We start from the raw sequence: 57,671 nt of genomic DNA on the forward strand, positions 1-57,671 counted from the left end.
GCGCCACCGCAGCAAACCCCAACAGCCGTTACCCGCTACTCACGGCGATCATCCTCGCGCTGATCGTGGCAGCGATGAACATCGGCCTGTGGTGGTACGGCAACCTGCCGCACGGGCCGGAGGACTGGCACGGCAAGATCGGCGGTTTCTCGCTGTCGGTGTTCCAGCGCTACCAGAGCCCGTTCAAGCAGGATTTCCCCGGCGACGACGAGATCGCCAGCGACCTGAAGCTGCTGCACAAGTACAGCGATAACGTGCGCACGTACACCATGCAGCAGAACCCGCAGCTGTACCGGCTGGCGCAGAAGGAAGGCCTGAAGGTGATGGCCGGCGCCGAGATCGACAAGCGGCTGGACAACAACGAGCGCGAGATCGAGCTGCTGATCGCCAAGGCGCGCGCCTACCCGGACACGATTACCCGCGTCATCGTCGGCAACGAGGTGCTGTTCCGCAACGACCTCACGCCGGCGCAGATGATGACCTACCTGGACCGCGTGCGCGCTGCCGTGCACCAGCCGGTGTCGATCGCCGAACCGGACTACATCTGGCTGAAGTATCCCGAGCTGGCCGAGCACGTGGACTTCGTCACCATCCATCTGTTCCCGTTCTGGAACGGCATCGTGCGCAAGGATGCAGTGCCTGCCGCACTCGGTGCCTACGATCAGATCCGTCAGCACTTCCCGAACAAGCCTGTGGTGGTCGGCGAAATCGGCTGGCCGTCGAACGGTGATCGCCACGAATACGCTGACCCGTCGGTGTCGAACGAGGCGATCTTCATCCGCGACTGGATGAACCTCGCCAAGCAGCATCACATCGACTACTTCCTGCTGGAGGCGTTCGACCAGCCGTGGAAGGAAAACCTGGGCGAAGGGCGCACCGGCGCGTATTGGGGCATGTTCAACGCCGACCGCCAGATGAAGTTCCCGCTGACCGGCCCGGTCACCGAAGACATGGGCTGGCCGTGGAAGGCGCTGGCGGCGAGCCTGCTGGCACTGCTGCCGATGATCCTGTTTGCGCGCAGCTTCAGTCGCTTCAAGCTGATGGGCAAGCTGTTCTTCTGCATGCTGATCCAGTTGGCCTGCGGCCTGCTGACGTGGTCGGCCACGCTGCCATTCAACTTCTATCTGAGCTGGGTCGACTGGACCATGCTCACGCTGCTGTTCCCGGCGCAGATCGCGATTCTGGCGATCCTGCTGATCAACGGCTTCGAGTTCACCGAGGTGCTTTGGCGGCCGAAGTGGATGCGTCACGCGGGCATGCTCACGCCTGATCCGCCGGAAAAGCAGCCGTTCGTATCGATCCACCTGGCTTGCTACAACGAGCCGCCGGAGATGGTGTTCATCACGCTCGATTCGCTGGCCGCGCTGGATTACGCCAACTTCGAAGTGCTGGTGATCGACAACAACACCAAGGACCCGGCGGTGTGGCAGCCGGTGCAGGAATATTGCGAGAAGCTGGGCAAACGCTTCCGCTTCTTCCATCTGGCACCGTGGCCCGGCTACAAGGCTGGCGCGCTGAATTTCGGCCTGAAGGAAACCGATCCACAGGCCGACGTGGTGGCGGTGATCGACGCCGACTACGAAGTGCGTGCCGACTGGCTATCCTCGCTGACCGGCTATTTCCACGACCCGAAGGTGGCCGTGGTGCAATGCCCGCAGGCGCATCGCGAGTTCGAGAACAACACGTTCCGGCGGATGACCGCGTGGGAATACGACGGCTTCTTCCGCATCGGCATGCATCATCGCAACGAGCGCAACGCGATCATCCAGCACGGCACCATGACCATGGTCCGGCGCACCGCGCTGGAAGGTACCGGCGGTTGGTCGGAGTGGACGATCTGCGAGGACGCCGAGCTCGGTCTGCGTCTGATGCACGCCGGCTACGAGCTGGTCTATGTCGACGAACTGATGGGCAAGGGCCTGACCCCGGCCGACTTCAAGGCGTACAAGAGCCAGCGCTACCGCTGGGCGTTTGGCGCAATGCAGATTCTCAAGGGTCGCTGGAGCTGGATGACGCAGAAAGGCCCGTTGTCGGCCGGTCAGCGTTTCCACTTCCTCACCGGCTGGTTCAGCTGGTTCGCCGATGCGCTGCACCTGATCTTCACCCTGATGGCGCTGTTCTGGACCGCGGGCATGATTGCGTATCCACAGTACTTCAGCCTGCCGATGCAGCTGTTCCTGATTCCGGTAATCGGCTTCTTCTTCGCCAAGGCGATCTTCGGCATCGTGCTGTACCGCGCCCGCGTTCCGTGCAGCTGGTATGACACCTTGATGGCCTCGCTGGCCAGCATGGGCCTCAGCCACGCCATCGCCCGCGGCATCCTGCACGGACTCACCCGCGAGAAGACTTCGTTCGTGGTGACCGCGAAGAGTCGCCGGCTGGGCGGCAGCAACTTCGCCGCGTTCGCCCCGGTGCGCGAAGAAGGGCTGATGGCGATGGCGCTGGCGCTGTGCATCATCGGCATGGCGCATGGCTACGGCACGCGCTATATCGAAGGCACCTTGTGGATGTTCATTCTTGCCGCGCAGTCGATTCCGTACGTATCGGCGGTGATCGGCGCATGGATTGCCCACAAGGCGGGCGACAAGGCCGGTTGATGCGGCCTGTCGATGCGGCCTCGGCCGCATCGACAAATCAAACATGACGCTCCGGCTCTGATGCCGATGCAAGCAGCCCGCATTCATGCGGAGCCAACCTCCAATTCGGTAAGCTTCCCTCACCCCGCGAGTACGCCACTGAGGACGGAACCCCACGCATGCGCCGAATCCCCCGACGCCTGAGTCTGCTGCTACCGCTAGTGCTATTGGCGGCTCCCGCCTATGCCGGCGTGCGGCTGACGGTCGACGGGGTCGACGATCCGCTCAAGGCCGCGGCAATTTCCGCGGTAGAACTGTCGCAATACGCAAGGCGCGATGTCAGCGATGCTCAGGTCCGGCGTCTGTACGAACGCGCGCCCGACCAGGTCAGGACGGCGCTGCAGCCCTACGGTTATTACGACGCTACCGTCACGGGCGATCTGCAGCAGGTCGGCAAGGACTGGCAGGTGACCTTGCATGTGAAACCTGGCGAACCGGTCAAGGTCACCACCGTCGACGTGCAACTGGACCAGACGGCGGCGAAAATCGCCCCGCTACGGCGCGCCAAACGGGCCATCGAGCAACTCAAGGGGCAACGCCTCGACCACGGTGTTTACGAACAAGTGCGCGACGCACTCAGCGCCCAGCTCACCGCCAATGGTTTCCTCGATGCACGGCTGGTTACCCATCGAGTGGAAGTGACGCGCGCCAACCACAGCGCGGTGGTGAAGCTGGCATGGGACGCTGGCCCGCGTTTCCGCTACGGCAAGGTGCATTTCGACGGCTCGCAATTCGACGACGGTTTCCTCGATCGCTACGTGCCGTTCAAATCCGGCGATTACTTCGCGCAGGATCAGTTGCTGGCGCTGCAGCAAGCGTTGAATGGCGCCGACTATTTCGCGGTGGTCAACGTGTTGCCGAATATCGACGAAGCGAAGGACGGCGTGATCGACGTCACCGTGCAACTGGCACCGGCCAAGCGCTCGATCTACACCGGCGGCCCGTTCATCGGCACCGACACCGGTTTCGGCGTGCGCGGTGGGCTGGAGCGTCGCTGGGTCAACCACCGCGGCCACAAGTGGAAGAACGAGCTGGTGGTGGCACAGAAGTTGAAGACGCTATCCACGCTGTATTCGATCCCCATGCCCGGTGACAACCAGCGCAGCTACAACGCCGGTGCCAACTTTCGCGATGCCAATACCGCCACCTCGCAATCGCGCACGCTGGAAGTGGTGGGCAACGAAACCCGGCAATGGCACGGCTGGACACGCACGGTGGGTGTGCACGCCCTGTCCGGCACCTTCACCGTCGGCAAGCGTGGTAGCGAGCCGGACAACACCCCCGGCATCGAGCGCGGACGCAGCACCCTGGTCTTCGGCGAAGCGTCACTGCTGCGCAAACAGGCTGACAATCCCGACTTCGTGCATCGCGGCTGGCTGCTGAGCATGGCTGTGCGCAGCACTGCGGGCGGCTTGCTGTCCGATGCCAGCTTTAGTCAGTTCACCGCCGATGCGAAGTGGATTCGTGCGTTCGGCGCAGAGTCACGCAACCGCTTGATTCTACGCGGCAGCTTCGGCATTACCCACACCGACAAATTCTCGGCGCTGCCGCCGCAACTGCGCTTCTTCGCCGGCGGCGACCGCTCGGTACGCGGTTACGGCTACCAGTCGATCGGCCCGCGCAACAGCGATGACCGGGTGATCGGCGGCACCAACCTGCTGGTCGCCAGCACCGAAGTGGAGCACTACTTCACGCGCAACTGGGGCATGGCCGCTTTCGTCGATACCGGCAATGCGTTCAGCGCCACCGACTACCGCCCGAAGATCGGCGCCGGCCTCGGTGTGCGCTGGCGCTCGCCGGTGGGCATGATCCGTGTAGACCTGGGCACGCCGATCCACGACAACCGCGCGCACGGCATCCAGCTGCATCTGGTCATCGGCCCGGATCTTTGAAGATGACGCAGTCTGCATACGACAGGAGACGATTGAAAGCATGAAGTGGCTCAAGCGCATTGCCATGGCCGTTGCTGCGCTGTTGCTGCTCGTGGCGGCGGCACTGTGGTGGCTGCTCGGCACCAGCGCAGGCCTGCGCTTCGCGTTGGCGCGGGCGCAGTCCGCCACTGCGGGCGCACTGCATGTACAGCAAGCCAGCGGTCGACTGATCGGCCCGCTCGATCTCGCCGGCGTGCGCTATGACGATGGCCAAGGCACGGTCGTGACCCTGGCGACGGCACGGCTGGACCTGCGCCTGTGGCCACTGCTGGTGAAACGTGTTCATGTGCTGGCGCTGGATGCCGATGGCGTCGAGGTCAGCCTGCCGGCGCCGGCCGCCGACAAGCGCAGCAACAACAGCTTCACGCTGCAACCGCCGCTCGAGATCATTTTCGATCGCGCGCACGTCGGCAGCGTGAAGGTGAGCCAGGCTGGCAAGCTGGTGTTCGCTTCGAACCGACTCGATCTGGCCGGTCGCTGGAGCAACGACGGCATCGAAGTGCATCAACTGGTGCTGCAGGCTCCTGATGGCCACGTCAACCTCAATGGCTTGCTGGTATTGGGCACGCCGTACCACGGCAACGGCAAGGCAAGCTTTGCCTGGAAAGTGGGTGAGACCGAATACGCCGGCAGCCTCGATGCGCACAGCGACGGCAAGCAGGCGCAGCTCGACATCCAACTCAGCGCACCCATGCCAATCCGCTTGCAGCTCGCGCTTGCCCAGGGCGGTGACTACGCCTGGACCGGCAAGCTCGATGCGCCACGCTTTGATCCGACGCCGGTGTTGGGCGCAGGCTCGCTGAAAGCCGTCGCGATCGCACTGCAAGGTCAGGGCGACCGCTACAGCGGCGCGCTCGATGGGCGGGTGGATCTCAACGACTATCAGCTTCTGCTGCAGCCATTGCGCGCCCAGCTCAGCCACGACTATCGCACCCTCACCTTGCAGCAACTCAAGCTCGGCTCACCGCAAATCAAGGGCAGCGTGGAGGCCAGCGGCACGGTACAGCTGGGCGCAACGCCGCTCAGTGCCGCGCTGGACATCCGCTGGAACGACTTGCTGCTACCGGCCGATCTCGCCGGCCAGCCACTGGCCAGCCACGGCGAGCTCCACGCCAGCGGCAGTATCGAAAACTACCAAGCCACGGGTGACGTACGTATCGGTCCGCCCGGCAAGCTGGCGGCGCTGACGCTGGATCTGGATGGCACGCCAAAACTCATCAACCTGCACGCGCTTGCCCTGAAACAGGCGCACGGTGGACTGCAGGCAAACGGCACGCTGACCCTGCAGCCGACACTGGCATGGCAGGCTGAGGCAACCGCCGACAAGCTCGATCCCGGCCAGTTGTTTGCCGGCTGGAACGGCGCGCTGGATTTCGACATCGCCAGCCACGGCAGCCTGCCGCAAGATGGCCCCGACGCCACGCTGGAAATCCGCCAGCTCGGGGGCAAGTTGCGCGACCGCGCGGTGAACGGCCACGGCAAGCTGCACCTGTCACCTGACGAAGTGGTGGACGGCCAGCTGGATCTTGGCTCGGCGCGCAGCACAATCCACATCGTCGGCAAACCGGGCAAGCGCAACGATATCGACCTGACGCTTGCAATCGCCTCGTTGAGTGACTGGCTGCCCAATGCCGGCGGACGTCTGGATGGCCATTTCAAGATCGCTGGTACGCAGCCAAAACTGAGCATCAACGGTCAACTGCACGGCCAGACCTTGTCGTGGCAACAGGAAAAGGCCGACACCTTGCAGCTGATCGTCGGCATGCCGGATATCAGCCACCCGGCCGGCAAGATCGAGCTGCAGACCAGCAACGTCTACCTGCAGGGCTTGTTGTTCCAGCAACTGCACCTGTTGGCCGAAGGCAGCCAGCAGGACCATCGGCTGCAGCTGGACGCGCGTGGCACCCAGTTGTCGGGCCGGCTCGACTTGCGCGGTTCGCTGAAGGGCCAGGCATGGAAAGGCACGCTGTCCACACTGAACCTGGAGCCGCAAGGCATTCCGCCATGGCGACTGCTGCAACCCAGCCAGCTCGCTTACAACGACGGCGCGATGAGCCTGTCCGAACTCTGCCTCAGCGCGGGTGATCCGCAACTGTGCCTGACCGCGAAGCAGGACAAGCCCGGCAACCTCGACGCCAGTTACCGGTTGCAGGCCTTGCCACTGGCGCTGCTGCTGAATGCCAGCGGCAATGCGGATCTTCCCCTGCGTGCCGAAGGCATCCTGGAAGGCAGTGGACAGCTTCGTCGCAGTGCGAAAGGTGTACTCAGCGGCACGGCCTCGATCCGTTCCGCACAAGGCACCATCAGCTATACCGACCAGGCCGATGCGCCATTGCTGCATTACGGCCAGTTGCGCGTTGAAGCACAGCTCGCACCAGCCAGTCAGCGCATCGAGGCGCATGCCGGGCTCGATGATGGCGGTCGACTGGATGGCCAGCTCACCATCACCGGTGCGCAGCAGACACTGGGCGGTCAACTCGACCTGCAACTGAACAACCTCGCCTTCATCGAACTTTTCAGCAGCGAGGTGGCCAACGTCAAAGGCCGCGCCAGCGGCAGTTTCCGTTTCGGCGGCACGCTGAAACAGCCGGCCATCTTCGGCCAGGCCAACACAAGCGACTTCGCCGCGGAGCTGCCTTCGGCCGGACTCAAGTTGAGCGAAGGCCAGCTGGTTGTCAGCACCAGCGATGCCAGGCAGTTTCTGGTCCAGGGCAGTGTGAAATCCGGCAAGGGCAGCATGACGATCAACGGCAGCGCCGGTCTCGGCGTGGGAGCGCAAACCTCTCTAAGCTTGAAGGGTAGCCAATTCACCGCCGCGGATATCCCGGCCGCCAAGGTGGTTGTCTCACCTGACCTCACCTTGAAGCAGGACGCCAAGGGCATCGTGATTGGCGGCTCACTCGCCATCGACAGTGCCGACGTGAATGCCGAGAAGTTGCCCGGCGCTGGCGCTACCCAGGCGTCGCCCGACGTGGTGGTCGTCGACGAGAAGCAACAACAGGAAGCCGCCAGCAAGCTGCCGATCAGCGCCGTGGTCAAGGTCGATCTGGGCCACAACACGCATATCGTGGGGATGGGCTTGAACGGCACGGTGGCCGGCCTGCTTACGGTGATTGAACGGCCCGGCCGCGCCACCGTCGGCCAGGGCCAGATCGCCGTGAACGGCACTTACCGCGCCTACGGCCAGGACCTCACCATCCAGCGCGGCCAACTGCTGTTCGCCAGCACGCCGATCGACAACCCCGGCCTGAACATCCGCGCGGTACGCAAACTCAATCCCAACGCCACCATCGACGAAGGCCAGGAAGTCGGCCTGCTGGTTTCGGGCACCGCCCAACGGCCGGTGCTTACCGTGTTCTCCAATCCGGTGATGGAACAATCCGACGCGCTGTCCTACCTGGTCACCGGCAAACCGCTGTCGCAGGTGAAAGGCGGCGAAGGCGACATGGTCGGCGCCGCCGCGCAGGCGCTGGGTTCAGCCGCCGGCGATCTGCTGGCCAAGAGCATTGGCTCGAAGCTGGGCGTGGATGACATCGGCGTTTCCAGCAATGAAGCGCTTGGCGGCAGCTCCGCGTTTACCGTGGGCAAGTTCCTGTCACCACGGCTGTACCTGAGTTACGGCGTCGGCCTGTTCGAACCGGGCGAAGTGATCACGCTGCGCTATCGGCTCAGCAAGCGCTGGAACTTCGAGGCGCAGCAGGCCACCGAATTCAGTCGCGCCAGCCTCAACTATCGGATCGAAAGATAGTACGGACGTCCGTCAGGTGGGCGGCATGTGTGCGTTCTACGCAACGACCGCCCACCACCACGCTTGCTGACGGCAACTCATGCAGGGCGTGTCGACATGGCGCACTATGGGCGAGACCTTTCGACGGAGACGAACTCATGCAACAGATGCGTTGGATTCTAGGTGCAGCGATCCTGTGCAGCGCGCCGGCATGGGCCGCCACACCGGTCAGTCGCCCGATCGGCATTGACCTCAAGGGCATCGACCATGACGTGAAGCCGGGCGACAACTTCTTCCGCTACGCCAATGGCGACTGGCTGAAGACCGCGCAGATTCCTGCTGACCGCTCCAGCACCGGCAGCTTTTACAAGATGTTCGAGCAGTCCGAGAAGAACACTGCCGAATTGATCCGCAACGCGGGCGCCAGTCACCCGGCCGCCGGCAGCAATGCACGCAAGATCGCCGACTATTACGCCGCGTGGATGGACACCGCCACCATCGAAAAGCGCGGCCTTGCGGCGATCAAGCCCGAGCTGGCCCAGGTCGAGGCGATCGCCTCGCGCGAGGACCTGGCCCGCGTGCTCGGCAGCCGCCTGCGCGCCGACGTCGACCCGATCAACGCCACCAACTACCACACACAGAATCTGTTCGGCCTGTTCGTGACGCAGGGGTTGGAGGACCCGTCACACAACATCGCCTATCTGCTGCAAGGCGGCCTCGGCCTGCCCAGCCGCGACTACTACCTGTCCAACGACCCGCACATGGTCGAGGCGCGCGGCAAGTACCTCAGCTATGTTGCTGCCCTGTTGCAGCAGGCGGGCGTGGACGACGCGCAAGCCAAGGCCACCGGCATCGTCGTGCTGGAAACAAAAATCGCCAACGCACAGGCCAGCCTGATCGACAGCGAGAACATCCACAAGGCGAACAACCTGTGGAGCCCGGCCGATTTCGGCAGCAAGGCGCCCGGGCTCGACTGGCCTGTTTATTTCAAGGCTGCGGGCCTGCAGAGCCAGTCACAGATCGACGCCTGGCAGCCCGGCGCCATCACCAGCCTGTCCGCGCTCACTGCCAGCGAACCGTTGCAGGCATGGAAAGATCTGCTGGCTTTCCACACGATCAACCAGGCTGCCGACCTGCTGCCCAAGGCCTACGCGGATCTCAGTTTCGATTTCTACGTGCGCACCCTGCAGGGCACGCCGATGGAACAGCCGCGCTGGAAACGCGCTGTCGGCGCCACCAACGCGCAACTGGGTGACGCCGTTGGTCAGTTGTATGTGAAAAACTATTTCCCGGCCTCGTCGAAGGCGGAAATCGAGCAGCTGGTGAAGAACCTGATCGCGGCGTTCCATGACCGCATCGATACGCTGAGCTGGATGACCCCGGCCACGCGCGCCAAGGCCAAGGACAAGCTCGACACCTTGCGGGTCGGCGTGGGCTATCCCGATACATGGCGTGACTACAGTTCGCTGGAAATTCGCGCCAATGACGCGCTCGGCAACAGTTTGCGCGCCAAAAAGTTCGAGTTCGAACACCAGCGGGCGAAACTGGGCCAGCCGGTGGACAAGGGCGAATGGTGGATGACCCCGCAAACCGTCAACGCGGTGAACCTGCCGCTGCAGAATGCACTGAATTTCCCGGCGGCGATCTTGCAGCCGCCGTTCTTCGACCCGAAGTCTGACGCTGCTGCCAACTACGGCTCGATCGGCGCGATCATCGGCCACGAAATCAGCCACAGCTTCGACAATCTCGGTGCCGAGTTCGACGCGCAGGGCAAGCTGGACAACTGGTGGACACCGGAAGACCTGGCCCACTTCCAGGCCGCCGGCCAGCAACTGGTTGCACAATTCAACCAGTACGAAGCGCTGCCCGGCTTGCACGTGAACGGTGAACAGACGCTGGGCGAAAACATCGCCGACGTCTCCGGCCTCACCATTGCCTATCTCGCCTACCAGAAATCACTCGACGGCAAACCCGCGCCGGTGATCGATGGCCTCACCGGCGACCAGCGTTTCTTCATCGCGTTCGGCCAGTCCTGGCGCGGCAAGATCCGTGATGCCGCGCTGCGCCAGCGACTGGCCACCGACGTCCACGCACCGGGCGATTTCCGCGCCGAAACCGTACGCAACCTCGATCAGTGGTATCCCGCGTTCAAGGTGAAACCGAGTGAGAAGCTGTATCTGGCACCGCAGGATCGAGTGAAAATCTGGTAGTCCTGCTGATCGACTGCAATCACCAAGGGCCGCACTTTCGTGCGGCCCTTGCGTTATGCAACCCGGTGAAGTCGCTTCGTACGGCGTGCTGCGTGACGACCGCGCTATTCGTAACAAGTGCCAGTCTGTCGCACCTCGATGGTGGCCCACTCTGCCGCCGGACATGCGGCAGCGATGGCCAGCGCTTCGTCGCGACTGGCTACATCGACAAGAAAGAAGCCACCGATCATCTCGCGCGCTTCGGTAAACGGGCCATCCACAATGCGGCGCTCGCCGTCACGTACGGCCAGGCGAAAACCTTCGCTCTCGGAGCGAAGTGCCTCCGCAGCGATCAGTACGCCGCGCTGCTGCAGGCCGGCACCGAAATCGACCATGCGCTGATAGAACTGCTGGCCCTGTTCGAGCGTACGTTCGCCACGTTGGCCACGGGGTTCAAGAATGGTCAGCAGATAGGACATGGCGAGCAGTTCCTTGATTTTTGAAGATCGGAGTTCGTCAGCTGAGTGGGCCGAGCGCAGCAGCACGCTGGAGCAGCATGGCGCGCTCACGCTGATTATTCGCCAGCGCCGCGGCCTGCTCGAACGCAGCGTGCGCATCGGCCAGCCGACCCAGTCGCTCGAGCAGGTCACCACGCACGCTTGGCAGCAAATGATAGCCGGCCATGCGTGGTTCATCGGCCAACGTTTCGAGCATGTCGAGCCCGGCTTGTGGCCCATCAAGCATGGCCAACGCCACCGCACGATTGAGCTGCACCACCGGCGACGGTGCCACGCGTTGCAAACGCGCATACAGCGCCACGATCCGCGCCCAGTCGGTGGCATCGTAGTGCTCGGCACGCGCGTGACACGCGGCGAGCGCCGCCTGCAGCGCATACGGACCCTCGGCCCCACCCAGGGTTTCGGCGTGCGCCAAGGCCGCCAGCCCGCGACGCATGCTCGACGCATCCCAGCGCGTACGATCCTGCGCGGCGAGCAGGATCGGCTGGCCCTCGGCATCCACGCGGGCAGCGAAGCGTGATACCTGCAATTCCATCAGCGCCAGCAGTCCGTGGACTTCCGGCTCGGCCGGCGCCAGCGACACGATCGTGCGGGCCAGCCGCAGCGCTTGGGTACACAGCAGCGGCCGTATCCAGTCCGCTCCGCTGGTGGCGGCGTAGCCCTCGTTGAAAATCAGGTAGACCACTTCCAGCGCTGACGATAGTCGCGGCCCCAGTTCCGCCGCCGGCGGCAATTCGAACGGCACCTGTTGCTCGGCCAGCACGCGCTTGGCGCGCACGATGCGCTGGGCCACGGTGGCCTCGGGCACCAGGAAGGCCCGCGCGATTTCCGGCGTGGTGAGCCCGCCGAGTACGCGCAAGGTCAGCGCCACGCGCGCATCGCTGGACAACACCGGATGACAGGCGGTGAACACCAGCCGCAGCAGGTCATCGCCGATGTCGTCGTCCGCGTCGACGACGTGATGGTCTGGTGGCAGCAGCACGGTCATCTCGTATTCCAACTGCTCATGCTTGCGCGACGCCAACGTGGCGTGACGCAGAATGTCGATGGCGCGACGGCGGGCCGTGGTCTGCAACCATGCGCCGGGTCGCTCCGGTACGCCGTTGACGGGCCAGCTTTCCAATGCAGCAACCAGCGCGTCCTGGGCCACCTCTTCGGCGAGCCCGAAGTCCCGCAGCGTGCGGGCGAGGCTGCCGATCAGTCGCGGCGCCTCGATACGCCAGACCGCTTCGATCCGTCGACGGCTGTCTTCATTTACTGGCATGGCGACCGATCAAAGCATCACCACCAGCGCGGCGCAAGACGCGCCTGCCCGGCCGCGCGCAAGTCGTCGTGGTCGCGGCCACGCCAATGCGAACGTCACGCATGCGATCCAGTCGACGTTGCGCACCCGGCCGCAGCGACGCGTACGTCCTCCGGAAAATCAGCCATCTCCTGCACCTGGCGCACTTCGATCACTTCGTTCGCGCCGGCTGGGCATCGTCGCGCCCATTCGATCGCCTCCGGCAACGAGCCGACGTCGATCATCCAGTAACCGCCGAGCACTTCCCTGGTCTCGGTGATTGGGTCGTCGACAACCCCCGCGCGTCCCTCGGCGAAACTGATCCGTGCGCCCATCGACGGTGGGTGCAGGCCGTCCAGTCCAAGCAGCACGCCCGCGTGCTGCAACTCGCGGCTATAGATCATCATCCGGTGAACGGCCTCCGGATCGGGCATCGTGCCGGGGGCGGCGTGTTCGTAGCCATGGGGAATCATCAGCAACATGAAACGCATGGTGGTTTCCTCGACAAGAGTGGGCGCAGCGAAGCCACGCCATGCGGGCGCGTGGCGGGATCAAACATAGCGAAAGACGTTATGGATTACGCACCCGGAGCGGCCTTCGCCACCACGATGATCCATTCCACGCCAAGGCGGTCGGTGAGCATGCCGAAGCTGGAGGCAAAGAAGCTTTCCGACAGCGGCATCTGCACCTTGCCAGCAACGGCCAACGCATCGAACAGCCGCCGGGCCTGGGCATCGTCGGCAGCATTCAGTGTCAGCGAGACGCCCTTGAATTCCGGGTGCCCCGTGGCGAAGCCGTCCGAGCACAGCACCTGGCTATCGCCGATCTGCAGGCAGGCATGCATCACCTTGTCCGGTGGCGGCACCGCGCCACCACAATCGGCCCCTGCCGGTGCATCCCGGAAACGCATCAGCATGAGCACGTTGGCACCAAGCACTTCACGGTATAACTCGATCGCCTCATCACAGCGACCATCGAAATAGACATAGGGTTGGATATGCATGCAGGGTTCTCCATTGGCGGGACGCGAGCGTGGACTTCGGCTCTCCCCCCTACGACGAACCAACATCGAGAAAATCGACATGCCTGGCCGGGCTGGCGTCGACAAAGTCTGCGCCATGAATGGCCAGTGTTACTCTGCCAATGAAGGCTGCCTAGGGCGCATTCAGCATTCCCGTACGTGTTGGATAGAACTTGATGACAAAAAGATCTGGGTGGCTGATGCGGCTAGCCATGGCGACCATCATGGCGTTGGGCCTGACGCACCCGCCGTCGTTGCGCGCCACGCCGGCGAAACAAGGGCCGCAGGCGCTCGACTTGTTCGACCTGGGCGCGCCGTCGTTCACCACCTTCACCACGCGTGACGGCTTGCCCGATCCCGTGGCGGTCACCATCCGAACGGATCGGCAAGGCATCGTCTGGGCCGGCACGCCGCATGGGCTGGCGTGGTACGACGGCAAGCGCTGGCATCCGCTTGACGACCCCACCTTGGGCGGCTACATCAACCAATTGTTTGTCGATGATGGCGGCACCTTGTGGGTCAGCGGCAGCACCTTTGGCCTGGCGCGCAGGGTCGGCAAGCAGTGGCATGTCGAAGGTGTTGACGACGGCCTGACCAGTCGCAGCGTGCGCCGGCTGGTTGAAACAACGGATCACGGAAAGAAGCGCCTGTGGGCGGTGTCGCCCAACAAGGGTTTGTACTATCGCGAGCACGGCCGCTGGCACGCGGACCCCGGCAACGCGCAGCTTCCGCTCGCCTCCTTTCTATCACTGGCGCAAACCCAGAACTTGTACGGACACGAACGATTGTGGCTCGCCACGGTCGATCGTGGCCTGTGGTATCGCGAAGGGGACGGCCGCTGGCAGCATTTCAGCCGTCCCGGCTTCGCGGCCGGCAACGGCATGGCCTATCTGCTGGCAACCAACCACGATGGACACGAAGCGCTTTGGATATCGGTGTTCAATTCCGGGCTCTGGCGGCTGGATGAGCATGGCGTGCGCCACTGGAGTGTGGAGAGCGGCGACTTGCCCACCGACGTGCTGTACAACATGGTCGAAACGCCGGTTGCCAACGGCAGCTACGCCGTGTGGGCTTCGTCGCGCAACGGCTTGATCCGCATCTATCGGGACCGCGTACAGGTATACGACCGACGCTACGGCCTGCAGTCAAACGCCATCCGCGGCCTCAGCGCCTGGCGCAGCCCGAATGGCACCTATGTGCTGTGGGCGGCAACCGAGGAAGGCGTCGCGCGCACCATCGTGGATGAAGGGCAGTGGAAGACGGTCTCGTTGATGGGTGCGCGGCAGACCGGCGTACTCAGTGTGTTGGTGGACGAAGACGAACAAGGCAACCGACGCTTGTGGGTCGGCTCGGATGGTGAGGGGCTGGGACTCTACGAAGACCATCACTGGCGCTACTTCAACAAGGCTGGCGGGCAACTTCCTGACGCCGACGTCAGCATGATTGTTCGCGCCGCTGACCCACTGGGCGTAGCCACCATATGGCTTGGAACCGGCAACGGCCGGCTGCTGCGCGCACGCCCTGGACCGGTGTTCGAACCGGTAACCACGCCCTGGCCGCACGAACCGGGGCAACGCCTGAACGACACGCTCAGCCGCCACATCGATGGCCATGTGGAGCAATGGTTTGCCACCGATGCCTCCGGCGTGTATCGCCTTCGTGATGGCAAATGGACGGCTTTCCGTCCAAAATCCGTGGTCGGTGAATGGTCGGTACAGGCGCTGCTCGCCCAGACCACCGCGTACGGCCAGTCATGGCTATGGGCCACCAGCGCGCAGGGGCTGGCCCGGTTTGATGGCAATACATGGACGCTGCTGGGACAGGATATTGGCCTGCCCGGTGGCAGCCTGCTCGGCATCCGGCTGATTCCGGACGCGCGCGGCCGACCGATTCTCTGGCTCGGCAGCACGCGTCACGGCATCATCCGTGTCGACATCAGCGACGCACTGCATCCACGTACCCTGCCTGCGGATCTGCCACCGCCGCCCGACCTGACCGCCGACGGTGCGCTGGCCGACACGCATGGCCACATCTACATCTGCACCGACTCGGGCGTGCAACGACTCACACCGGATGCGGGCGGTTACCAGTCACAGGTGTTCACCGTCCGCGATGGCATGGTGAACAACGAATGCAACCGCAATGCGCAATTCATCGACGGGCATGACCGGTTCTGGACCGGCACGCTGGGCGGGCTGATGGTGCACGACCCGAGCCAGATGAAGCCGGACCGGGACGCCAAGCCGCTCAAGCTGATCGAGGTCAGTGTGGACGACGTGCCGGTGGACGGCGAGCAGATCACCATTCCGCCCGGCCACCACGACCTGCGCGTGGACTTTGCCCTGCTGTCGTGGCAACACGAAGACGAGTCGCGCTTTCGCACCTGGCTGGAAGGTTTCAGCACGACGCCAGGGCCGTGGACCAGCGAGAACTTCCGCGAGATCGGCGCGCTGCCGGCCGGTAGCTACGTGCTGCACATCGAGGCACGCGACCATGCCGGCAATCTCAGCACGCCGATCCTGTTGCACATCACCGTCGAACGTTGGTGGTGGCAGCGTCTATGGGCCAGCCTGCTGTTCGCCACAGCGGCCGCGTTGGTGGTCGCCGGCTTGTTGCGCTGGCGTACACATGCCCTGCGCCGCCGACAGCATGCGCTGGAACAGCGCATCGATGCCCGTACGGCAGACCTGAACAGCGCCAACCGGCAGTTGCTGGAGCTTTCCCGACGTGACGCACTGACCGGGGTGTTCAACCGGCGCTGGCTGATGGAGTCCTTGCAACAGGCTTCCAGCGGCGAGCGCCGCGGCGCCGTGGCGTCACTGATCTTCATCGACGTGGACCACTTCAAACACTTCAACGACACCTTCGGACATCTGGCCGGTGATCAGGCCTTGCGGCTGGTGGCCGCCGCCATTGGCCGATGCGTGTCGGCCGAGGTCATCCTCGCCCGCTACGGCGGCGAGGAATTTGCCTGCCTGCTGTTCAACAAGCAACTGCTTGAAGCGTGCGCGCTCGCCGAAAAAATTCGTGCCGAAGTAGCACACCAACCGGTGACGCTGGCTGGAGTCGGCGCCTATCCGGTGACCATCAGCGTTGGCGTGGCCTGCCGAAAACTGGACTCCGACGCCGATACGGAAACCTTGCTGCGCCAGGCCGACGAGGCGCAATACGACGCCAAGCGCGCCGGTCGCAATTGCGTGCGCAGCACACCGCGCGAGCCGTAAGCAAAGCCCCTAGGAGCGTGGCCGGCAGAAACGCAAGCGGCTGCGGCATCGCGGTCGGGGCCAGCTCTTCCGCTCTTTTTCGTTAAGTAGCTACGGCTATTCGCCTCAAATGATCGAACAACCTGACTCAAATCCGCGTTGCCTCGCTCGGCTGGTTTCTACCGCCCACACTCCCAGCCGATCTCATGCGCCGTCGCGTCGCAGCGGCTTCTTTCTGCCAACACGTGCGGCCGTGGTAGCGACATTCGCTGCAACGGCCGCACGGACCAGTTGCTTGAACGCAGCGGCGTTGATTTGCTCCCCTTCGCGCAAGTCGATTGCACGCCGGGTGCCACCTTCCAGACTGGCGTTGAACAACAGCTTCGGATCATGGATGGCAGCCCCGCGGGCAAAGGTCAGCTTCAGCTTGTCCTTGTACGAATCACCGGTGCAGACGATGCCGTCATGTGACCACACCGGCGTGCCGCCACCGGTCGGCTTGACCCACTTCCATTCCTCGCAGATAGCCGGGTCGGCCGCATGGATAAGTTGGCGAACAGACGCCAACATCTCGCTGCGCCAGTCGCCCAACGTCTCGATCCGCTGCGTGATGTGCGCCTTTGCGGCGCCTTCGTCCGGTGTCGCTGCCATCATCTGTTCCTCGTGACGAGGTCACGTACGTCAGACCGCAGGCTGCTCGACACCACCCGCCAGGCGCTCGAGATAGCCCTGGCCACACAGCATGTCCAGATCGGGCGACTTCGCCGGCGCATCGCCCGATGTCACGGCCTTCTTCGTCGGCAGCACACCAACCCAACGGTTGCGTCCGGCACGCTTTGCCTCGTACATGCACTGGTCGGCGATGTCGACCACCTCTTCCCAACCGTAGCGCTCAGGCAGCGAGGCAAACAACGGATACAGCGCAAAGCCGACTGAGCAGGTGCAATGGATGGTTTGGCCGTCTCCCACGTCGAACGCATGCTGCTCCACCATGCTGCGGATACGTTCAGCCATCACGGCGCCAAAGCCGTTGCTGGCAGCCCGCACGATGATCAGAAACTCTTCGCCTCCCCAGCGAACCGCTGTATCGGAATCACGCATGGCCTCTCGCAGGATGCTACTGAGCTGGGCCAGCACGCGGTCGCCACTGGCGTGGCCGTAGCGGTCGTTGACGTCCTTGAAGTGATCAAGGTCCAGCATGAGGAACAACAGGTTGACCGGTGCATCGGCTGCAGCGGCAAGCTCGGCACCGTCACGCGCCAGTTGTTGATAGCGACGCCGTGCCTGAGCGACATCATGCGCGATGTGGTCGGCCAGATAGCGACGGTTCTTCAGGCCGGTCAACGCATCGGTGACCGCCAGATCAGCCAGCGCCGCATTGGCCGCTGCCAATGCTTCGGTGCGTTCGTCGACCAGTTGCATCAGCAGTTGGTTGCGTTGACCCAGCGCGCGCAGCCGCCAGCCCACGCCACCGATAAGCAGCAGGGCCAACGACGCGGTAAATGCCAGATAGGCCCACCACGTGCGGTACCACGGCGGTAGAACCTGAAACGCGAAACTGCCTTCACCGCCGAGCTTGCCGTGCGCGTCCCTGGCACGGACGCGGAAGCGGTATTCGCCTTCGGGCAGGTTGGTGTAATCGCGGTAGCTCTCTGCCGTCCACTCGGACCAGCCATCGTCCATGCCTTCAAGCATGACCTGGAACCAACCCTTTCCGACCTCATCGAAGGCCGGCTGTGCATAGTCGAAACGCAGGCTGTTTTCATGCCATTTCAGCGTGGTCGCGGGCGGTGTCCCGGCGCCGCCCCACAGTACGCGACCACCGTGCACGGTGACTTTCCGCACCAATGAACTAGCGGGCGGCGCTGCCGCACGCATTCGTCGCGCATCGTATTGGTACAGGCCATCGTCGGTAGAGAACCAGATGACATCGTCACGATCGACTTGTATGTCGAACACCGTCTTGCCGAACAGCGCGTGCAAGGCACCGTCATCCCAGCGATAGCGGCCTTGCCCATCGAGCATCGCAGCGCCTACGGCCTTGGTGTGATGAACCGTATCGACGACATACATCCACACGTTGCCGGAAGCGTCCTGCTCGAAGTTCCACACCGACATCGACTGCGTGCCAAACAAGTGCTCGAAACGCTCATCGGGAACGAGTTTTCCGGTGCGCTCGTCAAACCGCTGGATACCGTGCGCGCCAGCGAAACGGATTTCGCCATCGATCATGCCGACTTCGAGCGACCGCGAAATACCCACGCTGCCGTCAGGCAGCTTGAATCGGTGAACTGGCAAGTTGTCCAGCGGTTGATCGTTGTTCGGCAAACTCACGTAAGCAGCGCCATTACCCACAAAGCCAACCCACAACCGACCGGCCTTGTCGATACGCAAGGAGTGACTCTCATCGGTGATTCCGCCAACACTGCCGTCCGCAATGAGCTGGCCGTGTTCCAGACGCATCGAGCGGAGGCCTTGCTGCTGGGCAACCAGCACACGATTTCCGGCGGTCTCTGGACGCACCATCGCGTACCCCACGTCTTTCGCCAGCAAGCTGGCGGTTCCGTCCGGCGTTACGGCGAAGATGCCCTGAGCTGCGACGACCATCACATCGCCCATGTCCAGCATGTCCCACACCGGACCTGCGACTAGCGGAACCCGTTCGAAACGAGGCTTCTTGTCCGTATCGACCAGTCGAAAAAGCCCCTTGGTGGTACCGGCGTAGAACACGCCATGGTGCCGATGCGTCACCACCGGCGTCCCCTCCAGCCCATTGATCTGCGCGAACAAAGTCAGCGCCGATCCGGTTTCAACCCGTGCGATGCCGTTGTCCAACGCCAGCCACAAGCCGCCCTCACGATCCTGGGTCATCCAGTAAACGGTGTCGTCGAGCAGGCCCGAAGCCGTATCGATGTGATTGGTCTCGTTGCCGAGGCGATCAAACACCAGAACGCCGGCCTGCAGCGTTCCGATGGCCAGCCGGTCGTGACTGAGCCAAAGCGCGCCATACACCTGCGCCGCATTCAACGCATCGGCATGCTCGACCTGCCACGGCCGATACGTGCCGCCTTCCTCGATCAGCCAGCCATCCTTGCGCGTACCCATCAGCAGTGCGCTGTCAGACCAGGCCACCATCGCGTAGATCTTGCTGTCAGCAAAGCGCTGTCCGCCGGGCACCAGCACCAGTTGGTCGTGTTCCATCTGCTGCAAGCCCACGCCCAGCTCGGTGACATACAGCTGATCATTGACGGCGAAGGCCAGATGGAATTTACCGGTGGGAACCCAGCTGCGGAATTTCCCTGCATGCAAGCGCAAAAGGCGTTCGCTGGTGAAGAAATAAACGCCATCGCTGGTTATCAGGATTCTCCAGACATCAGCGAAATCCCGATCCGCCGGTGGCAATTGATCAACCAGCGAGACATATTTCATTCGACCCAAGTCATCAGGTGCCAGATAACCGAGCTCTCCGACTCCACCGACATAGATCTTGCCACTGGCGTCCACCGCCAGCGAACGCACGGTGGTCTGATTGGCTACGTCGATATGACGCCAATGACTACCATCGAATTCCAGGACGCCGTCTTCACCGTTGCCCACGTAAACCATGCCGCGCTGGTCCTGCACCACCGCCCAGTTCTGGGGGTAACCGGCATAGTCCTGCGGGTGAAAGTTTTTCAGCAGGGGCATACCTGCGTTTTGTGGCGCTTGGACGGTGGCAGCAGGCGCTGGCGGTGCCGCCTGCGCAAATGCCACAGACCATGTAAAGCACAGCAGCATCAGGATGCCAAGGCACCCATGCAGGAGTCCCCTTCCTGCCGCGGTAGAACGTACTCGTGAGTTGGCCAAACGCCCCACCCTTCGACGTGAACCTGATGCTGGCTGGAACTATCGCATACGCGAGCGCGCTTGGCGCAAGTTCATGGGCCGATAGTGGCGTGGCGGCACGGCAGATGAATCGGTGATGCGATCAACGCAACGGTGGCGTCAGCCCGAACACCTGTTCAAGCGGCACACCCAGCGCACGCACCAGTTTCAAGGCAAGCAAGGTCGATGGCACCATCCGGCCGGTCTCGATGGCGTTGATCGATTTTCGCGTGGTACCGGTGAGTTCGGCCAGGTCAGCCTGGGTCAGCGTTCGCTCGGCGCGCAATATCTTCAAGCGATTCGTCAGTGTTTCCTCGCTCATTCGCGGCCATCCAGCACAAGGAAACTGCCGAGAAACAGGATGACGCCGAGTACGACGAAGGCCGCGATGAGTGCCGAAGGCAACACCGCCAGCGGCCAATATTCCGAGAGCGCTGCATACAGGGACATCGCCGCCATGGTGACAATGAAGGCATGGCGGCAGGCCCGGTCGATCGCGGCAAGGCGGAACTCGTCCGAGCGCACCGCCCGCCGCTTCTGGGCGAGCTTGCCCTTGCGCCAGAGCGGACCCGTGACGCCGACGCCGACCAAACCGATCACGATGATCATGGCCGCCAGCGTCATGTAATGCGTCAGGTGCGTGTCGTATCCCAACACCTGCATGACGGCGCCGATGCCCAGTAACACGATAACGGCCAGCGCCAACCAGATGCCGCGGCGCTCGCGCCGGATCAGGTGGTCGGTGAGATCAAGCGGCTCGGTTTGCATGGTGACTCCCGTAGTGAGTTGAGTGCGGGCCACTGTAACTCATATGCCTCTAAAAGAAACCATTAGGTTACTTTGATCATTTGGCAGTCGATGCCTGTCACGCACATCCGGCCCGCTCGTCCCGGTCACGCCAGGCTGCCATGCTCACGATGGCGTTGACCTCCACGCCAACAAAGAGGCCGTGATCGTTGCCAATCACGGCCTGTCCATTCAACTGCGTTTGCCCGCGTCGGTTGCGTCAGCGGCAACCCTACGCATCCATTCGACGGCGCCTTCGGAATTACTGGACGCTGATCGAGCCCTTCATCAGCGCCGAATGCCCCGGGAAGCTGCAGAAGAAGGCGTACGGGCCGCCACTTTGAATCTTGCTCACCGGGAAACTCACCGAGGTAGTTTCGCCGCCACCGATCAGGCTGGTATGCGCGATCACCTTCGGATCATCCGCCTTGACGTAACCCGCAGCCGCACCCGCAGCCGAGCCATCCGCATCGACCGCACCGACGTCGGCTTCTTTGGCGATCACCACGTCATGGCCCATCGCGGTGACGGGCATCGTGCCGGTGTGCTTCAAGGTGATCTTGAACTCCTTGCATGATGCCGGAACGACGATCGAAGACACGCTGTACTGCATGCCATCCGTACCTTCAAATTCCGTGGCGCAGTCGGTGACCACCGCGGGCCCCTTGACGCCTGCGGCCGGAGTGGCGGCAGGCGGGGTTACGGGCGCAGCTACTTCTGTCTGTGTCGACGGTTGCGTTACCGGGGCGGTGGCCATCGGCGCGGTCGCAGCGGGCGCGTCCGCTGTTGAAGACTTGTCGCCGCAAGCCGCCAGTGCCAGCGCACAACCCATGGCAAGAAGCGTCATTTTGATATTCATCGTCAAGTCTCCTCATTGGTAAAGACCGATCATCCGACAGTGACCTTCTGCAGCGCGTGAAATACAGCGCCAAATTTGCGTTACCGGGTTCTTTGGCGCCAGCGGCTTTTACCATCGTGCCGAGTTTCAGTCTGGTCCAGACGGTATGGAATCACATGGCATTCAGTCGTCAATCATTCCTATCGTGTGCAGCCACGTTTCGGCCAACGCCGGCCAGCCAGTGATCGGCTGCTGCGTCGGCCGCAAGCCGAACGCATGGCCACCGTGCGCATACAGATGCATTTCTGCCGGCACCTCCGCCTTGGCCAACGCGATGTAGTAGGCCAGCGATTGCTGCACGCCATCCACGTGATCATCTTCCGCCTGCACCAGGAACGTCGGCGGCGTGTTGCTGCTGACCGGCACGGCGGCATTGAACTGGTAGTCGTCGGTGGCCAGGTGCCCCGGGTAGATTGGCATGGCGAAATCGGGCCGCGCGCTTTCCTTGTCGGCCGCGTCCACTGGCGCGTACAAAGGCCGTTCGAAATTCGTGCTGATTTCCGCCACCAGGAAGCCACCCGCCGAATAGCCAAGCACGCCGATCTTGTGCGGATCGACATGCCACTTGGCAGCGTGAAAACGCACCAGCCGCAGGGTTCGCTGCACGTCCTGCAGCGACGGCACCGACAGCGCAAAGTTGTGCGGCCGGCAGTCGCATTGCCAGACGTAAGGGATGCCGGGTACGCGGTACTTCACCAGCACACATGTGATGCCGCGGGAGGTCAGCCAGTCGCAGGTTTCGGTGCCTTCGAGGTCCATCGCAAGAATCTGGAAGCCGCCACCGGGAATCACCACCACCGCGGCGCCGGTATTCTTCCCCGTGGGCGCATACACCGTCATGGTCGGCCGCGTCACGTTGGTCACCGAGGTCACCGGCTTGCCTGCGAGCATCTTGTCGCTCACCTTGACGGTTTCCGGTCCCGGCACCGGTTTCAGGTCAGGCGCCACACCCGGCCATAGGGGTATTTGCGTATGCCCGGCAGAGGGTTGCCAGCCGGTCGTTTGCGCTGCCACGCTGGCGCATGCCAGCAGCAGTCCAAAAGCGGCGATCGAACACTTCATGACCTATCCTTCGCGGCGCGCAGCCGCGGTTGTGCGTTCAAGACAAGAGGATGGAACAAAGAGGACCTGCTCATGCTGCGCGCTCCATCGGCCGGGCTGCAGGCAGTCTTGTGGCTTTTTCCTGAAGTGAAGCCTGCAAGAGGCTGCACTTCGGATGCCACCTGTCCGAACCCGTCCAGCACGAAAGTGCATGCGGGGCCCACAACGATCTGGCCTACCCGTCGCCGGTACCGTTCGAGTCGAGCACGGTTGCTCAATCTGCCTGTCGGAAAAAAACTGAAGCGATCCGCGCTGCCCCTGCCTTCTCGAGGTACCAGCTGAGCACCGACGAAAGAAGCCCCGCGCGGATGACCCGAACTCAAGGAAAAACGTACTGCCCTTCTTTCTTGTTTTCCGACAGCACACACACATTCAACGAATGGCTCTTGGCCTGATACATGGCGGCATCTGCAGCGCGCAGGTAGTCATCGGTTGTCGTCAAGCCGGCTTGGCTGCTGACCACACCGATGCTTGCGCCGCTGGTCACGGTGTGTGCGCCAATCTGATACGGCGCCGCAAGGGCCGCAGCAATCTGTCGGGCCCGGTCGGTTGCACCCGCTTGATCGATGGACTCCAGCAGCACGTTGAATTCATCGCCACTCATGCGGGCGACTAGGTCAACCGCCCGCACACAGGATTCAAGCCGGCGTGCAACCTGCTGCAACAGTTGGTCACCGGCGTGATGTCCAAAGGTGTCGTTGACTGCCTTGAACCCATTGAGATCCAGCAGCAGCACGGCGAACATCGAGCTGTCTGGTAGGGGGTGCGCGTCATCCGCATTCGAAACACGGCTTTGATGCAACGCGATGGCGTGTTCGAGGCGGTCGCGAAACAACGGCCGACCAGGCAAGTTGGTCAACGCATCGTAAGAGCTGCCACGCTCCGCCAGATCACTCAGTGAACCCGCCATCCGCACGGCCTTGCCGTCTTCGAATTGGGCAACTCCACGCCAATTGACCCACACCAAACGCCCCGATCCATGACAGGCGCGAAAATCCACGGAAAAGTTCGGACTGTCTCCCGACAGGTGCCTGCGGTAAGCCATCTGCACCCGCTCATGGTCATCGGGGTCCATGAGCTGCTGGAGAAAATGCCAGCCGTCACCATGCAGGTTGGTGGTGTCAGTCAGTCCGACAATTTCATGGAAGCGCGCGGACACATGCAGGACCCGCGTTTGCAGGTTCCAATCCCAGATGCCGTCATTGGAGCCGCGAGTGGCCAGTGCATAGCGGTTGTCCGATTGCACCAGTTCCAGTTCGGTACCTTTCTGCTGGGTCACGTCGATCATCAGGCCGATCATGCGATTCGGCCGCCCCGTCTCGACAACCACGCGACACAGGTCGCGTACCCATACGACATGGCCGGATTTGGCCATCAGCCGGTAATTCATCTCGTACGCATAGCTGTGCGTCGCGTGGTACGCGGCATCGTCTATCGCCTTGGCCGCCGGCAAGTCATCGGGATGAACATGCGTCCGCCAGAAACCCGGATCGGCCCGCCACTCTTCCACCGTGTAGCCGAAAAGACGCTCGACCTGCGGGCTCAAAAACGTATTGCCCACACCGAGCTCCGCTTCCCAAACCACACCGTCGATGGTCTCCAGCAGGCGCAGGAAGCGCTGGCGAACCTCCATCAATACGTGTTCGGTGATCTCGGTGATCTCGATCAGCACGCCTTGGCGGCTGATTAGTCGATTTGCCGCATCCGACTCCGGCTGCAACTGCAGACGCATCCAGCGATAGTCCGAGTTTGCCAGGCGCAGCCGGAACACCGGCATGCCTGACCGCAACGTGCCAATGTCGTCGGGATGCACGAAATCAAGCAACGACTGGCCAAGCGCCGCATCTACCGAATGGCCCGTGAGCTTGTGCCAGGCGGGGTTCAAGTAGGTGATCGTCCACAGCGCATCCGTTTGCACCACCGCCTCGGGCAGCAACTGCAACAGATTCAGGGATTGCGGGGAATGGGCGGACATATGGCGGCTATAGTCGCCGAAGCGTCTTCGCCCAGTCCAGCGTTGAACTGGATGCTGCAAGAACGGTTCATCCTCGAACTACAGCCTATCCGGTCTGATCTGATCCCTGTTTCGAGATGCTTGGCCAGTGCCGGGCCCGCGTATCGTTCGACCCGCGAAAATTGAGACAGCTGCAAGTGAACCTGACCTCGTTTCCACCCGTTTCAAATCGCCGTTGATATTCCTTGTAGGGTCTGCGGTACCTACCTGACACGATGCCGGCTTAAGATTAAGCTGGCACCGCCGCGCGAATCGTGACGGCCGATTTCAGCACACAGGGAAATAACAACGTGAATACTCGACAATGGATGGTCGCGCTGGGGCTGCTTTGGGTAACGGTTCTGCATGCACAGTCTGTGTCACTGGCTGATCTCGCCCGGCACATGGAATACGGCGCGGTGAAGATTTCTCCCGATGGCCAGTACGTCGCTGCCACGGCGATGGTCAAGGGGCATACGGTGCTGGCGTTGATGCGACTCGCCGACAAGAAGGGGCAGCTGATTCGCCCGCGCGACGAGGACTCCGTCACCAATTTCTGGTGGGTATCGCCCACCCGTGTGGTATACGCAGTAGGAACGCGCGTGGGTGGCTACGATGCGCCACTGGCCACGGGTGAACTGTACGCGGTCAACGCGGACGGGAGTGATCCCGCGATGCTCTACGGCGTTCGAAAGGGCGGCACCAACATCGGCTCGCTCATCCCTGGTGTAGTCAGTACCCGGGGTACGGCTGAATTCATCGCGGCGATCCCCGATGACCCGAACCACATCCTGGTTTCCACCCGCCCGTGGGATGCCGGTGGTCTCGACGGGGTGGTCGCTACTGCTTACCGCATGGATGTGCACACCGGCGGCTTGAGAAAGTTGACTGACGCGCCGATGCGCAATGCCAATTTCGTGGCCGATCATCAGGGAAGAATCCGCTTCGCCTGGGGTGAAGACGACAATGGCGGCACCCTCGTATTCGAGTACCCGGTCGACGGTAGTGGCTGGAAGGCGGCGCCCGAACTGAGTGCCGGTCGTTCCGTCCCGTTGGCGTTCAACCGTGACGACAGCGCAGCCTATTTCGCCTGTCCGGGCAAAGCCGGTGGTTTCGGCATCTGCCGCTGGACCGATGCCAAACCCGAACTGGAGGAGGTGTGGAGCAACCCGAACGTCGAGGCTGATGGGCTGCTCCAGGGGCTGGCAGAAGGCGACATCGCTGGCGTGACCTATATGGATGGTCGCGCCAGCATCACGCCGTTCGACATGGGTTCGCATGCGGCGCAAGTGTTGGTGGCGCTGATGAAGCAGTTCCCGGGGGAAAGCGTGCAGTTTGTCTCCGGCACCCGTGACGGCCACTTGAGCGTGGTGCGGGTTGAGGCCGATGCCGATCCAGGCGCGTTCTACCTGTTCGATTCCAAGGCCAATACGTTGACTGCACTGCTTCGCAGGGCATCGTGGATCAATCCCCGGTTGATGGCTGCCAAGCAGCCGTTCGAGTTCGCCGCACGCGATGGCATGAAGCTTCAGGGTTACGTGAGCTACCCGCCACACCATGAGCAAGGCAAGCAGCTGCCGACCGTGATCGTGGTGCATGGTGGCCCCTTCTTCGTGCGCGACCGCTGGGACTACGATCCCGACGTGCAGGCACTGGCCACCCACGGCTACGCCGTAGTGCAGGTCAATTTTCGTGGCTCCAGCGAGCGTGGCTACGACTTCGAAAAAGCCGGCTCGCGTGAGTGGGGCGGCAAGATGCAGGACGACATCACCGACGCCACGCGCTGGGCGATCGCCCAGGGTATCGCTGATCCGAAGCGTCTGTGCATCTATGGCGCCAGCTATGGTGGCTATGCAGCGCTCGAAGGCGCGGTGAAGGAGCCTGAGCTGTACAAATGCGCGATCGGCTACGTAGGCGTTTACGACTTGCCCTTGATGTATCGGGATGGCGACACGCACGAGTCCAAAAGCGGCAAGAACTATCTCAAGCGGCAAATGGGCGACGACATGGCCGAACTGGCCAGGCACTCGCCGATCAACCAGCTCGATACGCTCAAGGCTCGCGTAATGCTGGTTGTAGGCGACAAGGACGAACGCGTCCCACCGATCCAGGGCATCAACCTGCACAAGGCATTGCTCACACGCAACGTCGCACATGTCTGGATGGAGAAGGCGGGCGAGATGCATGGCTTCTACGATGAGGACAACATCACCGAGCTGTACACGAAAATGCTGGAGTTCATCGGCTCAAGCATCGGCCCGGGCGTGACGGACGACGGCGCAGCCGACCATTGAGTTATACGTGCACGCGGTATCCGCCAAGGGAGGGTTCGAAAGCCCGGCGCCACAGCGTACTTTCATGACAAGTCCCTGCTCACTCGGCGCGTTCATTCGTAGCTTGTGAGCATTCTCCGAACATAGCGCCCTTGGGCTCTTGCCAGCGCAACATGCTTGCACAGCAAGTGCGGGGCACGACGGGCCGGCTGCTCTCGCCGGGGCCCCTGTGCGGCGGTGAGTCGACGACTGTTGCCCACAGAATTCGCGCCCTCGGTCGTTCGGGCTGACTCTGACGCGAAACTGCTCAAGAAGCGACGACCTGCGGACTCGCGCAGCGGGCCATACCTTGTAGTCAGCCGACGATTCCCAACCCGTCGATGCTGGCAATGCTGGCCGAATCAAGGCCCGCCAGCGCGCAGAACTGGCGCCCGCGCGCTGCGTAGTCCTTGAACTGATCGAAACTGGGCGCACCGGGCGAGAGCAGAATCACGCCACCCGCGGGAGTGCACGCTTTCGCCTCGGCGACAGCGGCGTCCAGATGACTGACCAGAATGCACGGGCATGCGATAACCGCTGCGCGCAATAGCTCGGCAATGCGCGGGCCACTGCTGCCCATGCAGATGATGGCGTTCGGTGGTGTCTTGAGTATCGCGTCGACGAACGGCGTCCAGTCCAGCCCACGGTCGTGGCCGCCGACCAGCACGGTCACCGTGCGGTCATGCAGACTTTCCAGCGCGGCCAGCGTGGCCAGCGGCGTGGTACTGATGGAATCGTTGACCCAATCCCAGCCATCGTGTTCGCCCAACGGCTGCAGCCGATGCGGCAGCGGGCGGAAGCTGGCGAGGGCCGGCGCGGCGGCCAGCGCATCCATGCCGATCGCTTCCAGGGCGGCCAGCGCGGCGCAGGCGTTCAAGGCGTTGTGCAGCCCGGGCGCAGCCAGTTGCGCGAAGGCGAATACATTCTGGCTACCGCGCCGAATGAAGTCGCCGGCAACATGCCAGCCTTCGGGCTGACCGAACAGCAGGCGCTGCGGATGCGTGTTGGTGAGAGCAAGCAGGTTCGGCTGCAGGGCATTCACCAACAGGTGACGCGACACATCCGCCAGCTTCAACTTGTCGGCGACGTAGCGCTCGCGCGAGCCGTGCCAGTCGAGGTGTTCTTCATACAAGCTGGTGATCACGCCCAGTTCCAGTTCGCCCGCTTCTCCGGTCTGGAAGCTGGACAATTCGATCACCCACAGCTCAGCTTGTTGCCCCTGCAATTCCAGCAAGGGCAAGCCGATATTGCCGGCCAGCGCGGCGCGTATGCCGAGCGACCGCGCCAGATGCGCCAGCAGCGCGCTGGTAGTGCTTTTTCCCTTGGTACCGGTGACTCCGATGACACGCGCGTCGGCATTTTCGCCAAACCACAGCGCCGTGCCCGAGGTGAACTGCGTACCCTTCGCCTTGGCCGCCAGCAGCGCGGGTTGGTAGGCCGAGATGCCGGGCGACTTCACCACCACCTCGAACTGCGCCAGCGTTTCGGCGTCCGGCTCGCCCGTGATGATCTCCAAGCCCCCATCGAACGTGCGTGCCGAATCCACTTCGGCAGCACTGCAGAACAGCGTCAACGGCTGCGTCGGCAGACGGGAACGCAGCGCCCGGATAACCGCATGCCCTTCGCGCCCGAAGCCCCAGATCGCTACGCGACTCTTCGCCAGATCAGCGATACGCATGCGCACTACTCGCGTAGGAGCCCGCTAGCGGGCGATGCGGTTGGAATTCGTGCAAGAGCATCGCCCGCGAGCGGGCTCCTACGGGGGATACGTGGCGATCCATCAACCGATCGCCGCCAGCGCGGCCGACAGGCGTGCCGGCACACGATGCTCCGGCGACGCCTCCAGCCACGGCTCCAGCGCGAGCTGCGCAGCATCCAGCTGCGGCAGGATCTCGCTGCGGAAGCGTGCAATCACCGCATCTTCCTGCCACTCCGGCCGCTGGCTCAGCGCGTACATCGCCGCACGTGCTTCGGCACCCTCGCCGACGCATTCGAACGGTTTGTGATCCTGATATTCCAGCAGCGCATCGAAGCCGCCCGCCTGGTTCTCGTCATCCAGCAGATTGCGGCCGAAGATCGACAGCAGCCGTGGCTTGGGCAGGAACGGCGCCAGCGCGAGAAACACGAAGTGACACTTCGGACACTGCCCGCACCAGCGATCGACCGGCTTCGGACCAAGCAGTTTGAAGTTGCGATTGCAGCTGGAGAACACGTCGAAATATGGCGTCAACTTCGCGAACGCACGAGTGATCGCCAACTCTGAATACGGCCGCAGCAATGAGCAATAGTGCAGGTCGCTGGCCACATGCGTATGCAGCCAGTTGCCCAGCAACTGCTCGAACGCGTAGCCCTTGCTCCACTGGTGATTCACCTGCTGGCCGTCGTATTCGAGTGTCGCCGCCGAGGCAGAGCGCTCGTTGGCGAACGCAATCGAGTCATAGCCGTAAAGGATCGCAGCGACAGCGAGGATCGCCGAGTTCACCGCGGTTACCGGGATATGTCCGTTCCACGCGCCGAGCCGATTCATCTCGAACAGACCCGGCGCCAGCTCGCGCTGGATATTCAGCGTAGGCAGGCCGGTGCGCTCGGCGCAGGCGGCGATCAACGCAGAATTGCCAACCCACACCGCGGTCGCCTCGCCGCCGATGGATTTGATCGCTTCCACCGCCACCAGCGAATCCTTGCCGCCACCGATCGGTACCAACGTGCGCCTGGCCAGGTTCAGCGCCATTGCCGACGACTGCGCCGGTGCGCCCCGCGCGAACGCAATGCGCTCACGCAAGTCGATGCCGTTGCGGTAGGCAAATTCAGCCAATCCATGCAGGTACAGCGCATCGAGCAGGTCGGCCGTGGCATCGTCCAGCGGACCATCGGCCAGTTCGATTTTCGGCGGGACGCCGGCCTTGTAATAGCTGACGCCCGCAATCAGATGCAGCAGCTTCAGCGCCGCATCGAATGCCGCGCGGCGCTCAGCCGGAACGGCCGGCGCCTGCGGAAAGCGGATGGTCTCGACCAGCTCTTCGCCGTCATCGAACGCATAGCGCAATTCCGCCACGCCATCGGCGTAGCTGGCACGGGTGAATCGGAACACCTGGGTCAGGCGTGGCTGCATGCTTGTCACTCTTCACTCTCCGCATTGCGCACCCTCTCCCCCACGGGGAGAGGGTTGGGGTGAGGGGCTGGGCTGGCGACAGTCTCCAGAATCACCCCAAGCACGCTCTCGATCTTCGTCAATGCATCATTGTTCCAGAAACGCAGCACCCGATAACCCTTTGCTTCCAGATGTCGTGTGCGACGCTCGTCGTATTCTTGCTGTTCTGCATGTTGCCCACCATCCAGCTCGATGATCAACATGGCATCCGTGCAAGCGAAATCAACGATGTATTGGTCGATTTCATGCTGACGACGGAATTTGTGACCGCACAATTGCCGGTTACGCAGGTGGTACCAGAGCTTCTGCTCGGCGTCGGTCATGGCTCGGCGCAGTTCCCGCGCCCGATCGACGTTCTGGCGTTTCATCCTTGAAATGCTCCTTCGGTGCTGCACTGTCCCAACGTGGCCCCTCACCCCTACCCTCTCCGCGCAGGGGAGAGGGAATTCAGGTATCGATGATTACCTCGCTAGCCTCATCACGCATGTTGTACGGGCTGGACATCACCTTGCCATAAGCGCCGGCCTGGGCGATCAGCACCACGTCGCCCTCGGTGGCCTCGGGCAGACGGCGATCGCTGCCGAGCACATCGCCACTTTCGCAGATCGGGCCGACGATCTGGTACAGCGCGGTGGCCGGCTCGTGCAGCCGGGTCAGGTTGACGATTTCGTGCCAGGCGTCGTACAGCGCGGGGCGGATCAGGCTGTTCATGCCGGTGTCGAGGCCGAGGTAGCGCAGCGCGCCCTTGCCTTTCTGCTGGGTGACCTTGGCCAGCAGCACGCCGGCATCGGCGACCAGAAAGCGGCCCGGCTCCATCCACAACTGATAGTGCGGATACGCCGCCTTGACCTCGCGCAGCACGCGGTCGAGCGCGGAAATATCCAGTCGCGCCTCACCCGGGTGCGAAGGCACGCCGAGGCCGCCACCGATATCGATGAAGCTGACGCTGCCGATGCGCTCGGCCAGACTGGCGAGCTGCGAATAGACATCGCCCCAGTGCTTGTCATCGAGGATGCCCGAGCCAAGATGTGCATGTAACCCGCGCACGATGACGCCATGGGCGTCGGCTAGCTGCAGGAACACATCGAGCTGATCCACCGGCAAGCCGAACTTGCTGCCACTGCCGCCGGTGCGCACTTTCTCGTGATGACCCAGACCGCGTCCCAGATCCACCCGCAAGACGATCTCGCGACCACGGAACAACTCGCCCCAGTGTTCCAGCGGATAGAGCGAGTCGAGCGATACCGTGGCGCGGGTGGTCAGCGCCCACGCGTAGTCGTCGCGCGGCGCGAAGTTCGGCGTGAACAGCAGCGGCGCAGCGGCGGGCACATGCGCCATGACGAACTTCAATTCGCCGGGCGACACGCATTCGAAACCGAAACCCTCTTCGGCCAGCGCAGCGAGAATCGCCGGATGGGTGTTCGCCTTCACCGCGTAGTGGAGCCGATCGACTGCCGCCAGCGACTTCAGCTCACGCGCCTGGTGACGCACGGTGGGCAGGTGGTAGACATAGCGCGGCGTGGCTTCGGCAGCCAGCTTCAGCAGACGATCGCGTTCGGCTTCGTGCCACCAGGCGGCGGCCACGTCCAGCGTTTCGCCGGTGCCATACAGTGCCTGCCAACTGGGGCCGAACAGCGCGCTGTCGTCGGTGCGCAATGAGCCGGCACCGATCAGCAGCTCATGCAGGTGCGGCAGCAGCGCATCGACCACCTCCTCATCCACCACGAAGGTGAGGTTCAGATTGTTCGATGACTGCGAAATCATGTGCACGCGCAATTGACCGAACTCGGCCAGCACGCCGGACAAGGTATGCAGCAGCGAACGCATGCCACGACCGACCAGGGTAATCGCCGCACACGGTGCAATCACCTTGACCCGGCACACCTTGGCCAGGTCGGTCGCCAAGGCGGCGATCGCGTCGGAATCGAGCAGGTTTTCGGTGGGGTCAAGCGACACGGTGACGTTGGTCTCGGCCGAACCGATCAAATCCACTGACAGGCCGTGCGTCTTGAACTGGGCGAACACGTCGGCAAGAAAGCCCACTTGCTGCCACATGCCCACCGACTCCATCGACACCAGGGTGATGCCCTTGCGCGCACTGATCGCCTTCACGCTGGGCGCATGCGCGCGCACTTCCGGGCCGATCACCGTGCCTTCCAGCTCAGGCCGATTGGTGTCCTTGATCAACAGCGGCACGCGCGGTTCGCGCAACGGCGACAGACAACGCGGGTGCAATACCTTGGCGCCGGTGGAGGCGATTTCCTGTGCCTCTTCGTAGTCCAGCCGCTGCAGCAGGCGAGCGCTGGGTACCTGACGCGGATTGGCGGTGAACATGCCGGCCACGTCAGTCCAGATTTCCACCCGCTGCGCTTTCAGCAACGCACCGAAGTAGGCCGCAGAAGTATCCGAACCGCCGCGCCCGAGCAGCACCGTGCGACCCTGACTTTCGCGCGCGATGAAACCCTGGGTGATGAATACGTCACCCAGCGCGGCCAGGCGCGCATTCAAGGCCGGGTCGGGACGCGATTCCACCATCGCCGACAATAATCGTGTGCGCTCGTTCTGATTCGGCAAGGCAATGGCCGCGAGGCAATCGCGCGCATCCAGCCACTGCGTCGGCAGCTCGGCATGCGTAAGGAAGGCAGCGCCCAGCGCGCTGGACATCAGCTCGCCATGCGCCTGCACCTGCGCCTGCCACGCCAGCTCGCCGAGCATCGCCGGGCCACTCTCGGCCAGTCGAGTCAAATCACTCAGTCGCTCGCCCAGCGTCGTCGGCAATGCCAGCTGCATTTGTGCGAGTAGTTCGTGGTGCCGTTTCGCGATCTCGCCGGCAGCCACCCGGCGGTTGCCTGGAGACTCTTCGCCGCACAGCTTTTTCAGCGCATCGGTGATGCCGGTCAACGCGGAGACCACCACCAGCACGCGCGCACCTTCGGCACGGCGGCTGGCAACCAGCTCACGAATGTTCTGCCACCGCGGCAGCGTGGCGACACTGGTGCCGCCGAACTTCATCACGATCCAGGGGGCGTCCGGGGGTAACGGCAGGAAGGCTGGCAAGGTCACGAGAATTCGCTATGGGCAGATGGGCATTCCGTCAGTGTTGCGCTGCGGCATTGGAATTGCAAATGATTTCCCGCGCCTATTCATTTGGACGTTTAGACTGCCGCTTGAAATTACGCGACACCATCCGCAGGGCGGGCACCGCCCGCCGCCTCCTCCACGACCGAACCAGGAGCCGGCGGGCGGTGCCCGCCCTACAGCATTACCTGGGAATTCTCATTGAACGAAGAGGGGGATCTTGCCGATTCGGGCTTGCCACTCGCGCGGACCGGTCTGGTGCACCGAGGTGCCGCCGGAATCCACGGCGACCGTAACCGGCATGTCCTCAACCGTGAATTCGTAGATCGCTTCCATGCCCAGATCGGCGAAGCCCACCACGCGCGAGGCCTTGATCGCCTTGGACACCAGATACGCCGCGCCACCCACCGCCATCAGATACACCGACTGGTGCTTCTTGATGGCCTCGATCGCTGCCGGGCCACGCTCGGCCTTGCCAACCATGCCGAGCAGGCCGGTTTCGCTGAGCACCTGCTCGGTGAACTTGTCCATGCGCGTGGCGGTAGTGGGACCGGCGGGGCCGACCACTTCGTCGCGCACCGGATCAACCGGGCCGACGTAATAGATGAAGCGACCCTTGAAGTCGACCGGCAACGGCTCGCCCTTGTTGAGCATCTCGACCATGCGCTTGTGCGCGGCGTCGCGACCGGTGAGCAACTTGCCGTTGAGCAGCAGAGTTTCGCCCGGCTTCCACGTCGCCACTTCGTCTCGGGTCACCGTGTCGAGATTTACCCGGCGGCCCTTGGAGGTGTCGAAAGTGAGCTTGGGCCAGTCTTCCAGCGACGGCGGATCGAGCATCACCGGACCGGAGCCGTCCAGCACGAAGTGCGCGTGGCGGGTGGCGGCGCAGTTCGGGATCATCGCTACCGGCAGGTTCGCCGCGTGGGTCGGGAAATCCTTGACCTTGACGTCTAGCACGGTGGTCAGACCACCGAGGCCCTGGGCGCCGATGCCCAGCGCATTGACCTTGTCGTACAGCTCGATGCGCAGTTCCTCGCAACGATTGGTGGGGCCACGGGCGATCAACTCCTGAATGTCGATCGACTCCATCAGCGATTCCTTCGCCATCAGCATCGCCTTTTCGGCGGTGCCGCCGATGCCGATACCGAGCATGCCCGGCGGACACCAGCCGGCGCCCATCGTCGGCACGGTCTTCAGCACCCAGTCGACGATCGAGTCGGACGGATTGAGCATGACGAATTTCGACTTCGCTTCCGAGCCGCCGCCCTTGGCTGCCACGATCACGTCGACCTTGTCGCCCGGCACGATCGACATGTTGACTACCGACGGCGTGTTGTCCTTCGTGTTGATACGCTTGCCCGCCGGATCGGCCAGCACGCTGGCACGCAGCTTGTTGTCCGGGTCCATGTAGGCACGGCGCACGCCTTCGTTGGCCATGTCTTCCAGCGACATGGTGGCGTCGTCCCAACGCACATTCATGCCGACTTTCAAAAATACGGTGACGATGCCGGTGTCCTGGCACAGCGGGCGATGCCCTTCGGCCGCCATTCGCGAGTTGATCAGGATCTGCGCCATCGCATCCTTTGCCGCCGGCGATTCTTCGCGGTCATAGGCGTCGGCGAGGCTCTTGATGTAATCGACCGGGTGGTAGTAACTGATGTATTGCAGCGCGTCGGCGACGGACTGGATCAGGTCTTCTTGCTTGATGGCGGTCATGGGCAGGCTTGATAAGCGGAAGGGTTGCGTCAGCGAACGGCGGTTCACGACGCGCTAGTTGCCTATTGTGCCGCAACACGACAGCGCAGCTGTAACCGTGGCTTGCCTTCGACTGGACTCGCATCCGCTAACGCTTTTCCATCAGGCATGTATCCGATCCACAAGCTGCTCGGCGCCACACCCGCCTCCCGCTGGCGAACCGCGGCGATTTCGCAAGAAATTACATGAGCTTGCGTGCTTCCAAACCGCCACCCTCCGCAGTAACGTCACCTGTCGGCTCGGCGTCCATCCGGGGGGAATGCGTCACGCCGCTGTTCGGAGACCACATCGTTTCAAATGTCAGCTTTACGGTCTGGCAAGGATGGGAATGCCGGGGTGCGCCGCTAGGTGCGCATTCCACCGCCGCATTCGGTGCCAGCGATCTTCCGCCACGGAGAAGTATTCATGATTGCGCGTCTGCATCGAAAAGCCATTGCAGCATCCCTGACGCTGGCACTCGCCGGCTTCGCCACCACCGCACTTGCTGGCAACGGCCAGGCCGCCCTCGATATGGGTGTCGCCGCAAGCACAACGCCGACCCACGTCACCCTGGTATTGAAACTGCACAATCAAGCCCAGCTGGAAAACTATATCCAGCAAACCGTCACTCCCGGCACGGCGCATTTCCAGCAATTCCTAACCACCAGGCAATTTGCGCAGCAATACGGCGCCACGGATGCCGAGATTGCGCGAGTGCAGGCGTTCCTGAAAAAGCAGGGACTGACCGGCCAGGTGCTGGCAAACCACATGGCGATTCAGACCACGGGCACACTTGACCAGTTCAGCAAGGCCTTCCAGGCACCGATTCACACCTATGTGTCACGCACGTCAGGGCAGTCATTCCATAGTCCCGCCTCGGGGCTGGTGCTACCGGCCGATCTCGCCAACATCGTCGAGCATGTCAATGGCCTGAACAACGGCACCAAGTACCGCTCGCACCGCATCACCGCTCCGAAAATCAGCGGACTGCATTTGGCAGTGACGCCCACCACCTTGAGCAAGACCGCCAGCGGCAATCCAACGGCGACCGGCGTGCCCGGCCAGTACACCGTCGGCGATGTTGCCAACTTGTACAACATCAATCCGCTGTACCAACGCGGCGTGACTGGCAAGGGTTCGACGGTAGCCATCGTCACCCTGTCCAATTTCATTCCAGCTGACGCGCAGACCTACTGGGACGCCATCGGCCTGACCACCAAGCCGAATCGCATCACGCAAATACACGTGGACGGTGGCGGCGTGCTCGACGGTGGCAGTGGCGAGACCGCGCTCGATGTCGAGCAGTCCGGTGGTCTGGCACCCGACGCAAACGTGCTGGTCTATGACGCTCCCAACGCCGGTACCGGCTTCACCGATGCCTTTCTGCAGGCGGTGTCGGACAACCAGGCGGACAGCATTTCCACCAGCTGGGGATCACCCGAAATATTCAACTTCGCTGCATTGAACACCGACGGCGCGAGCGCTACCGACACCAGCGACGTCGGCGACCTGCGCACCTTCCATCAAATTCTGCTGGAAGCTGCCGTGCAGGGACAATCGGTGTTTGCGGCCAGCGGTGATTCGGGTGCCTACGACACCGTGCGCGGGCTTGGCAACGGCACCGCGCCCGGCGATTTCACCGCACCTTTGACCGTGGACTCGCCGGCATCGGACCCCTACATGACCGCCGCCGGCGGCACCACCACACCGGTCACGTTCAGTGATTCGTCTGGCGCGCCGGTACTGAGCATTTCGCAGGAAAGCGTCTGGGGCTGGGACTATCTGCTTCCGTTCGCTTCGAAGAGTGCGCTGTTCGCGGTCGGCGGCGGTGGTGGCGTCAGCGTCTATTGGCGCGAGCCGTTTTATCAGCGGTTCACCCGCGGCATTCGCCGCAGTGAGTCGAAGCAATCGCTGGTTTTCAACGATCCGCAGGCCGGCCCCACCACGCTGCTGACCTTGCCGAGCCATTTCAACGGCCGCAACGTTCCAGACATTTCGTTGAATGCGGACCCCGAGACCGGCTACCTCGTCTACTCCAGCACCGACAACCCGACCAGCTTCCTTTCCGAAGGCGGCACCAGTTTCGTGGCGCCACAGCTCAACGGCATCAGCGCGTTGCTGACGCAGAGCATCGGCCACCGTGTCGGCTTCTGGAACCCGCAGATTTATCTGCTGCAAAATATCTTCGGGGGCAGCCATTGGTCGCCGTTCAACGATATCCGCAGCGGCGATAACTGGTTCTACGCGGGCAAGCCCGGCTATGAACCCGGCGCAGGCATCGGCACGCTCAACGTGACCAATCTGGATACGTTTCTGCATGCGGGTCTCTGACACCTGAAGGCGTTTGAAGCGCCGTGCCGACGGGTGTTCAGGACCCGTCGGCACGGCGTGCGCCAGATCAGCGATCAACGCCGATGCCGGCGGCTCAGATCGGCAGTGGCCATCCATCGCGATCACCGCTTCGATGAAGAATCGCTCTTCATGCCGCGGTTCAGCCACTTGCCTCCCCTGCACGCCAATGGCAAGGTCGGCTGCCCTGACCATGCTCACAACCGCTCATGCCCAACTCGTTCCGCTTCCTGCAACTGGATGTCTTCGCCAACCGCCTGTTCGACGGCAACCCCCTGGCCGTGGTGCTTGGCGCGGAAGCACTGGATGGCCAGGCCATGCAGCGCATCGCGCGCTGGACCAATCTGTCCGAAACCACCTTTCTGCTGCCGCCGACCGAGCCGCAGGCCGACTACCGCGTGCGCATCTTCACCCCGCGGCAGGAACTGCCGTTCGCCGGCCACCCCAGCGTTGGCAGTGCTTACGCGGCGATCGAGGCAGGCCTGATCGATGCGGGAAAAACCGCCTTGATGCAGGAATGCGCCGCCGGCTTGTTGCCGGTGCAGGTGATGGGCCAAGGGGCGACGCGGATCATCCACGTGCAGGCACCCCCCGCACGATTGCTGGAGATCGAGGACGCCTTGCGCCGCACGCTGGCCGCGGCACTGCAGCAGGAACTCGCACCCGACCAACTCATCCAGGTCGACAACGGCCCGCAGTGGATCGTGTGCAATCTTGGCGAAGCGGCAGCGGTGCGCACGTTGACACCGGACATGGCAGCGCTGGCTGACCTGTGCACACGCCACGACGCGGTAGGCGTCAGCGTCTTCGGGCGTGAGCACTCGGGCGACGCCGCGATGGCGGTTCGCGCATTTTGTCCCGCCGACGGCATTCCGGAAGATCCGGTCACCGGCAGTGCCAACGCGGCCATCATGGCCTGGCTGGGTGCTCGCGGCGATCGCGATGGCTACGGCCTCAACTACCGCGCCAGCCAGGGCCGCGAAGTGGGCCGCGACGGCATCGTCGAGGTGGCGCGCAACGCAGCCACCAACGCGGTGACCATCGGCGGCGCATGCGTCATCGGCATTCGCGGCGAGCTGGAACTTCCCACCAGCCACTGATCGTTGTGATCTTGCCGAACGCACCGCGCGCCGCCATGCTGTCGCGCCGCCACTTGCCGACCGTATCCATGCCTCCAGTGAATCCTTCCGACAGCTACGTGCGCAGCCTGCGCCCCTGGGATGCCGCGCTGATTGTGGTCGGCGGCATCATCGGCGGCGGCATCTTCCTCAACCCCGGCATCGTCGCCCAGCGCACCGAATCGGGCTTGTCGTTGTTGCTGATGTGGGTGGCTGCAGGCGTGCTCACGCTGATCGGCGCGCTGTGCTACGCCGAACTGGGTGCGCGCCGGCCGCGTGCGGGCGGCACCTATGTTTACCTGCGCGAAGCGTTCGGGCCGCTGGCCGGCTTTCTGTTCGGCTGGACCATGCTGCTGGTGATCTACTCCGGATCGTCAGCCGCGGTGGCCACGATTTTCGCCAGCTATGCCTCGTCCTTGTTCGGCCTGTCGCCCGCGTGGGCGCTGCCGCTGACCGTGGGCGGCCTGGTCTTCGTCACCGGCATCAACCTGTTCGGCATCCGCCTCGGCGCGCAGATTCAGAACCTGTTTGCGCTGCTCAAACTGCTGGCGGTCGCGGTGCTGGTGGCTTGCGGACTGTTTTTTGCCGGCGCCGGCCACGAGCAGGTGCTGGCGGTTGATCCGGCACGACAGGGCGTCGGCTTCATTGGCGCCGCGTTGCCGGTGTTGTTCGCCTATTCGGGCTTCACCTATCTCAACAACCTCGCCGGTGAAGTACGCGAGCCGCAGCGCACCTTGCCGCGCGCGCTGACACTGGGGATGGGTTTGGTCATCGTCGCCTACGTGCTGGTCAACGTGGCCTACCTCGCCGTGCTCGGTCACGCCGGGCTGGCGGCCAGCAGCGCCCCGGCTGCCGACGTGATGCAGCAGGTAGCCGGGCCGGTTGGCGCCAAGCTGATCGCGTTGGGCGTGGCCATTTCCACGCTCGGTTTCTGCAACATCACCCTGGTCGCTGGCGCCCGTGTGTTGCAGGTGATGGGTGAAGACGGCCTGTTCTTCAGCGCGGTGGCCCGGCTGCACCCGCGCTGGCGCACCCCAAATATCGCGCTGTTGCTGCTGTCCGGCTGGGCGATCGTGCTGGCGCTGTCGGGCAGCTATGGCCAGTTGCTGGACTACGCGACCTTCGGCGACTGGCTGGCCTGCGCAGTCGGCGTGGCCACGTTGTTCTGGTATCGCCGCCATGACGGCGCGGCAACCGGCTTCCGTGTACCCGGTTACCCGTGGCTGCCGCTGCTGTTCATCGCCGCGGTCGGCGCCGTGGTGGTGGCTACCCTGCTCGACAACCCGCGTAATTCCGGCATCGGCATGCTGATCATGGCTGCCGGCATACCGGTTTATTTCCTCTGGCGCCGGCTGGTACGGGGCAAAGTGCGGGGTTGAGCAGGCGCGCAATATTCTGCACACGCGGGGGTATTGTTAAAGTTTCAGTCATTGGGGTCGATAAACGGACACAGCGAAACCTTTTCGCTGCTCCCTCTCTCTTCTTCGAGATGCCCCCATGTCCCCAGTCAAAAACCTCGCAGCAGTCCTGGCGCTGTCGCTTGCTACCGCTTCTGCGGCCTACGCCGATGGCTTCAGTTACCGCTTCTCCGGCTTCGGTACCGTCGGCTACGCTGCCACCGATACCAACGATGTCATGCTGACCAACCCCGGCCAGATCGATGGCGCCCGCAAGGGTGGCTCGGCCCTGGTGGATTCGCGTCTGGGCGGCCAGCTCGACTTCACCTTCACCCCGGCGCTGAGCGCCACCGTCCAGGGCCTGGCCCGGCAGGATCAGAAAGGTGATTTCGCACCGGTGCTGGAATGGGCCTTCCTGCGCTACAAAGTAAGCAACAGCGTGGCCGTCCGTATCGGCCGGCTGGGCTTCCCGACCTACCTGGTGTCCGACTACCGCTACGTCGGTTATGCGAACCCGTGGGTTCGCGCCCCGCTGGAAGTCTACAAGCTTGCCCCGGTCGACAACTATGAAGGCGCCGACATCACCTGGAGTCACGACGTGGGTCAGGGCTTTCTGACCCTGCAAGCGCTGGCAGGCCACATTTCCAACCCCGCCGCCGATGCCAACGGTGGCCGTCTGAAAGTCAACCAGCTGGTTGGTGGCTACGTCACTTACGAGATCGGCAACCTGCGCCTGCGCGGCGGCGTCAGCAGCGGCAAGGTCAGCTACTGGACCAATAACACCAACGCCTTGTTCGGCGGCCTGCAGCAGGTAGGACTGGTCGATGTCCGCAACCTGTTCAATGCCGACAACTCGCACACCACCTTTTCCAGCCTTGGTTTCAACTATGACGCCGGCAATATTCTGGCCACCGGTGAATACGCCAAGCTGCACTCCTCGGCCCGTTTGCTGGGCGACTCGGCAGGCTGGTATGGCACGTTCGGCTATCGCCTGAGCAAGGTGATGCCGTACGTCACCTGGGCCGGCCAGAGCAAGCAAAGCGACCTGGGCAAATACAGCATCCCGTCGATCCCGCAGCTGGCACCGCTTGCCGCCGGCGTGCATGGCCTGGCAGCCAGTTCGAGCCAGCACACCGTTTCCCTGGGTGTGAAGATCGACGTGCATAGCAACGTGGCACTGAAGTTTCAGGCAGACCACGTCCAGCCGAGTGCGGGTGGCGGATTGTTCAGCGACGTAAGAGCCGGCTATCACGGTCAATCCGTGAACGTCTATTCCGCCGTTGTCGACTTCATATTCTGAGGATCGCCCCATGCATCGCATTCTTCGAAACTGCATCCTCGCCAGCGCCTTGACCTTCGCCGCCCTGCCTGCGTTTGCCGGCATGGTGGTGGTCACCAGCGCCAGCAGCTCGGTCAAGACCCTGGGCAAAGACGACGTCACCGCACTCTATCTGGGCAAGACCACCAACCTGCCCGGCGGCAGCGCAGCCAAGCTGTATGACCTGGCCGACTCCAACCCCGGCCGCGAGAAGTTCTATCAGGGAGCCACCGGCAAGTCGGCCAGCCAGGTGAAGTCGGTCTGGTCGCGACTGGTGTTCAGCGGTCGCGCCTTGCCGCCCAAGGAACTGTCCGACGACGCCGCGGTGATCAAGGCCGTGGCCGCCGATCCCAACGCTGTCGGGTATGTGGACAGCGCTTCTGTGGACGCCTCGGTCCACGTCGTGTTCAAGCTGCCGTAAGCACCCAGCCCGCGCATCGCCAGACGATGCGCGGGCATTTCCGCCGGAGAGTGATTCCCCATGAAATTCAAGACGCGCATTCTGCTGTTGCCGGCAGCGACGTTGGCGTTGTTCGCCGCTGGCTGGCTGGTGAGTGCAGCGTTGGCCTCGCACACGGCCAAATCCGTCGCGGCGCTGGGCGGGGTGGACTACCCCTATCTGGAAGGCGTGAACAAGCTCGATGAGCTGGTCAAGCGCACCACCCAAACCACACAAAGCGCGGTCGCCGAGGGCGACGCGACCAAGCTGGATGACATGAAGGACCTGGCCGCGCAAGTCGCAGCCACCGCCAGGCATCTGGCCACCATGGACGGCCACAAAGCCTCCGCGGAAGCCGTCGGCAAGGCGTATGCCGCCTACTCCAGCGCTGCCACCGAGGCCGCCAGAAGCATGCTGGAAACCAAGGACGACACCGCCGCGCGCGTCGCCTCGATGCAGCAGACGCAAAAGGTGCTTGCCACTCAGCTGGACGCCGAGATCAAGTCCGCAGAAAAAAATGTGCAAGCGCAACTCGAGTCCTCGCGCCTCGGTGTTCGCCACATGATGATTTCCAACGCCATTTCCGGCGCCGCCATCGTGCTGGTGCTGGTCCTGGGTGCCTGGTTCGTGCTCCGTGCGATCGCACGTGATCTCGGCGGCGAACCGGAATACCTGCGCACGGTGGTCGAAAGCATTGCTGCCGGCGACCTGCAGATGGATGTCAACCAGAAAGTCGACGCCGGTTCGGTGCTCGGCAGGCTGCAAGCCATGGCCAGGCAGCTCGCACAGATCGTCGGCGCCATCCGCCTCGCCTCACAGGAAGTCAGCGAGGCCTCCGGCCAGATCGCCCAGGGCAACGATGATCTGTCGCGACGCACGCAGACGCAGGCGGCCGCACTGGAAGAAACCGCTGCCTCGATGGAAGAGATGACGGCATCCGTCAAGCGCAACGCCGGCAACGCCAGCCAGGCCGACAAGATTGCCCGCGATGCGCGCACCCAGGCCGAGCAAGGTGGCCAGGTGATGAGCGACACCCACGAGGCCATGCAGGCTATCAATGCGTCCAGTCGGCGCATCGGTGACATCGTCGGCCTGATCGACGAGATCGCCTTCCAGACCAACCTGCTGGCACTGAACGCCGCCGTCGAAGCGGCGCGTGCCGGCGAGCAGGGCCGCGGCTTTGCCGTGGTCGCTTCCGAAGTGCGTAACCTGGCCCAACGTTCGGCCGGTGCCGCCAAGGAAATCAAGACCCTGATCAAGGACAGCGTCGAAAAGGTCACTGCCGGCAGCGAGCTGGTCGGTCGTTCCGGGCGCACGCTTACCGACATCATCGAAGGCGTGAAAAAGGTCACCGACACGGTTGCCGACATCGTTGCCGCCAGCCATGAACAAGCCGCCGGCATCGACGAGGTCAGCCACACCGTCACCGACATGGACGAAAGCACGCAGCAGAACGCGGCCCTGGTCGAACAAGCCTCCGCCGCCAGCCGTGCCATGCAGGAACAGGCGCAGCTGCTGCTGGAACAGGTCGCCTTCTTCAAATTGCCCGAAGACACCGATGACGATGGCGAGGCGATGAACACCAAAGCGCCGGCGCCGCGTGCCTCGGCGCCGGCCCCTGCCGCTGGGGACGAGTGGACCACCGCGCCCAAAGCCGCCGCTACCGGCGGGGGTGGCAGCAACAGCGCCTGGCAGGAATTCTGATTCCCGGCGTCACGGTGGCGGCAATCCGCCGTCACCGTGCCTGACCTACGAAGCATGAACAAACTGCGACAACAGCGCTGCCGTGGCGCCACGGCAATGCCACAATAGGGAGATACCGAGTGGAGATCTCCCGATGCTGCAATCCAACGACCAGACTGCCGAGGCCACCACGGCCATAGTTCCGGAAAAAATCCGCGACGGCATCGATCTGCAGATCAACGGTGAACACTATCGCCACACGGGCGACCCACAGATGCCGTTGCTGTGGTACCTGCGCGATGTACTGCGGCTTACCGGTACAAAATATGCCGGCGAACACGGCGGCAACGGTGCCGACCTGGTACTGGTCAATGGCAAGGCCGTCTCCGCAACCAACCAGCCGCTGGCGAAACTCGCCGGCAAAACGGTGATCACCGTGGAAGGGCTGGCTGCCAACGACGGCACCCTGCATCCATTGCAACAAGCCTTCATCGATGAAGACGCGATCGGCTGTGGCTATTGCACGCCAGGCTGGCTGATCGCAGGTATCGAACTGCTGCACCGCAAGCCGCATCCCAACGACGGCGACATCGACCAGCTGCCCAACCTATGCCGCTGCGGGTGCCAGACCCGCGTGCGCCGCGCCATCAAGCGCGCCGCCGCCGGCAAGGCAGTTCAGCGATGAGCAACCGCATTCAACTGTCACGCCGCCGTTTTCTGCAGGTGCTCGCCGGCAGCGCTGGCTCGCTGCTGGTCGGCATCCGCTTTGCCGAAGCCGCCGATGCACCGCTGCCGCCGGCGCTGCTCGGCGACAACATTCATGACCTCGGCCCCTACGTGCGCATCGACGAGGACGGCAGCGTGCTGATCGGCGCGCGTGATCCCGACACCGGCACCGGAGTCGCCACTTCCCTGCCACGCATCATTGCCGACGAACTGGATGTGGATTGGGACACCGTGCGCGTCGTCGCGCTCGGCCTTGGCGTGGACAACGACAACGGCAAGCCGAGTTGGACCTATGGTCACCAGGTCGGCGGCACCGGCACCTCCATCCCGGCCGCCTGGCGTGACCTGCGCCAGGCCGGTGCGGTGGCACGCTGGCTGCTGCTGCAGGCGGCCGCACGCCGATTTGGCCTGGCCGCAAGCCGGTTGCGCAGCGACAACGGCATGGTCATCGCGCCCGACGGACGCCGCTTCAGCTACGGCAGCCTGGCCGCTGATGCCAGCAAGATCGCCCTGCCAGGCAACTTGCCGCCACTGAAGAATCCGGCGGACTACAAACTGATCGGCCATGGGGTCGGCGACGTCGACGCACGCGCCATCGTCACCGGTCAGGCGCAGTACGCCATCGACCACTATTACGGCGATGCCGTGGTTGCCGTGCTGTCGCACTGCCCGTGGCCCGATGGCAGCGTGGCGCATCTCGACTCCACCGATACGCTGGCCGTCGAGGGCGTACTCAAGGTGGTGCAACTCAGGCCCGAGCGGGGGCAACCACTGGGCAGCACCGTGATTGCACCGGCAGTAGCCGTGCTCGCCGAAAACACCTGGGCAGCACTACAGGGCCAGGCGAAACTCAAGCTCGAATGGAAACCCGGCGCCAGCCACGATGCCAGCAGCAATGCACTGGAACAACAGGCGCTCGGCTTGCTCAACAGCAACAGCGAACCGACCACTCGGGTGCGCAACATCGGCGACGTCGATGCGGCCAGCAAAAAAGCGGCGCGACGCATCGACGCCACCTACTTCCAGCCATGGCTCGCACATGCCACCGCCGAACCGATGAATTGCCTGATTCGACTGGACAAGGATCGCGCCAGCCTGGTGGTTCCTACCCAGGCACCCCAGAAAGCTTCGGCCGTGGTGCAGCGCCTTGCCGGATTGAGCGCCGACAAAATCGCCATCCGCGTGCCACGCGTCGGCGGTGGCTATGGTCGGCGACTCGATCACGACTACGTCGCCGAAGCGGTGATGCTGGCAAAAGTCATCAACAAACCGGTGCGCGTGTTGTGGTCGAGCGAACAAGACCTGCGCAACGACTACTACCGCGCCGGCAGCGTGCACCAGCTGGGCGCCATCATCGGCCACAAGCGCCAACTGCTGGCGTGGAACCAGCGCATGGCCAGTGCCTCGGCGCTGTCCGGCCGCGGCGTGCCGGACGACCATTTATGGACGTCCGAATTGCAGGCCGACCAACTGCCCGCAGCGCTGGTACCGAACTATCGCAGCGACTGGTATGCGTTGCAGTCGGCGACACCGCGCGGCCCCATGCGCGGCATGCCGCATCTCAGCAATGCGTTCGCGGTGGAAAGCTTCATCGACGAAATTGCCCACCAACTGCGCGAAGACCCGCTCAACACACGCCTGCGAATTCTCGGCGAAGCGCGCCAATTGCCGCTGGACAACGGCCGCATGCTGGACACCGGGCGACTGATCAACGTGCTCAAACTGGTCGCTGATCGCATCGACTGGAAAAACTGGCTGCGCACCGTCAACGGCCTAGGCATCGCTTGCTGGCATATCGATGGCGCCTATGTCGCGCACGCCATCGAGGCCGCGATGCAGGGCGAGCAACTGGTCATCCAGCGTGTCGTCTGTGCCGTCGACGTCGGCCGCGTGATCAACCCCACCGGCCTGCAAGGTCAGGTCGCCGGCGCCACTCTGGACGCGTTGTCGATCGCACTGAACGCGGCCATCACCATCAAGGGTGGCCAGGTGCAACAACGCAGCCTCAAGGACTACCCGCTGGCCACGATGGCGCAACTACCCAACGACGTGGAAGTCATCACCGTCGACGACAACCGTGACCCCGCCGGTGCCAGCTTCCTCGCCATGCCCACCGCCGCCCCGGCACTCGCCAACGCCGTGTTTCGCGCCAGCGCCGTGCGCGTGCGGCGACTGCCGCTGATGAAGGAATTGCTGCGACTGCTCTGAACGGCCAAATCAGCCGGCACTGGCGCCGCCAGCCGGCCTGATCAACTGCCCCGCCGATGCCGGCCATGCCGCCGACCGCAACGGCCCGGCGGCGCCGCGGTCAGAACCAACTCATCTCAGCCAGCACCACCTTGCGGTAATAAAGAACATTGGCGCGCATGGAATAAACGAACGCAAAGCCGTAACCGAGCCCGTGCGAAAGTTTGCCCTTGCTGAGCATGTCCAGCGTCATGCCCACGGCAACGGCCAACAGCGAATACGCGACGGCTGGCCGCCACAAGCCCTTCGCAAGGAAGTAGAACGGCCCAAAAAGAAACGCCAGGAAATTGAAGCCGATGCCGCGCCGCTCAGCCGACTTCAGATCACCCGACTGACGAAGCTCGGCACCACCAGCCTTCTCGATCAACCGGAACCTGCGTTTCCATGAATCGGAAACGTCCAGTCTGGCGATGTGATCCACAGCCGGCCGTGCCCCGGAGCCGCCGCCACCACCTGCGGGCGCGCAGGCTGCACATGGTCTACGTAGGTGTTGTATGGATCGCTCATCGAACCTCCCTCCTTGGAGCGTGTTGAAATCAGGCGCCAATACAGATCCGTCCTGACCCGCGTGGAATTGCGGAGCGCCAGTCTAACCGCTCAGGCAACCGCGGCACAGCCAAGTACAGTGGCGCCAAAATCAGCAGGCACTACCAGTGTGCCTGCTTGCACTCGCCGAATTTTGCACCCGTGAACCCGAAGTGTCCGCACAGCGTGGAACCTCTTCGGCACAACGATGAGGCGACAACCGCAGCCGGCTGCTTGGCCGAAACCCACGATGCCACCCACCGTCCCGAACGGTTTGTCAGGCGTCGCCAGAATGGCGCCTTTTGCCACGCGCCAGGAATACGGCAATGCCGACGATGGAGACAAGCCATTCCGCAAGGAAGGCAAGCGGCACTTCAAAGTGTCCCTCACCACCCCACGCTGGGCTGCCCAGGCCGGGAAAGGAGCCGAAGCACAACGAGGTCACGACAAAGGCCATGGCCACATAGGCGGCCGTTCTGATCTGCCCATCGTTCAGCGACGGCTTGCCGCAAAACCATAACCAGATCAACTGCGGCGAGCCAAACATGACTGCATAAACCAGCGCAGCAGCCGCGTTCGCATTCTCCGACACGGCTCCAAAAAACTTGAATGCGGCCAGGCAGAAAAATGAAAACATCAACACGAACATTTTCACCTGACTATCCCGTAGCGCCCAGTGGATGACCTCTACGACGGCACCGCCGCCTGCCGCAAACGGGCGGCCGGGCTTCATTGCGCCGCATCATCAACAGGCTGCGGCTTGGGCAGATGAATAACGCTTCTGCGAAAATTCAGAACAGTCCCGGGCATCGCGTCAGTGACGACGAAGGCAATGGGAAGCGTGGGCTCGGCGTCCAGCACCACACGAGCAACAAAGCCCTTTGAACGTAAAAATTCAGCCGCGTCATTGGCACTTGAAGTCGGATCATCCGAAACCAGGCCGATACTCGATGTGGCTGAGCCAAGCTTCCGACTGATGTCCGGCGAAGAGTAGTTGATGATGGTGCCGTCCCACAGGATGGATCGCTGCACACCTTTCGTGTTGAAACGGAAACGCTCTTTCAAGCCGTGCCGTGCCAACAGGGCAACGACTGCGTCCTTTGCCCGGCGAGATTGGGCAGCAAAGATACGTGACCCAGGATCTGGAAATGGCAGTGGATTGCGTCCCGATGCAAGCAGAAGTGACCACGCGACAAAGCTGGCAATGAGAAGACTGGCTATTACGAGTATCCACTTTGGAATGAACATACTTGGCGTCCGTGGAATTTTCTTGTGAGGCTGGCCAGAATCCTGAAGTGTTGGGTCAGGGTATCCACTAAAGCGGAGGAAGTCTCTTAAGTTTGTAGCTAGCGCGGGATGATGCTGATGGCTTGAATACGGGTCTTGTGCCGCGCAATTAGGTAGTCCACAAAGTCGCCCACTATAAGGTTCGGTTTGTTGCCGTTGCGGCTCACCACCCGGGCAAAAAGTATGTTTGTGTCAGCTAGCCACTGCACGTTGATGGCTCCTCGACGATCAGGTTCTGTACTGTGAAGTTTTGCCCAACCGCGTGACCTATCGTTCCGCTTCTCTTCGGAAACTTGGAGGAGGTGCGTCTGCAGTTTGCTGTCCTTCACAATTTTCTCGCGAAGGCTGGTGCCCTTGGTACAGATGACCTGAATTACGATCTGCATGAATGTTCCCCGGAACACCTAACGCTGGAATTGAGCGGCGGCGGAGCCGTCCGCCTCGAACGAGTGGTTAGGCGATCCACCCGAAGTAGTGCGCTGCGATAAGCGTAAAAAAAAGAATGAGAAAAATTACGAAGTGCCAAAGAACCCGCGGCATTTCCTGCCTAAGAAAGCTGCGCTGCTGTTGGATTCGCGTTTTCGCTTCTAGCGTTTGAATCGTCGACTCTATACGTGCCATACCCTCCTCTTGGCCTATCTCACCGGAGCTTAGTTGGTTCGTGAGCTTTTCAACTTCTTTCAAGGTTGAATTCTGACGTTCGAGAAATTCGCTGTTCTTCATCGTACGGTTCCGAGACCCCTAACGCTGGCATTGAGCGGCGGCATTGCACTGGCACAGCAACACCCGCATCAACGATAACACCGGCACCAGCGAAAGCCTGAAAGCTCAAGGCAAGAGCATCAAGCGGGTGGTATTGACGGGAAGTCTCCCAAGGAGATGTTAGGGCTTCGAGGGCGTAGCAGCTGAGCCATCCACGTTGGAAACCATGTCGGTGAGCGCCCCAGTGCCAGGAATGATAAAGACACGGTAAGTGAACTGTTGGCCTTTGCACGCCTCAATGGTCCGGTGCTCTACGATGGATTTTTGTCCTTGCGTTATGACTTCGGCGACAACGACCTTGACGAACTTGCAGTCTGCATGTTGCTCGTCGTGCCAACCTTGAACATCGCGTGAGATGTCCGCAACGTTACGGCCCGAAACGGTGGTGTGCAGCGAGGTCGGATTAAGCGCGCCGCTGGAGGAAGGTCTTGCGTGCAGTGATCCAACTGTAGGGGGAGACGATGGCCTTTGGGCCTGCTGAGCACACCCAAACAGTACGAGTGTCGAAAGAATTATCAAACGTTTCATGTGCGGCCCTAACGCCGGAATTGAGCGGCGGCGAAGCCGTCCGTCTTGAACGAGTAAAAAGAGACTTCCTCCCCCTAAGACCTCGAGGGCCATGATGGTGTTGCGAAACAACCGTCAACAGAAGAGGAAGTCTCCATGAGCACTATAACCATCGGCGTGGATTTGGCGAAGAGCGTGTTTTCGGTGTGCGAGGTAGATGCCTCCGGCCGCGTGTTGCGGCGGCAGGATCTGCGCCGTGACGTGTTTGGCCTGTGGCTGGCGCAGGTGCCGGCGGGTACGGTGGTGGCGATGGAGGCATGCAGCGGGGCGCATCACTGGGCGCGACGGTGTCTGGAATACGGCTTGCAACCTCGGCTGATGGCCGCGCAGCTGGTCATGCCGTATCGAAAAAGTCAGCACAGCAAGAACGATCGTAACGACGCCGAGGCGATTGCCACGGCCGCCCGTCAGGGCAATATGCACTTCGTGCCGATCAAGACCATCGACCAGCAGGCACGGCTGGCCTGGCATCGGGTGCGCGAAGGCTACAAGGCCGAGGCGCTGGCGATCAGCAACCGTTTGCGTGGGCTGCTGGCCGAGTTCGGCATCGTGATGGCCAAAAGCGACAAGGCGCTGCGCCGGGTGTTGGCCGATCTGCACGAACAGACCACTCTGCCCGCCGAGTTCACGGCGTTGGTTCATGATCTGGCCACGCACTGGGAGCAAGTCCGCACGGCCTTCGACGCGTGCGATGCACGCATCGAAGCCCATGCGCGTGGTGACGAGCGGTGTGTGCGCTTGCGTGGCATTGTTGGCGTCGGCGCGATCACGGCCGACGCGATGGTAGCCAGTCTCGGCAAGGCACAGGAATTTCGTAACGGACGGCAACTCTCCGCGTGGCTCGGCATGGTGCCCAGCCAATATTCCAGCGGCGGGCACACACGACTGGGCGCGATCAGCTGTCGCGGCGATGGCTACTTGCGCACGCTATTGATCCAGGGCGCACGCAGCAGCCTGCAGCGTGCCAAGGCCGTCGCAACAGAAAAGGCCACACCCGAACAACAGTGCATACGCTCACTGGCCGCACGACTACCGTTCGGCAAGGTGCTGGTCGCCATTGCGAACAAACACGCACGCCAGCTGTGGGTGATGCTGGCGCACGATGTGGACTACGACGCCTGTGCCAGCCTTCGTCACCCAATGCATCGCTCAGCTCAATCCGCCTGAAGTACCGAGTTCGTTTCATCGCCAGCGCGAAGTGGTAGACAACGGGTCAGACCCATCCGGAGAGAACCTGACTAACATTCTGGACGTCCAAACGTGTTTCGGCTGATCCCCGACCACGGACGACACCGTTGAATGAATGAGGTCTCCGGGCGCGGTTTATACCCTGGTCCGCATCAGCGGCATCGATGCAACAAGACCGTCTAAGGAAATGCAGTCTGGCAACGTTGCCATCCGCATTGCACTGGCACAGCAGCACCCGAACCAACGACAACACCGGCACCAGCGAAAGCCTGAAAGCTCAAGGCAAGAGCATCAAGCGGGTGGTATTGACGGGAAGTCTCCTAAGGAATTGTTAGACGGCAGCTACGCCAGAGCTACGCCGACTACAACACCTAAGATGGCGCCAAGAACTAGTACACCGCCCCCGATCCAGTGGCGCCGCCGTATCTGGGGCCACGCGCTTAATAGAGCCTGCTTGGCCTTAACCATCGCGGGACCGTCGCTAGGCGAGACGTACTTTTCGGGATGGAACAACAAGTTGAACTGCTGTCTAAAGCCAAGCTGGGTGGCGTTCCAATTCTGCTCTTCCCATGCCACGGCCTGAATCTGCTTTTGAAGCGTCTGTTGATACCACATGTTTCTGAGGATGATGACTACCCCGGGCGTCGCTCCAACGAATAGGCCAATAGTTGCGGTGTCCATGCGAAGAACTTCCTATGCCGTCGATCAAAGCCGTTCAGTGGAACTGATCACTGGCCGGAACCCACGAGGTCGACGATGACGCTGGCGTGGCGGGTTTCACCGGCAGCGTGATGACTTCGCAACCGGGCGGCGGTGGGCTGCCAGCAACGCGGGCGGCGGCGCATTCGGCGGTGTTGTCGAACTTCACCAAGGGCGTGGGCTTCACACTGCTGGCAGCAGCCGGCGTGGGCGTAGCCACCGGATTGGCGGGGGCAAGGTTCAGTCGATCGTAGATTTTCTGATCGAGCGGCTTCGCCGGTGGATCGGGGTTGGTGCAGCCGAACAGTGCGATCGGCAACAGTGGCGTCACTGCGCATTTGACGCGGATGCCGCGCGGCAGATGGAAGGTGTGGCTGACCCTGGTTTTCTCCACGGCACGGCGCAGTGCGGTATCGACCGAGCTTTCGCCTTCCGGTGCCCAGTCCTGTTCGAAGCGGGTTGGCTGGTAGCCGATGTTGGGTGTGCCGTGACGCATGACTTGCGTGTCACCGTGCGGCTTCAACTGCACGTAGCCGCCCAGTTCGCCTTTCGAATCCCCTTCCAGACTGCCTTCGCGCGCGCCCTGTGATGCACCCGGCTGGTTGCCACCGGATTGGCCCGCGAGCAGCTTGTTCGATGGATGGTCTGCGGCCTGCTTGCCGAGCCCCTGCTGCTTCGCCGGCTCTGCTGCTTTGGCCGTACTACTCGCGTCGGCCGACGCGCGATCCGTGCCGTCGGGCTTGCCGGGATCGCCGAGGTCGCTGCCTTGCGGCGTGGCGTCGGGCGCGCGGCTGACGTCGCGTGCCGGGGTATCGTCGGCCTGAGTGGGCGTCGTCGGTGGGTTTGCGACGTTACTGGCATCGGGCGTCGACGCCGCAGTCTTTGCCTCGGTGCTGTCAGGTGTGGGCGCTGCATCGGCAAGTGCTGTGGGCGCACTCAGTTGCGGTCGCTCGATGGACGGCTGGACGGCTATTGGCCGGGCCGCTGTGTTTACTTCAACTTTTGCGCTTGGCGTCTGCGGCGCGATTTTGGAAGGCGCTGCGGGTGCCAGCGGCACGGCTTCCAGTTCGGCCTCGGCCACTTCGATCGCGGGCGCCTGGACTTGGGGCTTCTCGTTCGGCACGACGGGACTCGGCGTGCTCAACGGTGCCTGCAGATTGACGATGGGTGACGACTGCGCAGGCAGCGGCACGGCCTGCAACTCGGGCACCGGTGGCGCCGCCGGTAGTTCGGCGCGCATCGGGGCGACGCTGGCTGGCGCGCTGGACTTGGGCACCGTTGTATCCAGCGCGATGGTGGGTGGAGCCAGCGGCGGCGCTGCCTGGGGTGGCACTTCCGGCATAGCCAGGGACGCCGGTGGCGGCATCGGCTGGTTACCTTCCAGTTGCGGTTTACGCACAGACTCGGGCTGGAATTTTGGTGGTACGGGAGCCGCTACCACCGGCGTGGGCAACGCCACCACCGGCGGTTCGCCGGCCAGCGGAATGGGCTGCAGTTCGGGGGTGGGTGCGGGTTTGGGCAGGCTCACTGGTTTGGGCGGCGCGGCCACCGGCTTCGGCGCAGGTGCCTTGACGCGCGCCACCTTGGTGACCACCGGCGGCTGGATGACAGCAGGCGGTGCCGGAGCGACCACGGCCTCGATATTGGCGCTGCGCTCGCTGACCGCTGCCGCGCGGCTGCTGCGACCCTGATGACGCGGTCCGCGCTCTTTCGGTGGCGTGCCACGCACCGGTGGTGGCGGTGGCGGCTCGGGCAATTCGATCAAGCGCACCTGCAGCAGTGCCGGCTTCGATTCCGGCGGAAGCACCACCTGAAATGCCGGACCCAGCACGAAGCCGAACAGGAAGATCAGGTGCACCAGCATGGCGCCGACCATCGCCACGATGCGCAGCACTCGCTCGCGCGGCCGCGGGCGAGTCCGCTGGTGATACACCCGCGCACGGGTGGCTGCCGCCAGTGGCGAGCTGAGCATCACCTGCGCGGGATTGGCAGCGCGTTGGTGGTTGGAATGGGGCGCGGGCATCGGCGCAGTGTAACGGGCGGGGGCCGGATTCACCTCGGCAGCGGCAACCGCTGGCTATCGCAGCCGTGGTTGTGCGCTTTCGTCAGTGCACTTGCTCGGCTTTGGCGGCGCGCTCGCGCAGTTCCGCATCGACCGCACGATTCGGCGTATCGACCGGGCAGCCCCACTCCAGCGGCTTGCCGGCGCGGTACATCTCGATGCAGGCCTGTTCGCTCGGCGGCTTGGGCGCATGTGCCTGGCCGTCCAGCGATCGGGCCGGCGCCATGCTCAGTCGTTCGTCGCCATCTTTCGCCGAGGGCGGTGGCGGCGGGTCACCACGGCAACCGCCAGCGAGCATGGCCAGTGACATCGCACAATGGAGGCGAATGCCACGCGGAAGCCGAATGGTCTTCTTGACCGTGGTCTTGTCCACCAGCTTCTGCAGCGCACTGTCGACGGCGCTGCTCTTGCCCCAGTCGGTGTCGAAGCGAGTGGCTTGATAATCGATCGGACTGCGGTGCTGCATGATGCGCGGATCGCCTTGCGGCAGGTGCTGCACGTAGCCGGGTAGCGCTGCCGCGCTGGATGCTGCGGCGGGAAGCAGTGGCTCGCCATTTATGTCGTAGAGATGCAGCGCATCGCTGGGCGGCACTTCGTGCGTCTGCAGGCTCATCGCATTTTTTCTCGCCGGCTCGTGCACGGCGGGTGGTGGGCGGGAACGCGGCGGCGGCGCCAGCGCTGGCATCGGCGGTGGCGCCGGGCGCGACGAGGCGCCGCTGATGAATCGAATCTGCAGCATCCGGCTGGCGGGCGGGCTGGCTGTCATCGCCAGCGGCGGCGGGCGCATTTGCTGCCAGATCACCACCACGAACGCGCCATGCAGCAGCAGGGCAACCACCAGGGCCAGCCAGTGCGTTCCGCGTTCAGCCCGCACCGCACGCCCGCGCGGCGATCCACTCGCCAGAACACCGCGCTCTTCCGCCAGCGGCGCACGCGACGCACGCGACGACGGCGACTCCTCCGCGGGCGGTGGCAACTCGGATGGGGCAAGCGGTGAACGGGTGATGACGAAGCCTCATGCATGACGGGAACCGGCAGCATGCCCGCCGATGACTGAATTCCACCCCGCTGGAAGGCAGCGGCGGTTCCGGCAACCACGGTTACCTGGCGACTCAGACCACAGCCTGGCGGCAGCGGTTCCCCGCAGTGCAGCTTGACCCACACCACGCGCGGATCAAATCTAGGCGAACGGCGCCCCGCGCCGTCTCTCCGCCATGACCGCCCTGCCCCGCTGACGCCGCCTGCGGCACCTGCAAGGACGAGCATGACGGCCCGCCATCATCAATTGCCTGGCGCGGTTTTGTACGGTGCCGTGCTGCATGCCGGCACGATCCGCGCCCCGTCATGGGAGGGTCGCATCGTGTCGTATTCCACGGAAAGCATCCGCAACATCGCCTTCGCCGGACACGCCGGCGTGGGCAAGACCAGCTTGTTCGATGCACTGCTCGCCGCAGGCGGTGCCATCCAGACGGCGGGAAGTGTCGAGCGCGGCAATACCGTCTCCGACAGTGACAGCCAGGAAAAGGCGCGCGCCCATTCCATCGACAGTTGCGTGGCGAATCTGGATCACGGCGACTGTCACCTGAACCTGATCGACACCGCCGGCTATGCCGATTTTCGCGGCGCCACGCTAGCCTCGCTGTCGGCAGTGGAAACCGTGGCGGTGGTGGTCAATGCCATCAACGGCATTGAATACGGCACGCGCCGGATGATGATGCACGCGAAAGCACGCGGACTGGCGCGCGTACTGGTGATCAACAAGATCGACTTCGACGGCGCCAACCTGGCCGCTCTGGTGGATGCCTTGCGCGACGAATTCGGCAGCGAGTGCCTGCCGGTGAACCTGCCCGCAAACCGTGGCAACCGCGTGCTGGATTGTTTCTTCCACACCGAAGGAAGCACGGATTTTTCCTCGCTGGCCGAAGCGCATCAGCGCATCCTGGATCAAGTGGTGGAAATCAACGAAGGCATGATGGACCGCTACCTCGATGCCGGCGAAGGTGCACTCACGCCCGCACAGCTTCACGATGCGTTCGAGCAATGCCTGCGCGAGGGCCATCTGGTACCAATCTGCTTTGTCAGCGCGCGCACCGGTGCAGGCATTCGCGAATTTCTCGAGCTCGCTGCGCGACTGCTGCCCAATCCCGCCGAGGGCAACCCGCCGCCATTCACCCGCGGCGACGGCACGCCACTGGCGGTCAGCGCCGACCCGGAAGCGCACGTCATCGCCGATGTGTTCAAGATCGTCAACGATCCGTTCGTGGGCAAGCTTGGCGTGTTTCGCGTGTGGCAGGGCACGATTCGTCGCGATAGCCAGTTGCTGATTGATGATGGCCGCAAGCCGTTCAAGGTAGGTCATTTGTTTCGCGTGCAGGGCAGGACGCATGTGGAAATCGAGGCGGCTGTTCCCGGTGACATTGCGGCAGTCGCCAAGGTGGAGGAGATCCACTTCGACGCGGTGCTGCACGATTCGCATGACGACGACCAGATCCGCCTGGCGCCACTGGCCTTTCCCGCACCGATGTTCGGGCTGGCGCTGGAGCCGAAGCACAAGGGCCAGGAGCAGAAGCTTTCCAACGCGTTGGCACGACTGGCCGAGGAAGACCCGTGTTTCCGCGTCGAGCATCACAAGGAACTCAACGAGACAGTGGTGCGCGGCCTGTCCGACCTGCATCTGAAAGTGATGCTGGAACGCATGCGCGAGCGCTATGGCGTGGAGGTGGACGTGCACCCACCACGGATCGCCTACCGCGAAACCATTGCCGGCGTGGCCGAAGGTCATCACCGGCACAAGAAGCAGACCGGCGGCGCCGGCCAGTTCGGCGAAGTATTCCTGCGCCTTGAGCCGCTGGAACGCGGCGCGGGTTTCGAGTTTGTCGACGCAGTGAAAGGCGGGGTGATTCCCGGTCAGTTCCTGCCGGCGATCGAAAAAGGCGTGCATCAGGCAATGGCCCACGGCGCGGTGGCCGGCTATCCGCTGCAGGACCTTCGGGTCACCGTCTACGACGGCAAATACCACGCGGTGGATTCCAAGGAAGTGGCTTTCATCAGTGCCGGCAAGAAAGCCTTCCTCGACGCCGTGGTCAAGGCACATCCCACCGTGCTGGAGCCGATCGTCAACATCGAGGTGGCGATTCCCGAGCACAACGTAGGTGACGTTACCGGCGGACTGGCCAGCAGGCGTGCGCGCATTCTCGGCACCGACAGCCAGCGCGGCGGCGAACTGGTGATCAAGGCGCAGGCGCCACTGGCGGAACTGACCGACTACCCGACCGAACTCAAATCCATGACCGGCGGCCGCGGCCGCTACAGCCTCGACCTGAGTCACTACGAAGCGGTGCCGACCAATGTGCAGAAGCAACTCAGCGATGCGTGGAAGCCACACGTGGAAGAGGATTGAAGCCAGCCCAGTGGCTGCGTCTGCGCAGGCTGCGCTACGATGCCCGCTTGCATCAGGAAGGCATGCGGGAAGGCCTTCCGGCTTGTGATACGCCAACAGCGAGGGAATAGCTCATGAAATTCGTACTATCCGGATCGGCTTTTGTGGTGCTGACCAGCATCACCACCATCGCCTGCGCCGGCATGTCGCCCAGCGCGGCGAATGCAGCGGCATCGCCGCCGGCAGCGGCAGGCCAGGCCACCGCGCAACAGCCCGTGCCACCGCCCGCGGCAGACGCGAATATCAAGCGTCTTCTGCAGACCATGGGCGAATCCTCCACCTGGGGACATCCGGACCTGTTCGGCCAGTTCGCCGGCATGCAGCGTTTGTTCGAGGGCGATTACGAGGGGGCGCTGAAGTACTTCAAGATCGGCTCCCGTTACGCCGACAAGCTCTCCCAACTCAGTATCGGCATGATGTATCTCAACGGTCGCGGCGTCA

The 57,671-nt window shown here is 63.1% G+C and carries 41 protein-coding genes (2 of these 41 running past the window's edge); 17 read left to right on the plus strand and 24 right to left on the minus strand.

Annotated features, from left to right (window positions below; genetic code table 11):
- From PY254_RS16155 to PY254_RS16170, 4 genes are all read left to right on the plus strand, one after another.
- On the plus strand, positions 1–2,597 hold the 3' portion of the coding sequence (locus PY254_RS16155; RefSeq protein WP_281013075.1) for a glycosyltransferase. The gene continues 4 nt to the left of window position 1, outside the view; only the last 2,597 of its 2,601 coding nucleotides appear in the window; its start codon lies off the left edge, out of view; its stop codon occupies positions 2,595–2,597.
- Positions 2,598–2,755: 158 nt separating this feature from the next.
- Positions 2,756–4,528, plus strand: coding sequence for an autotransporter assembly complex protein TamA (locus PY254_RS16160; protein ID WP_281013076.1), 1,773 nt, complete (start codon positions 2,756–2,758; stop codon positions 4,526–4,528).
- Between the two features lie 40 nt (positions 4,529–4,568).
- A complete protein-coding gene (locus PY254_RS16165) occupies positions 4,569–8,315 on the plus strand; it encodes a translocation/assembly module TamB domain-containing protein (RefSeq protein WP_281013077.1) in 3,747 nt (1,248 codons plus the stop codon).
- Positions 8,316–8,452: 137 nt separating this feature from the next.
- Positions 8,453–10,504, plus strand: a complete 2,052-nt coding sequence (locus PY254_RS16170) for a M13 family metallopeptidase (protein ID WP_281013078.1) — start codon at positions 8,453–8,455, stop codon at positions 10,502–10,504.
- A gap of 104 nt (positions 10,505–10,608) precedes the next feature.
- On the opposite strand, the gene PY254_RS16175 is transcribed toward PY254_RS16170, so the two are convergent.
- From PY254_RS16175 to PY254_RS16190, 4 genes are all read right to left on the minus strand, one after another.
- The gene (locus PY254_RS16175) at positions 10,609–10,962 is read right to left on the minus strand and encodes a YciI family protein (protein WP_281013079.1); all 354 of its coding nucleotides are present in this window, start codon (positions 10,960–10,962) and stop codon (positions 10,609–10,611) included.
- A 37-nt stretch (positions 10,963–10,999) separates the two neighbouring features.
- Positions 11,000–12,265, minus strand: a complete 1,266-nt coding sequence (locus PY254_RS16180; protein WP_281013080.1) for an RNA polymerase sigma factor — start codon at positions 12,263–12,265, stop codon at positions 11,000–11,002.
- 95 nt (positions 12,266–12,360) lie between these two features.
- Positions 12,361–12,774: a YciI family protein gene (locus tag PY254_RS16185; RefSeq protein WP_281013081.1), complete on the minus strand. Its 414-nt coding sequence runs from the start codon at positions 12,772–12,774 to the stop codon at positions 12,361–12,363.
- A gap of 86 nt (positions 12,775–12,860) precedes the next feature.
- Complete coding sequence (locus tag PY254_RS16190) at positions 12,861–13,286, minus strand: VOC family protein (protein ID WP_281013082.1); 426 nt, start codon at positions 13,284–13,286, stop codon at positions 12,861–12,863.
- Positions 13,287–13,516: 230 nt separating this feature from the next.
- On the opposite strand from PY254_RS16190, the gene PY254_RS16195 reads away from it, so the two are divergent.
- A complete protein-coding gene (locus tag PY254_RS16195; RefSeq protein ID WP_281013083.1) occupies positions 13,517–16,528 on the plus strand; it encodes a ligand-binding sensor domain-containing diguanylate cyclase in 3,012 nt (1,003 codons plus the stop codon).
- A 183-nt stretch (positions 16,529–16,711) separates the two neighbouring features.
- Here the strand turns inward: PY254_RS16195 and PY254_RS16200 are convergent, their stop codons facing one another.
- The 7 genes from PY254_RS16200 to PY254_RS16230 all read right to left on the minus strand — a co-directional run bounded on the left by PY254_RS16200 (position 16,712) and on the right by PY254_RS16230 (position 25,131).
- Entirely contained in the window at positions 16,712–17,158 is a 447-nt protein-coding gene (locus PY254_RS16200) for a DUF1801 domain-containing protein (protein ID WP_281013084.1), read from the minus strand.
- Between the two features lie 30 nt (positions 17,159–17,188).
- Positions 17,189–20,194 (minus strand): ligand-binding sensor domain-containing diguanylate cyclase, encoded by a 3,006-nt coding sequence (locus PY254_RS16205; protein ID WP_281013085.1) that lies wholly within the window; start codon positions 20,192–20,194, stop codon positions 17,189–17,191.
- A gap of 280 nt (positions 20,195–20,474) precedes the next feature.
- Entirely contained in the window at positions 20,475–20,693 is a 219-nt protein-coding gene (locus PY254_RS16210) for a helix-turn-helix transcriptional regulator (protein WP_281013086.1), read from the minus strand.
- Positions 20,690–21,139, minus strand: a complete 450-nt coding sequence (locus tag PY254_RS16215; protein WP_281013087.1) for a hypothetical protein — start codon at positions 21,137–21,139, stop codon at positions 20,690–20,692. Before PY254_RS16215 ends, PY254_RS16210 begins: the two co-directional genes overlap by 4 nt.
- A gap of 280 nt (positions 21,140–21,419) precedes the next feature.
- The gene (gene azu / locus PY254_RS16220; protein WP_281013088.1) at positions 21,420–22,016 is read right to left on the minus strand and encodes an azurin; all 597 of its coding nucleotides are present in this window, start codon (positions 22,014–22,016) and stop codon (positions 21,420–21,422) included.
- Between the two features lie 162 nt (positions 22,017–22,178).
- The gene (locus PY254_RS16225; protein WP_281013089.1) at positions 22,179–23,117 is read right to left on the minus strand and encodes an alpha/beta hydrolase; all 939 of its coding nucleotides are present in this window, start codon (positions 23,115–23,117) and stop codon (positions 22,179–22,181) included.
- Positions 23,118–23,475: 358 nt separating this feature from the next.
- Positions 23,476–25,131 (minus strand): PAS domain-containing protein, encoded by a 1,656-nt coding sequence (locus PY254_RS16230; RefSeq protein ID WP_281013090.1) that lies wholly within the window; start codon positions 25,129–25,131, stop codon positions 23,476–23,478.
- 329 nt (positions 25,132–25,460) lie between these two features.
- Here PY254_RS16230 and PY254_RS16235 point away from each other — a divergent pair, with 329 nt between their 5' ends.
- On the plus strand, positions 25,461–27,443 hold the full coding sequence (locus PY254_RS16235) for a S9 family peptidase (RefSeq protein ID WP_281013091.1): 1,983 nt from the start codon (positions 25,461–25,463) through the stop codon (positions 27,441–27,443).
- A gap of 334 nt (positions 27,444–27,777) precedes the next feature.
- Here PY254_RS16235 and murD read toward each other — a convergent pair whose 3' ends face one another.
- The 5 genes from murD to PY254_RS16260 form a co-directional block, all read right to left on the minus strand.
- Positions 27,778–29,139, minus strand: coding sequence for a UDP-N-acetylmuramoyl-L-alanine--D-glutamate ligase (gene murD, locus PY254_RS16240; protein WP_281013092.1), 1,362 nt, complete (start codon positions 29,137–29,139; stop codon positions 27,778–27,780).
- 102 nt (positions 29,140–29,241) lie between these two features.
- Positions 29,242–30,573, minus strand: a complete 1,332-nt coding sequence (gene murL, locus PY254_RS16245) for a UDP-N-acetyl-alpha-D-muramoyl-L-alanyl-L-glutamate epimerase (RefSeq protein WP_281013093.1) — start codon at positions 30,571–30,573, stop codon at positions 29,242–29,244.
- A 5-nt stretch (positions 30,574–30,578) separates the two neighbouring features.
- The gene (locus PY254_RS16250; protein WP_281013094.1) at positions 30,579–30,980 is read right to left on the minus strand and encodes an endonuclease domain-containing protein; all 402 of its coding nucleotides are present in this window, start codon (positions 30,978–30,980) and stop codon (positions 30,579–30,581) included.
- 79 nt (positions 30,981–31,059) lie between these two features.
- Positions 31,060–33,624, minus strand: coding sequence for a bifunctional aspartate kinase/diaminopimelate decarboxylase (locus tag PY254_RS16255; protein WP_281015251.1), 2,565 nt, complete (start codon positions 33,622–33,624; stop codon positions 31,060–31,062).
- Between the two features lie 264 nt (positions 33,625–33,888).
- A complete protein-coding gene (locus PY254_RS16260) occupies positions 33,889–35,406 on the minus strand; it encodes a fumarate hydratase (RefSeq protein ID WP_281013095.1) in 1,518 nt (505 codons plus the stop codon).
- Positions 35,407–35,850: 444 nt separating this feature from the next.
- On the opposite strand from PY254_RS16260, the gene PY254_RS16265 reads away from it, so the two are divergent.
- The 8 genes from PY254_RS16265 (at position 35,851) to PY254_RS16300 (ending at position 46,662) form a co-directional block, all read left to right on the plus strand.
- The gene (locus PY254_RS16265) at positions 35,851–37,755 is read left to right on the plus strand and encodes a S53 family peptidase (protein ID WP_281013096.1); all 1,905 of its coding nucleotides are present in this window, start codon (positions 35,851–35,853) and stop codon (positions 37,753–37,755) included.
- A 227-nt stretch (positions 37,756–37,982) separates the two neighbouring features.
- On the plus strand, positions 37,983–38,873 hold the full coding sequence (locus PY254_RS16270; RefSeq protein ID WP_281013097.1) for a PhzF family protein: 891 nt from the start codon (positions 37,983–37,985) through the stop codon (positions 38,871–38,873).
- 68 nt (positions 38,874–38,941) lie between these two features.
- Positions 38,942–40,270: an APC family permease gene (locus PY254_RS16275; protein WP_281013098.1), complete on the plus strand. Its 1,329-nt coding sequence runs from the start codon at positions 38,942–38,944 to the stop codon at positions 40,268–40,270.
- Between the two features lie 118 nt (positions 40,271–40,388).
- Positions 40,389–41,588 carry a hypothetical protein gene (locus PY254_RS16280; protein ID WP_281013099.1) on the plus strand — a complete coding sequence of 400 codons (1,200 nt, stop codon included), beginning with the start codon at positions 40,389–40,391 and terminating at the stop codon, positions 41,586–41,588.
- A gap of 10 nt (positions 41,589–41,598) precedes the next feature.
- On the plus strand, positions 41,599–42,027 hold the full coding sequence (locus tag PY254_RS16285; RefSeq protein WP_281013100.1) for a phosphate ABC transporter substrate-binding protein: 429 nt from the start codon (positions 41,599–41,601) through the stop codon (positions 42,025–42,027).
- Positions 42,028–42,087: 60 nt separating this feature from the next.
- Positions 42,088–43,749, plus strand: a complete 1,662-nt coding sequence (locus PY254_RS16290; protein ID WP_281013101.1) for a methyl-accepting chemotaxis protein — start codon at positions 42,088–42,090, stop codon at positions 43,747–43,749.
- Positions 43,750–43,882: 133 nt separating this feature from the next.
- Positions 43,883–44,413 carry a (2Fe-2S)-binding protein gene (locus PY254_RS16295; RefSeq protein WP_281013102.1) on the plus strand — a complete coding sequence of 177 codons (531 nt, stop codon included), beginning with the start codon at positions 43,883–43,885 and terminating at the stop codon, positions 44,411–44,413.
- Entirely contained in the window at positions 44,410–46,662 is a 2,253-nt protein-coding gene (locus tag PY254_RS16300; RefSeq protein WP_281013103.1) for a xanthine dehydrogenase family protein molybdopterin-binding subunit, read from the plus strand. The genes PY254_RS16295 and PY254_RS16300 overlap by 4 nt, the downstream gene beginning before the upstream one ends.
- Positions 46,663–46,762: 100 nt before the next feature.
- On the opposite strand, the gene PY254_RS16305 is transcribed toward PY254_RS16300, so the two are convergent.
- The 5 genes from PY254_RS16305 to PY254_RS16325 form a co-directional block, all read right to left on the minus strand.
- Positions 46,763–47,248: a DUF2628 domain-containing protein gene (locus PY254_RS16305; RefSeq protein ID WP_281013104.1), complete on the minus strand. Its 486-nt coding sequence runs from the start codon at positions 47,246–47,248 to the stop codon at positions 46,763–46,765.
- A gap of 255 nt (positions 47,249–47,503) precedes the next feature.
- Complete coding sequence (locus PY254_RS16310; protein ID WP_281013105.1) at positions 47,504–47,959, minus strand: hypothetical protein; 456 nt, start codon at positions 47,957–47,959, stop codon at positions 47,504–47,506.
- Complete coding sequence (locus tag PY254_RS16315) at positions 47,956–48,474, minus strand: hypothetical protein (RefSeq protein WP_281013106.1); 519 nt, start codon at positions 48,472–48,474, stop codon at positions 47,956–47,958. Before PY254_RS16315 ends, PY254_RS16310 begins: the two co-directional genes overlap by 4 nt.
- A gap of 98 nt (positions 48,475–48,572) precedes the next feature.
- Entirely contained in the window at positions 48,573–48,899 is a 327-nt protein-coding gene (locus PY254_RS16320; RefSeq protein WP_281013107.1) for a hypothetical protein, read from the minus strand.
- Between the two features lie 67 nt (positions 48,900–48,966).
- Entirely contained in the window at positions 48,967–49,236 is a 270-nt protein-coding gene (locus PY254_RS16325) for a hypothetical protein (RefSeq protein ID WP_281013108.1), read from the minus strand.
- Positions 49,237–49,938: 702 nt separating this feature from the next.
- Here PY254_RS16325 and PY254_RS16330 point away from each other — a divergent pair.
- Positions 49,939–51,009: an IS110 family RNA-guided transposase gene (locus PY254_RS16330; RefSeq protein ID WP_281013109.1), complete on the plus strand. Its 1,071-nt coding sequence runs from the start codon at positions 49,939–49,941 to the stop codon at positions 51,007–51,009.
- A gap of 363 nt (positions 51,010–51,372) precedes the next feature.
- On the opposite strand, the gene PY254_RS16335 is transcribed toward PY254_RS16330, so the two are convergent.
- The 3 genes from PY254_RS16335 to PY254_RS16345 form a co-directional block, all read right to left on the minus strand.
- Positions 51,373–51,711: a hypothetical protein gene (locus PY254_RS16335; RefSeq protein ID WP_281013110.1), complete on the minus strand. Its 339-nt coding sequence runs from the start codon at positions 51,709–51,711 to the stop codon at positions 51,373–51,375.
- Positions 51,712–51,745: 34 nt separating this feature from the next.
- On the minus strand, positions 51,746–53,752 hold the full coding sequence (locus tag PY254_RS16340; protein ID WP_281013111.1) for a hypothetical protein: 2,007 nt from the start codon (positions 53,750–53,752) through the stop codon (positions 51,746–51,748).
- Positions 53,753–53,834: 82 nt separating this feature from the next.
- Positions 53,835–54,767, minus strand: coding sequence for a hypothetical protein (locus PY254_RS16345; protein ID WP_281013112.1), 933 nt, complete (start codon positions 54,765–54,767; stop codon positions 53,835–53,837).
- 384 nt (positions 54,768–55,151) lie between these two features.
- Here PY254_RS16345 and fusA point away from each other — a divergent pair, with 384 nt between their 5' ends.
- Both fusA and PY254_RS16355 read left to right on the plus strand, forming a co-directional pair.
- A complete protein-coding gene (fusA, locus tag PY254_RS16350) occupies positions 55,152–57,191 on the plus strand; it encodes an elongation factor G (protein WP_281015253.1) in 2,040 nt (679 codons plus the stop codon).
- Between the two features lie 113 nt (positions 57,192–57,304).
- Positions 57,305–57,671 carry the 5' portion of a tetratricopeptide repeat protein gene (locus PY254_RS16355; RefSeq protein ID WP_281013113.1) on the plus strand. 494 nt of this gene lie beyond the right edge of the window, so the window shows 367 of its 861 coding nt (coding positions 1–367); the start codon lies at positions 57,305–57,307; its stop codon lies beyond the right edge, outside the window.

Source organism: Rhodanobacter sp. AS-Z3, from assembly GCF_029224025.1.
GTDB lineage: Bacteria > Pseudomonadota > Gammaproteobacteria > Xanthomonadales > Rhodanobacteraceae > Rhodanobacter.

Bases quoted from the DNA above. Each gene is read 5' to 3' on its own strand.
- PY254_RS16330 (WP_281013109.1), top strand. From the start codon at position 49,939: ATGAGCACTATAACCATCGGCGTGGATTTGGCGAAGAGCGTGTTTTCG.
- PY254_RS16300 (WP_281013103.1), top strand. From the start codon at position 44,410: ATGAGCAACCGCATTCAACTGTCACGCCGCCGTTTTCTGCAGGTGCTC.
- PY254_RS16225 (WP_281013089.1), bottom strand. From the start codon at position 23,117: ATGAAGTGTTCGATCGCCGCTTTTGGACTGCTGCTGGCATGCGCCAGC.
- PY254_RS16205 (WP_281013085.1), bottom strand. From the start codon at position 20,194: ATGCCCCTGCTGAAAAACTTTCACCCGCAGGACTATGCCGGTTACCCC.
- PY254_RS16175 (WP_281013079.1), bottom strand. From the start codon at position 10,962: ATGTCCTATCTGCTGACCATTCTTGAACCCCGTGGCCAACGTGGCGAA.
- PY254_RS16255 (WP_281015251.1), bottom strand. From the start codon at position 33,624: ATGAAGTTCGGCGGCACCAGTGTCGCCACGCTGCCGCGGTGGCAGAAC.
- PY254_RS16275 (WP_281013098.1), top strand. From the start codon at position 38,942: ATGCCTCCAGTGAATCCTTCCGACAGCTACGTGCGCAGCCTGCGCCCC.
- PY254_RS16185 (WP_281013081.1), bottom strand. From the start codon at position 12,774: ATGCGTTTCATGTTGCTGATGATTCCCCATGGCTACGAACACGCCGCC.
- PY254_RS16215 (WP_281013087.1), bottom strand. From the start codon at position 21,139: ATGCAAACCGAGCCGCTTGATCTCACCGACCACCTGATCCGGCGCGAG.
- murD (WP_281013092.1), bottom strand. From the start codon at position 29,139: ATGCGTATCGCTGATCTGGCGAAGAGTCGCGTAGCGATCTGGGGCTTC.
- PY254_RS16190 (WP_281013082.1), bottom strand. From the start codon at position 13,286: ATGCATATCCAACCCTATGTCTATTTCGATGGTCGCTGTGATGAGGCG.
- PY254_RS16310 (WP_281013105.1), bottom strand. From the start codon at position 47,959: ATGAAGCCCGGCCGCCCGTTTGCGGCAGGCGGCGGTGCCGTCGTAGAG.
- PY254_RS16280 (WP_281013099.1), top strand. From the start codon at position 40,389: ATGTCCCCAGTCAAAAACCTCGCAGCAGTCCTGGCGCTGTCGCTTGCT.
- PY254_RS16160 (WP_281013076.1), top strand. From the start codon at position 2,756: ATGCGCCGAATCCCCCGACGCCTGAGTCTGCTGCTACCGCTAGTGCTA.
- PY254_RS16265 (WP_281013096.1), top strand. From the start codon at position 35,851: ATGATTGCGCGTCTGCATCGAAAAGCCATTGCAGCATCCCTGACGCTG.
- PY254_RS16165 (WP_281013077.1), top strand. From the start codon at position 4,569: ATGAAGTGGCTCAAGCGCATTGCCATGGCCGTTGCTGCGCTGTTGCTG.
- PY254_RS16250 (WP_281013094.1), bottom strand. From the start codon at position 30,980: ATGAAACGCCAGAACGTCGATCGGGCGCGGGAACTGCGCCGAGCCATG.
- PY254_RS16260 (WP_281013095.1), bottom strand. From the start codon at position 35,406: ATGACCGCCATCAAGCAAGAAGACCTGATCCAGTCCGTCGCCGACGCG.
- PY254_RS16325 (WP_281013108.1), bottom strand. From the start codon at position 49,236: ATGAAGAACAGCGAATTTCTCGAACGTCAGAATTCAACCTTGAAAGAA.
- PY254_RS16335 (WP_281013110.1), bottom strand. From the start codon at position 51,711: ATGGACACCGCAACTATTGGCCTATTCGTTGGAGCGACGCCCGGGGTA.
- PY254_RS16170 (WP_281013078.1), top strand. From the start codon at position 8,453: ATGCAACAGATGCGTTGGATTCTAGGTGCAGCGATCCTGTGCAGCGCG.
- azu (WP_281013088.1), bottom strand. From the start codon at position 22,016: ATGAATATCAAAATGACGCTTCTTGCCATGGGTTGTGCGCTGGCACTG.
- PY254_RS16285 (WP_281013100.1), top strand. From the start codon at position 41,599: ATGCATCGCATTCTTCGAAACTGCATCCTCGCCAGCGCCTTGACCTTC.
- murL (WP_281013093.1), bottom strand. From the start codon at position 30,573: ATGCAGCCACGCCTGACCCAGGTGTTCCGATTCACCCGTGCCAGCTAC.
- PY254_RS16295 (WP_281013102.1), top strand. From the start codon at position 43,883: ATGCTGCAATCCAACGACCAGACTGCCGAGGCCACCACGGCCATAGTT.
- PY254_RS16195 (WP_281013083.1), top strand. From the start codon at position 13,517: ATGGCGACCATCATGGCGTTGGGCCTGACGCACCCGCCGTCGTTGCGC.
- PY254_RS16200 (WP_281013084.1), bottom strand. From the start codon at position 17,158: ATGGCAGCGACACCGGACGAAGGCGCCGCAAAGGCGCACATCACGCAG.
- PY254_RS16180 (WP_281013080.1), bottom strand. From the start codon at position 12,265: ATGCCAGTAAATGAAGACAGCCGTCGACGGATCGAAGCGGTCTGGCGT.
- PY254_RS16290 (WP_281013101.1), top strand. From the start codon at position 42,088: ATGAAATTCAAGACGCGCATTCTGCTGTTGCCGGCAGCGACGTTGGCG.
- PY254_RS16230 (WP_281013090.1), bottom strand. From the start codon at position 25,131: ATGTCCGCCCATTCCCCGCAATCCCTGAATCTGTTGCAGTTGCTGCCC.
- PY254_RS16320 (WP_281013107.1), bottom strand. From the start codon at position 48,899: ATGCAGATCGTAATTCAGGTCATCTGTACCAAGGGCACCAGCCTTCGC.
- PY254_RS16270 (WP_281013097.1), top strand. From the start codon at position 37,983: ATGCCCAACTCGTTCCGCTTCCTGCAACTGGATGTCTTCGCCAACCGC.
- PY254_RS16340 (WP_281013111.1), bottom strand. From the start codon at position 53,752: ATGCCCGCGCCCCATTCCAACCACCAACGCGCTGCCAATCCCGCGCAG.
- PY254_RS16210 (WP_281013086.1), bottom strand. From the start codon at position 20,693: ATGAGCGAGGAAACACTGACGAATCGCTTGAAGATATTGCGCGCCGAG.
- PY254_RS16315 (WP_281013106.1), bottom strand. From the start codon at position 48,474: ATGTTCATTCCAAAGTGGATACTCGTAATAGCCAGTCTTCTCATTGCC.